Consider the following 57,038-nt stretch of genomic DNA (forward strand, 5'->3'; position numbering starts at 1 on the left):
ACCGACCTGCGGGCCGCACTGCAACTCCTCTCGTCGTCTAAGGTGCAGGTCGCGACCCCGGCGGGTGAGGTCCGGTTGCCGGCGCACACCACCGCGGAGCTGGTCGCGGTGGCCCGCGAAGCACTGTCGAATGTGGACAAACATGCCGGGGATTCGGCGAAGGCGTGGGTGTTACTGGAGGATCTCGGCGACGAGGTGGTGCTGACGGTGCGGGACGACGGGCCGGGAATCGACGAGGGCCGGCTCGCCGCCGCCGAGGCGGCCGGCCATCTGGGTGTCGCGCGCTCGATGCGCGGCCGCGTGGCCGACCTGGGTGGCACCATCTCGCTGGAGACGGCACCGGGGCAGGGGACAGAATGGGAGGTTCGAGTGCCGAAACCGGAACGGCGAGCACGATGATTTCCGTGATGGTCGTCGACGATCACCCGATCTGGCGCGATGGCGTGGCTCGCGACCTGGTCGAGAACGGCTTCGAGGTACGGGCCACCGCGCCCGACGCGCTGGCCGCGGTTCGCATCGCCGGCGCGGTGCGGCCGGACGTGGTGTTGATGGACCTCGTTCTCGGCGAGAGCTCCGGCGTGGACGCGACCAGGGAGATCACCAACGCCCTGCCGGGCACCCGGGTGCTGGTGCTGTCCGCAAGTGGCGAGCACGGCGACGTGCTGGAGGCGGTCAAGGCCGGCGCCTCCGGTTACCTGGTGAAGTCGGCGTCCGTGGCGGAACTGGTGGACGCGGTGCGGCGGACCGCCGCCGGAGACCCGGTGTTCACCCCGGGGCTCGCCGGGATGGTGCTCGGCGAGTACCGGCGAATGGTGCAGTCCCCGGACGATGGCCCGGCCGTGCCGCGACTCACCGAACGGGAAACCGAGGTGCTCCGGCTGGTGGCCAAGGGGCTGACCGCACGGCAGATCGCGGAACGTCTGGTCCTCTCGCACCGGACGATCGAGAACCACGTGCAGTCCACGCTGCGCAAGCTCCAACTGCACAACCGGGTCGAGCTGGCCCGCTATGCGATCGAGCACGGTCTCGACCAAGACTGATCGGGGATTCGGGGATTCGGGGATTTTCCCGGATCCGTACCGGCCCGCGCGAACCTACGCTTTCGCCATGGGCGATGAGACCGAGACCAAGCCGCTCGACCCCCGGAGTTTCCGGGTTTCGGACGAGGAGCGCGAGCACGTCGTCGCGGTGCTGCAGAAGGCGATCGGCCGCGGCATGATCAACCTCGACGAATTCACCGAACGCACGGACATCGCGCTCGCCGCGCAAACCCGCGGCGACCTCAACGCCGTGCTGGCCGACATTCCCGACCTGGTGCATCCCGATGCCGGCCCCAGCGGCCGCCCTTACGCCGGACCCGACGCCCCGCGGGCCGCCGCGCGCCCGGGACAGCGGCTCGAACTGACCGCTGGATACTCCTCGATCGTCCGCAGCGGTCCGTGGGTGGTGCCGCCCGAGATAGTCGTCCGCAACAAGTACGGAGCGACGAAGCTCGACTTCACCCAGGCGCAGGTCCAGAGCCCGACGGTGCACATCGAACTGGACGCCAAATGGGGCTCGGTCGAGGTGATCATCCCCGAGCACGCGGCGGTCGACCTCAACTCGATCACCGAAATCAAGTACGCCTCGGTCAACGACCGGACGGGCAGTGACGGCCGCGCGGGCAACCCACGGCTGGTGTTCTCCGGCCGGTTGAAGGGCGGCTCGCTGACCGTCCGCCACCCCCGCCGGTTCTTCGGCTAGCTCCGCCCCCACCACCGCCGGGATGTGTTCCGCACCAGTGGTACCAAAACGATGCCGGATCGGTACCATGACAGCATGGCGATGAACTTGCGGTTGGGTGCCGAGGCGGAGGCCGCCTTACGCGCCGAAGCGCAGCGCACTGGACGCTCGCAACAGGACATCCTGCGCGAGGCGATCGGGAAATATCTGGGGCTGATACCCAGCCAAGCCGGTGACACCGATCCGTTGATCACCCAAGGCAAGGTCGCACCACCGCGCGTCGCATTCCGGGACGTCCGACCACGACTCCACCTACAGCCGGGTGAGAGCAGCCTGGACTTGCTCGACCGTGACGACCGCGTCTGATGCGCATCTACCTGGACAGCAGCGCGCTGCTCAAACGAGTTATCGAGGAGCCTGAGTCCGAGGCACTACGGGTCCAACTGCGCGGCCACGTCGAGGAGAGGGCCGTGCTGCTGTCTTCCCGCTTGGCGTCGATCGAAGTCGGTCGCGCGATCCGAATGCGGTTCGATCTCGGCTATGCGGCCGCGGCGGACTTCGTCGACGATGCCATGTCCGGTGTTGCCGAGCACCCCATTGGAGACGAGGTCGTCAGCCTCGGCCAACGGCTCAACCCGAATCGGTTGCGCTCGCTCGATGCCATTCACCTCGCGTCGGCGATGATGCTCGGCGCCGACCTGCTGATTACCTACGACCATCGGATGGCCGACGCCGGAGAGCACAACGGGTTGCGTTGCGCTGCGCCTGGCCGCTGAAGCCGGCACCCGAGCTAGTCCTTGCGGGACGCCAGCGACCGGGCGGTGCCGGGATCGGGCGCGGCGAGCACGGCCTGGGCAAGGGTTTCGCACTCCTCCCAGGTGACCGCGGCGAGGCTCGCGCCCACGCCGTGGATCGAGGACGCGTTCATCGACAGGCTCGTCATCCCCAGCCCGGTGAGCACGCGGGCAAGCAGTGGATCGGCGGCCGCTTCCCCGCAGACGCCCGCCGGCTTTCCGGTTGCCCGCGCGGCTTCACCGATCCACGCGATCAGCCGCAGCAGCGCGGGCTGCCACGGGTCGTTGAGCGTTGCGACCGCACCGAGCTGCCGGTCCGCCGCGAAGGTGTACTGAGCGAGATCGTTGGTGCCCACGGAAACGAAGTCGACCGCGTCGAAGATCTCCCGAGCGGCCAGCGCGGCGGCCGGGATCTCGATCATCACGCCCGCCCTGGCGATTCCGGTGGCCCGCGCCCGTTCGGCGAACCAGGCGGCCTCCGCCGCCGTGGCCACCATGGGCGCCATGACCGACACGTCGGCACCGGAATCGGCCGCCGCACCGGCGATGGCTTCGAGCTGACGGTCCAGCACGTCGGGCCGGTCGAACGCGACTCGCAGGCCGCGCACGCCGAGCGCGGGGTTCGGCTCCGCCTCGGGCGAGAGGAAGTCGAGGGGTTTGTCGGCCCCCGCGTCGAGGGTGCGCACGATGACCGGCTTACCGGCGAACGGTGTCAGCACCGCCGTATACGCCATGCGTTGCTCGGCGACCGCCGGCTCGGCGGGAGCGTCGAGGTAGCAGAACTCGGTGCGGAACAACCCGACCCCCTCGGCGCCGGCGTCGGCCGCAGCGTGTGCGTCGCCGGGTGCGCCGACGTTGCCGAGCACCTTGACGCGGTGCCCGTCGGACGTCTTGCCGACGCCGTCCCATTCACCCGGGCCGGCCTTCGTCGACACCAGGATTCCAGCCGTGGGATCGGCTACCTCGACCTCGCCGGTGTCGCCGTCGACGAGGAGTACCTCGGCGTCGAGGTCGAGCAGGCCACGCACGGCGACCACCGCGGGGATGCCCAGGGCGCGGGCGAGGATCGCGGTGTGGCTGGTCGGGCCGCCCTCCTCGGTGACCAGGGCGAGCACGAGGTCCGGGTTGAGACCGGCGGTGTCCGCGGGCGCGAGGTCACGGGCGACCAGCACGCTCGGCGAGAGCAGCTCGGGCACGCCGGGCGGGGAAACGCCCAGTAGCTCGGCAACGACACGGTCACGCACGTCTTCGATGTCACGCACGCGCTCGGCCATGTATCCACCAGCGGCCGCCAGGCTCTTGGCGAACCCGTTCGCGGCCTCGTAGATCGCCCGCGCGGCGGGCAGGCCCTCGGCGACCACGAGCCGCTCGGCCTCGCTGGTCAGGGCCGGGTCCGCGGCCATCGCGGCGGTGGTGATCAGGATCGTCGCCGCCTCGCCGGTCGCGGCCTCGGCGAGGGCCTCCAGGCGGGCTGCCACGGCGCCGGTCGCGGGGGCGATCCGGGCGGCCTCGGCCGATGGATCGGCCGGTTTCGGGCCATGCGCGGGTTCACCGAGCGGCTCGGCGACCCGGACGACGGGGCCGCGCGCGCGACCAGGGCTCACTGCCACCCCAGAGAACCTCTGTGCCAACATGGTCTAGACCATAGCCCTTCCTTGATGGCCGCGAAACACTCCTACCAGTATCAACGGCCGTCACCAGGCGGGCAGTTCCTCGGCCGACGGGTAAGACGGCTGCGCGCCGGGCCGGGTCACCGAGATCGCGGCGACCCCGACCGCCCGACGGGCGGCCACTTCCAGGCCGGCGCCCGCGGCCAGAGCAGCGGCGAGCGCACCGGCGAACGCGTCCCCGGCTCCCGTGGTGTCCACGGCCTCGACCGACGGGGCCGCAAGCTCGGTGATGCCGGATGTCGTGACCACCAGTGCGCCACCAGCCCCACGGGTGATCACCGCCGAACGCGGACCGAGATCGAGCAGTCTGGCCGGTTCGGCGGCAGCGCCGAGCAGCCACGCCGCCTCGTGCTCGTTGACCAGCAGCACGTCGAGCGCGGCCAGCGCCCGCGCACCGAGGTCCGCCGGCGGCGAGAGGTTCAGCACGGTCCGTACCCCGGCTGCCGAAGCCACCTCGATGGCCCGTTCGACGGTGGGCAGCGGGACCTCCAGCGACGCCACCATGACCCCCACCCCGGCCAGCGCGCCCTCCACGGCGGCGGGGTCGAGCGCCTGATTCGCGCCGGGCGAGACCAGGATCGAATTCTCGCCGTCAGGAGTGACGGTGATGTAGGCGATTCCCGTGGGCCGCGTCACAGTACGCACCAACTCGGTGCGCACCCCCGCTTCACGAAGGGACGCGGAAAGCATCGTGCCGTAGGTGTCATCGCCGATCGCCGCGAGCAGCGCCACGTTCGCGCCGAGCCGGGCGGCGGCAACCGCGGTGTTGGCACCCTTGCCACCTGGGGAAACCACGGTGTCGCCACCGAGCACGGTTTCGCCAGGTCCGGGCCGCCGGTCGGTCGAGACCACCAGGTCGGCGTTGGCCGAGCCGACCACCAGAACGTCATGGGTCATACCTTCTCCTCCGCGAGTCCGCGCGCCACCGCGACGTGTCCGCAGTGTGCCTCCTCCGGCCGCGCCCGAGTGGACCAGACAAATACTTGGCGGAACGTGAAAGTTTTTGTAACTTCATGACGGTTGGATGCGACAATAGGGTGAGTGTCCACTACGGTTCACCCGAACGGGTTAATTTCCCGGCCGGAGCGTCCCGAGTGAGGCGTAGCGCACTCTCTAAGGCTGTCCGCCCTCCGGAGTTCCCGGCGGGAGGACATCGGGTCGCCGGTACCGATCGCGTAGCCCCCCGAGCGATCGGTACCGGCGGCGCCCGGCAACCGCTCATCGCGTACCCGCAAGCGCCCTCCAGAACCGCGTGATCTCGCCGATTCACGAGCCGGCCGCGCGTTACGCCCGAGCCGGAGGCCGCCACCTCATAGAATGTGCCAATGGACAAGCCGACGCGCCGGGGTCGCGTGCGGGCGGCAACCGACCAGGACATCCGGCGAACCGCACGAGCACTGCTCGTCGAGCGGGGCCCGGAGTCGGTGACCCTGCGGGCGATCGCACGCGAACTGGGGATCACCGCGCCCGCCTTATATCGGTACTACGGCTCACGCGACGATCTGATCGAGCACCTTCGCCTCGACGTCATCAGCGATCTCGGGGCGGAAATCAGCCAAGAGGTCTCGAGACTGGGCACCGACGGCGTCGCGCAGCTGTTCACGATCTGCCGTGGCTTCCGTCGCTGGGCGCTCACCCACACCAAGGAGTTCACGCTGGTGTTCGCCTCGCCGACGGGCAGCGTCGGCTCGGCCCTCAGCAGCGTCGCCACGCTGAACCGCGCCAGCGAGCCGTTCGGGCGAATCTTTTTGGCGGCGGCCGGCCGCATCCTGGCCACCCACCAGCTGAACATCCCGTCCGTGGACGCGGTACCGGTCGAGCTGCGTGAGGACCTGACCGCCTTCCAGGACGACCTGCTGTCGGTGTTCGGGCAGGCCGGCGTCGACTTCCCACCCGAGAAGCTCGACCTGGGCACCACCTACGTGATGATCCAGTTCTGGGCCCGTCTCTACGGGCACATCACGCTCGAAGTCTTCGGCAACTACCCCATCCCGCTGTCCAAGCCGGATGCCGTCTTCGATGCCCTCCTCGCCGACCTCGCGCACGAGATCGGCCTGGAAGGCCCGAACTAGCTTGTTTCAAGCGGCGCCACCCGCACCGCCACGCAAGTCACTTCGAAAGAGTCTCTAGACGACCAGGTTGACCAGCCGGCCCGGGACCACGATGACCTTGCGGGGCGCCTGACCGTCGAGCACCGCCGCGATCTTCGCGTCGGACAGCGCCGCCGACTCCACCGCATCCTTCGCCGCGTCGGCCGGCACCGTGATCCGGGCCCGCACCTTGCCGTTGACCTGAACCGGATACACGACGGTCTCTTCCACCAGGTAGCGCTCGTCGACGGCCGGGAACGGGCCGTGCACCAGCGAATCCTGGTGGCCCAGCCGGTGCCACAGCTCTTCCGAAATGTGCGGGCACAGCGGCGCCAGCATCAGCACCAGTGGTTCGACCAGCTCGCGCGGCGTGGCCTCGGCCGAGCCGTACACCTTGGTGAGGTGGTTGTTCAGCTCGATCAGCTTCGCCCCGGCGGTGTTGAACCGCAGCTCCGCATAGTCCTCGCGAACGCCCGCGATGGTCCGGTGCAGCTGTTTGCGGTCCTCGTCCGTGATATCCGCGGTGGACACCCGCAGCTCGCCGGTCTGCTCGTCGACCACCAGCCGCCACAACCGTTGCAGGAACCGGTGCGCGCCGACGACGTCCTTGGTCGCCCACGGCCGCGAAACGTCGATGGGGCCCATGGACATCTCATAGAGCCGGAAGGTGTCGGCCCCGTACGTCGCGCACATCTCGTCCGGGGTAACGACGTTCTTCAGGCTCTTGCCCATCTTCCCGTATTCCTGCTTGACCTCGAGGCCCTGGTAGAAGAACTTTCCGTCCCTCTCCTCGACCTGGTCGGCCGGCACATGGAAACCGCGGGAATCGGTGTAGGCGTAGGCCTGGATGTAGCCCTGGTTGACCAGCCTCCGGTACGGCTCGTCCGACGACACCTCGCCCAGGTCGTAGAGCACCTTCTGCCAGAAGCGCGAGTACAGCAGGTGCAGCACGGCGTGCTCGACACCGCCGACATACAAGTCGACACCACCCGGGTCGTTCGCGCCGTGCTCGTCCGGACGCGGGCCCAGCCAGTACCGCTCGTTCTCCGGGTCGACGAACCGCTCGGCGTTGTCCGGGTCCACGTAACGCAGCTGGTACCAGCAGGAGCCGGCCCAGTTCGGCATGGTGTTGGTGTCGCGCCGGTAGCGCTGGGGACCATCGCCCAGGTCCAGCGTGACCTCGACCCAGTCGGTCGCGCGCGACAGCGGCGGCGAGGGCTCGGCGTCGGCGTCCTCGGGATCGAAGGTCTTCGGCGAGTAGTCGTCCACCTCAGGCAGCTCGACCGGCAGCATGCTCTCCGGAATCGCGTGCGCGGTCCCGTCGGCGTCGTACACGATCGGGAACGGCTCGCCCCAGTACCGCTGCCGGGAGAACAGCCAGTCCCGCAACTTGTACTGCACCGTGCCGGCGCCGTGGCCGTGCTCCTCCAGCCAGGCGATGATCGCCTTCTTGGCCTCGTCGACGTCCATCCCGTCCAGGAAGCCGGAGTTGACGGCCGGCCCTTCCCCGGTGAACGCCTTGCCGTCGAAGTCTTCGCTCGGCTGCACGGTCCGGATGATGTCCAGGCCGAACTTCTCGGCGAAGTCCCAGTCACGCTGGTCCTGGCCGGGCACCGCCATGATCGCGCCGGTGCCGTAGCCCATCAGCACGTAGTCGGCGATGAAGATCGGAATCTGCTTGCCGTTGACCGGGTTCACCGCGTAGGAGCCGGTGAAGACCCCGGTCTTGTCGCGGTTCTCCTGACGGTCCAGCTCGGACTTGCGGGAGGCCGCCAACCGGTAGGCCTCGACCGCCTCACCCGGCGTCGCCGCGCCACCCGTCCACAACGAGTCCACATCGGACGTCCAGGCATCGGTGGTCAGCTTGTCCACCAGCGGGTGTTCGGGCGCCAGCACCAGATATGTCGCGCCGAACACGGTATCCGGGCGGGTGGTGAAGACCTCGATCCGCTCCGCCCCGGCGGGGAAGGAAATCCGGGCGCCCCTGGACCGGCCGATCCAGTTGCGCTGCATGGACTTGATCTTCTCCGGCCAGTCCAGCCGGTCCAGGTCGTCCACCAGACGATCGGCGTAGGCGGTGATGCGCATCATCCACTGGCGCAGGTTCCGCCGGAACACCGGGAAGTTGCCGCGCTCACTGCGGCCGTCCGGCGTCACTTCCTCGTTCGACAGCACGGTGCCCAGGCCTGGGCACCAGTTGACCGGCGCCTCCGCCAGGTAGGCCAGGCGGTGCTGGTCCAGCACGCCCTGCTGCTCGGCGCGGGTCAGCTCGTGCCAGCCGCGGCCATCCGGTGTGCGTCGCTTGTCCTGGGCGTACTCGGCTTCCAGCTCGGCGATCGGGCGTGCCTTGCCCAGCTTCTCGTCGTAGAAGGAGTTGTAGATCCGCAGGAAGATCCACTGCGTCCACTTGTAGTAGCCGGGATCGATGGTGGAGATGCGGCGGCGCTCGTCGTGGCCAAGGCCCAGCCTGCGGATCTGCCGCAGGTAGGTGACGATGTTCTCCTCGGTGGTCTTGCGCGGGTGTTGCCCGGTCTGCACCGCATACTGCTCGGCCGGCAGGCCGAACGCGTCGAATCCCATCGTGTGCAGGACGTTTCGCCCGATCATCCGGTTGTACCGGGCGTAGACGTCGGTGCCGATGAAGCCCAGCGGATGCCCGACATGCAGCCCCGCGCCGGAGGGGTAGGGGAACATGTCCTGCACGAACAGCTTGTCCGCGGGCAGGTGGTCGGAGGCGAACGGGCCGACCGGGTTCGGCGCGTTGTACGTGCCGTGTTCGGCCCAGTAGCCCTGCCAGCGCAGCTCGAGGCTGCCGGCCAGCTCCGCGTTGTAGCGGTGGCCTGGCGTGTCCGAGGGGGTGCCCTGCTCTTGGGATGGTGTCCCAGCCCCATGCTGCGCCGCTGCTTCACTCACATTGTCATGGTAAGTGCGGGGTCGATCCGATTTTCCAGCGGAGGCGTGTGAGCCGCCACGCGGCCGGTGACCACGGGGCCCACGTGCACTGTTGTGCTACGTCGCCACGCGTGCCCACGTCGCGTCGTGCATCACCCTCTATTCTGAAGGGCGTGTATCTCGTCGCGCTGATTCCCATCGTGCTCGGTGTCGTCGTCGGCTGGGGCGGCATGCTCGGCTGGCGTGAACGCCTCCCGCGGTCGCGGGGGGCGGGCGTGCGGACCGCCGCGACGATGCGCTCCGACGAAGCGTTCCGGGTCGCCAACAAGGTCGCGGGGTTGCCGACCGTGGTGGCCGGGCTGGTGGGCGTGCTCGCCGGTGTCGCCGGGTTGTTCATGCCGGCCGTGGCGGGCCCGATCATCGCGTCGCTGATCGGACTCGCCGGCATGTTCGTGCTGGTGGCCGGTGGCGGTCTGCTCGGTCATCGGGCCGCGGAGGCCGTTCCCGCCCCCGCGCAGGTGCCCGCGGCTTGCGCCGGCTGCGCCTGCGGTGGCTGTGCCGTCCTCACCGGCAAATAACGAGGCTGTCTTTTATAAGCGGCGGAGCCGCTTGCGGTGAGGCACGCAGCTCGCACTCTGCAGCCAAATTCTGAGGTTCCGCCACCCGCACCGCCACGCAAGCCGCCACAACACAAAGCACTAGTTGCGTTGGAGGTCGCCGGGGTGCGTGGCCAGTAACGCGGTCGGCACACCTTGGCGGCGCAGCACCTGGCCCCACAGGTCCCGCTCCGGCGTGGCCAGCACGTCGCTGGGCAGCGCCGGGACGATCAGCCAGTCACCGCGCTCGATCTCGCCGGCGAGCTGCCCCGAGTCCCACCCCGCGTACCCGGCGAACACGCGCAAGCCGCGCACCTTCGGCACGAGCACGTCCGGATCGGCGTCGAGATCGACCAGCGCGACCGGGCCGCGGACACCGATCAGGCCGGGCACGCCTGTGGCGCTCTCCCCGGCTCGCAACGCGGCCAGGCACAGGGCGGTCTTCTTTTCCACCGGACCACCGACGAACACGGCCTGCGGCTCGGCCACGTGGCGCCCCCAACTGGGCAGCACATCACCGACCGGGACATCGCTCGGCCGGTTGAGGACCACGCCCAGGGTGCCCTCCACTCGGTGATCGATCACGAACACCACCGTGCGGCGGAAGTTGGCATCGAACATCGTGGGGGCGGCGACCAGGAGCGTTCCCGGTTCAACCTCGGCGTCCGCTGGCACCCGGCAATGATCCCACTCCTTGCCCTCCGGTCACACCGCCTGGGAACAATCCGCTCCCCGGCACCGTTGAACCAGGTGACCGGCGCACTCCGTGTCCCCCGGGCCCACTTGAGAAGAGCCTTTGTGGAATACCGTCCGGCTGGAGCCACACTGCGCCACGCCGCCGAGAGGCGACCAAGTGCGCCGGTCCCTTTGTTTCTCTGCTACTCAAGCTGTCGGCTACCTAAGCTGTCGAGTTGTGACGGCAAGCGCGCAATCCGGTGCCGCGAAGGTGCAACTGCGGTCCCTCGCCACCATGCCCGGCTTCCCGCGCCTGCTGCTGTCCCGGTTCGCCGCCCAGTGGTCGGACGGAGTCTTTCGCGCCGGGCTGGCCGGGGCGGTGCTGTTCAATCCCGAACGCGGCACCGATCCGCTGACCATCGCCGCCGGTTTCGCGGTGCTCCTGTTGCCTTATTCGCTGATCGGGCCGTTCGCCGGTGCGCTGCTGGACCGCTGGGATCGCCGCCGGGTACTCATAATGGCCAACCTGCTGCGCGGGCTGGCGGTCGCCGGCACGGCCAGCGCGGTCGGGTTCGGTGTGGCGGGCCCCGGCCTGTTCGTTCTCGCACTGATCGTCGAGGGCATTTCGCGGTTCATCGGCTCGGGAATGTCGGCGTCCTTACCGCATGTGGTGCCGGTGAATACGCTGGTGACCGCGAACGCGGTGTCGACCACGCTCGGTTCGGTGGTCTCCGTGCTCGGCGGTGGCTGCGCGATCGGCCTCCGTGCCCTGCTCGGCACCGGCAACACCGGCTCGGCCTGGACGACTTCGATCGCGGTCGTCGGTGCGGTCGTCGCCGCCGCGATCGCCGCGGGTTTCGCGCGCGGCCGTCTCGGCCCGGAAGCGATCGACGAGCCGGCCGACCCGCTGATCGCGGTCGCGCGGGGGTTCGCCGACGGGGCTCGGGCCGCCATGCGGGTGCCGATGGTCACCGCCGGCTTCGTGGCTCTCTTCGCGCACCGCGCGTCTTACGGCATTTCGCTGTTGCTGACCGTGTTGCTCATGCGGTTCTCGTTCACCGACCTCGGCCCGTTCCGTGCCGGGCTGCCCGGGCTGGGACAGATGGCGTTCATGGCCGGCGCGGGCATCCTGCTCGCCGGGTTCTGCACACCCCGCCTGGTGGCGGTCCTCGGCCGGCGCAGGGTGACGCTCGCGGCATTGCTGTCCGCCGCGGCCGCGCAGGCGGGGTTGGGCCTGCCGATGGTGCTGCCGACCGTGCTGATCGCCTCGTTCGTCATCACCTTCGCGGGTCAGGTGCTGAAGTTGTGCGTCGACTCGAGCATCCAGGCGGAAATCGGTGACCAGACGCGCGGCCGGGTCTTCGCGCTCTACGACACCTTGTTCAACATCACGCAGGTGGCCGCGGTCGCGGCAGCCGCCGCGGTCACCCCGCTGAGCGGCCGTTCGCCGCTGCTGCTGCTCGTCGCGACCGCCATCTACCTCATCGGCTGCGCCGGCTACCTGGTGATCGTCCGCCGGGGCGTCCAGGCTTCGTAACTTTTGCCGCCTGATCCGCCCGGCAAGAACCCCTCGCCGGTGCGGATCGGGACCCTCCAGAGCGAGGCGATTCGCTACCGTTCAGCTCAATACCTCCGCGGGAGCCAGTCGTCGACCGGAGCGATGGGCTAGGTTTGACACCGCCTTCTTGACCTTGCAGGGAGAGTCAGTCATGCGGTATCGAGTCGACCTGGCCGACCGGCCGGACGGGTTGTACGCGGTGTGGCAGGGACAGGTCTTCCACGCCCAGCGCTCGACCGCGGACGGCACCCTGCTCCTCACCACGCTGCCCGGGGACGAGGTGCCCGAAGGTTTCGACGCCGAATGGGACTCCCGGCCGGCGAAGGTCGTGCCCGAATCGGAGGCGACGAGCACCTTCAGCCTGCAGACCCACTGCCTGTTCGACGACGAGATCTACCGGGTCGCGCCGGGCGGCGACACCCACGCGCTGACCCTGCGCTGGAGCGGGACGGACGAGACCCGGGCCCGCCAACTCGGGCTGACCGGCCTCGCCGCCACCGCCGGAGTGGACGAGCTCACCGCGGTCTGGCAGGAACGGCACGACCTGGGCGGCGCGCGCCCCGAGCCGGGCACCGGTGAGGAGGAGAGCCTGGTGCGGGCGATCGCCCGCACGCTCCGCGGCATCCTGCCGGACGGCTGGGAGCGGGTCGCCGCGCAGTTCCAGCAGGTCGGGGACTACGCCGAGATCGAGATACGGTCCGTGGGCAGCGGCCTTTCGGTGTCGCTGCCGGCACCGGTCCAGCTCGGACAGCTGTTCGTGGCGCTGCGCGCGGCGATGTACCAGCCGGACACCGGCACCTGGTTCAAGGGCACGCTGACCCTGGAAGCGCCGGCCCAGTTCCACTTCGACTACGACGCGACCAACGAGCCCACCTGGCGCCAGGCACCCGGCAACGGCAGGCTGACCGCCCGCGCCCACGACGCGGAACTGGAGCACTACCCGCGCGACCGCAAGCACGTCCCGGACTGGCTGGCCGCGAAGGCCGGGCTGCCGATGGCCCCGCAGTTCCGCCAGGCCACCCTGAGCGAGAACCTCCAGCCGCTGCCCGCGGACGAGGCCCGCCGGGCGCTGGACTACCTGTACCGGGCGCCGGTCGTGCTGGCCCGTCCTGGACGGCTGCCGGACGCCTTCGCCCCGACCGCGCCACCCGACGTGCCGGACGCGTTCCACACCGACGGAGCCTGGATCTGGCGCGCCTCCGTCCCGCACTACCTGCGCAAATACGGCCTTCCGCCAGAGCCGGAGCTGCTGGAGCGAATCCGCGGCAACTCCTACCGGGTGCCGTTTGTGCCGGCGGAGGTGCGCGCGGCCGCCGAGGCCGAGGTCCTCGGCCAACCGTATCCGCCGACCCCGCCGCCCCCGGACCTCGACGCGGTGACCCTGATCGACCGCGGGGAAGAGCCCCCGATGGGGTTGCGGGCGGCGGAGATACTGACGCTGGTGGAACGGCGGATCACCGAGTACGGCGTTCCGGAGTCGGCATACCGGATCGGTGAGCTCGCCGAGGGTGTGTGGTGCCTGCGGCGCACCGAGGCGAGCTGGGAGGTCAGCGGGCCGGACGGCGCCGAGCCCGCGGCGTTCTCGCACGTCGAGGAGGCCGCGCGATTCCTGCTGGGCTCGCTGCTGCTGTATCCGGCGCGCGTTCCCGACGAGCAGTCACAATCGGCAGACTGGCCGATCATGCCGTTGCGGGGAGAGCCACCGCTGACCATGTTCCGCGCCAAGCGCATGGTCGTGCTCGGCCCGGGAACGATGGTGGCGCGCTTCGGAAACGAGGCGGGCAACCTGGTGCATGAGCCATCAACGCGCTTCCCGGAAGCCTCGCTGACGCCGGACCGGGAGTTGCTGAGACAGGAGTACCGCGTCGTCCGGCCGTTGCGGGTGCTCACCGGCGTGACCCTGCCCTGGGGCCCACTGCCGGGCGGGGCGGTCGGCTACTTCCTGCCGCGCACCCTCGCCCAGCATCTGGAGACCGGTGCCATGGCACGTGCCTAGTCAGGCCTTGCCCTTGTCTTCGCGGATTTCACGCTCGACGTTGGCGATCTGCGCCGCGATCTGCGACATCCCCACCGCGACCATCGAGAACCCGTCGTTGACCTTCTTGTCCAGTCCGTCGACCTTCTTCTCCAGTCCATTGACCTTCTGGTCCAGGCCATTGACCTTCTTATCCAGTCCGCCAAGCTGGTTACCCTGCTTGACCTGAGTTTCGCGCAGCGCTTCCAGTAGGCGCTTGTGAACCTCCATCTGGGATTCCAAGCGGTCCAGCCGGTCGTCCACGCCGCTCAGCCGGTTGTCCACGCCGCTCAGCCGACCCTCCACCTGGTGCAGCCGACCCTCTACACGTTCCAGCCGGTTGTCCACCCGATCCAGTCGGCCCGTCACACCGTCCAGCCTGGTGTGTGCGCGGTCCAACTTGACGTCCACCAGGTCAAACCGAGCCGACATGATGTCTTGGTCCATACGTGCCTCCTCGGACACGCCGAGTGCTCTCGTCGCATCTTCGCGGGCGGCGCGGGCGATCTCAAGTGCTTGGGCAGCCATGCTGTGCTCCGTTTCTTCCGTCATGGCTGCGAAGCTAATGAGCCCAAAAAAGGCCCCTGACCTGCGGACGCGACTTATCGCGGTGTGGTTGTTTCACGTTGAACAATGCGCGACTCACCGGTCCGGTGGCTGGATCCCGTTCTCCTGCGCCCACCGCTCGAGTTCCGCGATGGCCTCCTCGTGGGTGAGCGGACCACGGTCCAGCCGCAGCTCCTTGAGGTGCCGCCACGCCTTGCCGACCAGCGGTCCCGGCGGTAATCCGAGCAGCTTCATGATCTCGTTGCCGTCGAGGTCGGGGCGGACCCGCGCGAGGTCCTCCTCGGCCGCGATCCGCGCGATCCGCTCTTCCAGGTCGTCGTAGGTACGTTGCAGCGCGGCGGCCTTGCGCTTGTTACGCGTCGTACAGTCGGCGCGGACCAGCTTGTGCAGGCGCGGCAGCAGGTCCGCGGCGTCGGTGACGTAGCGCCGGACGGCGGAATCCGTCCACTCGCCCCGCCCATAGCCGTGGAAGCGCAGGTGCAGGAACACCAGCTGGCCCACGTCCTCTACGACCTGCTTCGGGTACTTCAGGGCTCGCAAACGCTTGCGGGCCATTTTCGCGCCGACCACCTCGTGGTGGTGGAAGCTCACCCCGCCGCCGGATTCGAACCGGCGCGTGTCCGGTTTGCCGATGTCGTGCAGCAGCGCGGCCAGGCGCAGCACGAGATCGGGCTCCCAGTTGTCCGCCTTCTCCAGTGCGATCGCCTGGTCCAGCACGGTGAGCGAGTGCTGGTAGACGTCCTTGTGCTGGTGATGTTCGTCGATCGCCAGCCGCATGCCCGGCACCTCGGGCAGCACCATGTCGGCGAGCCCGGTGTCCACCATGAGCTCCAGGCCACGGCGGGGACGTGGCGCGAGGATCAGCTTCGACAGCTCGGTCTGCACGCGTTCGGCGGTGATCCGCGCCAGCTCGCCGGCCATGGCCGTCATCGCCTCGACCACCCGTGGGGCCGGGCTGAAACCGAGCTGCGCCACGAACCGCGTGGCACGCAGCATGCGCAGCGGGTCGTCTGCGAAGGATTCCTCCGGCGTTGCCGGCGTGTCCAGGATCCGGTCGCGTAGCGCCTTCAGCCCATCGTGTGGATCGATGAACTGCTTCGTCGACAATTCGATCGCCATCGCGTTCACGGTGAAGTCCCGGCGCAGCAGGTCACCTTCGATCGTGTCCCCGAAGGTGACCTCGGGGTTGCGGCTCACGCGGTCGTAGGTGTCCGCGCGGAACGTGGTGATCTCCAGCGTCGAGCCGTGCTTGGTCACCCCGATCGTGCCGAACTCGATCCCGGTCTCCCAGACGGCGTCGGCCCAGCCGGACACGATCTTGAGAATCTGGTCGGGGCGCGCGTCCGTGGTGAAGTCGAGATCCGCGGACAACCGGCCGAGCAACGCGTCCCGCACGCTGCCGCCCACCAGATACAACCGATGGCCGGCTCGCGCGAACAACCCGGCGAGATCATCGGCCAGCGGCGAGATCCGCATCAGCTCGGTCACCGCATTCCGCTTGGCGGCGAGTTCGTTCACCAGGATCCAACCACCCACACAGTGCACTTGTCGGATACAGACATGAGAAATCAGCCTACCGATCCACCGAAAGTGAAGGCTCAGCTACGCGTTCGTGACCGCAGAGCGCCCGCAACCACTAGCATCACAGCATGTCTGGATCGGCCGGTCGCGCTACTGGGGGAAGGCCGCGACGCCGGTCGCGACGCCGCCGGGGTAAGCGGATGGCTACGGTCGACGAGACCTCGGCCGGCGGGTTGGTCGTCGATTCCGACCGCCGGCACGCGGTGCTGATCGGGCGGCTGGACCGGCACGGCAAGCTGCTCTGGTCGCTGCCAAAGGGCCACATCGAAGACGGCGAGACGATCGAGCAGACCGCGATGCGTGAAGTGAAGGAGGAAACCGGGATCTCGGCCAGGGTGCTGGAGTCCCTGGGCACCATCGACTACTGGTTCGTGGCCCAACGCCGGCGGGTGCACAAGACCGTGCATCATTTCCTGCTGGAAGCGGTCGGCGGCGAGCTGTCCGACGATGACATCGAAGTCACCGAAGTGGCCTGGGTGCCGATCGCCGAGTTGGAAGCCAGGCTGGCCTACACCGACGAGCGCGCGCTGGTCCGCAAGGCCAGGCGGCTGTTCGGCGACGACGACCGGGTGTCTACAGAAAGGGTCGGGGAGTGAAGCGGTTCGCCGCTGTGGTGCTGGGGGTGCTCTTCGCCGTCCTGTCCACCCCACTCGCCATCGCTCAGCCCGGCCCGGACGGCCCGCGGCTGACGTTGGACATAACCGAGCTGACGCCACGCGTCATCACCCCGTCCTCGACCACGCTCACCGTCGCCGGGACGGTCACCAACACCGGTGATCGCCGCATCAGCGATCTCCGGGCGCGACTCGAACTGGGGGCGAAACAGACCAACGAGCGGCAGCTGCGCGCGGTCATGACCGGGACTCCGGCCAGCGCGGAGTCGAGGTCCACGTTCATCGACATCGAACCCGCGGTCCTGGAACCCGGCCAGTCCGGGCAGCTGAACCTCACGGTGAAGCTCGACGGGACGGGCGGCCTGAAGATCACCGCGCCCGGCGTCTACCCGCTGCTGATCAACATCAACGGCACCCCGGACTACGGCGACCAGGCCCGCCTCGCCGCGCTCAACGTGCTCCTGCCCGTGCTGGGCGCGCCCGGCCACAGCCCGGCGCAGGCTCCCGCCCAGCCCGCCGCCGTCACCATGCTCTGGCCCATCGCGGACACCCGGCCGCGGATCGTCGCCACCCCCTACAACGCCCCGACGCTGCTCGGCGACGACGTGCTCGCGAGCGAGTTACGGCCGGGCGGCCGCCTCGACGCGCTTGTGTCGTCGGCGCTGGCCGTACAGAACAACCCGCAGGTGGCACGTTCGCTGTGCTATGCCATCGACCCCGATCTGCTCGACACCGTCGACGCCATGAGCCGCGGGTACGAGGTGCGCACGCGCACCGGCAACGTGCCGGGTAGTGGCGCCGAGGTGGCGAAGAACTGGCTCGCCGCGCTGCACAGACTGGTCAGCGGCCAGTGTGTGATTCAGTTGCCCTACGCCGACGCGGACCTGTCGGCCTTGGCGAAGGTCCACAACGGAGACCTGATGTCCTACGCGTTGGACACCGGCGGGCGTGTGCAGCAGGTCACCGGGATGCGCCCGCGGGCCGGGGTGGTGTGGGCGGACGGCCCGCTCGACTCGACGGCGCTGGCCGCGCTGAACGGTGTGGGCGTGAACACGATCATCGCCGACCCCGAGGACCTGAACGAGAGCCAGTCGGGCGGCAACGTGACGGTCGGCAGCAATGTGCGCGCCCAGATCGTCGACCCGCTGGCGACCGCCGGCTTCGGTGCTGCCGCCAGGCGGCCGGCGGCGGCCGGTATCGCGCCGGACGATCCCGCGATCGCGACGCAGAACGGGCTGGCCGCGCTCGCCTTCCGCGGCGGCCTTGGCACCAGCACCACCAAGCCCGTGCTCATCGCGCCGCCCCGCCGCTGGAGCGTGCCCACGAGCGAGCTCACCCAGCTGCTGCAGTCCTTCGGCCAGCTGGTGGACAGCAAGATGCTGACCGCCGCACCGCTGGACGACCTGCTCACGCACGCCAGCGCGAACAACGCGGGCAGCGCGACCATGAACTACACCGCCGACGACGTCGCCGCATCGACGCCCACCGACGTGACCGACGAGATGGCCTCGATCGAGGACACGATGTCGGACTTCCGCAACGCCATGACCGTCGATCCGACCCAACAGGTCGACCCCGACCAACTGCTGCTGCCACTGCGTTACGCGCTCGTCCGCAACTGCTCCACCGCGTGGCGCGGTAGCACCGACGCCGCGCAGGTGTCGGTGGGCGATTCCCGGGCCCAGCTCAACACGATGCTCGGCAGCGTCACCGTGGAGACCTCCGAGGTGCCGATCTCGATGGCGTCCGGCTCGGCCCCGCTGCCCGTGTTCGTGCGCAACAACCTTCCGGTGCAGATGGTGGTCCGGATCACCCTGAACAACAACACCGGCCTGCGCCCGGGCGCGGTCCCCGATCGGCTGCTGGTGCCGGCGAGGGGCGGCCTCCCGGTGAAGATCCCGATGGAAGCGCTGCGCGCGGGCAAGTTCGCCGTGACGGTGAACCTGAGCACACCCGACGGGACTCCGCTGGGCCGCCCGGCCGGGTTCGACCTTCGATCCAATGAATACGGTGTGGTAACGCTCGTCCTTACCATCGCTGGTGGAGCGGCCCTGGTGCTGCTGTCGGCGCGTCAGATCTATCGCCGAGTCAGGGCGCGGCGGCAAGGATGACTACCCTGATGTAACCGAGTCGACCGCCGAGGATTGGGCACGCGTTGGAGAGAGAGCCGGGGTGGCCACCCGAGCATCCAGCCGAACGCACCCCTCGGCGGCCTCCGCCTCCGCCTCCGCCCGGGCGGGTACCGCCCCCTGAGCCACCCACACGGCGGCGTGTCCCGCCGGTGAACGGGCGGCGGCAGCCGCTCCCGCCGAGAGGGCAGCAACCGGCCCCGCCGAGGGGGCAACAGCCAGCACCGCCACCGGTACGGCAGCCTCCGCCTCGCCAGCCTCCTCCGTCCGCGCCTCCGCCGCCATCGCGACGTCCGCCGGTGCGGCCGTGGCAGCGCGAACGCCAGCAGGGGCCGCAGGACAGCATGCCCTTCGGCGCGCCACCGCTGCAGCCGAACGACCCGGACGTGACGGTGTTCATCCCGCGCATCGGCGGGGTACCCGCGAGCTCGAAGTGGCCGGTCGCCGACCCGGACGTGCTGCGGCCGTACGACTCCTTCGCCACCCGGATGATGCCCCGGGTACAGCCCACCGCCACCGCCACGTCGGCAGACTCGTTCGGCGAGGGCCCAGGCCTGGACGCCACGGGCTTCCTGCCCCGGGTCACCGAGCCGGCGGCCAAACCGGAGACGCCGTCGCTGGCGAAGTCCAGCAGCCTGATGGCCATCGCCTCGCTGGTCAGCCGGATCACCGGGTTCTTCTGGAAGATCATGCTGGTCTGGGCGGTCGGCACGGGCGTGGTGAACGACTCGTTCAACATCGCCAACACGATGCCCAACATCTTCTTCGAGCTGCTGTTCGGTGGCGTGCTGAGCAGTGTCGTCGTGCCGTTGCTGGTGCGCTCGCAGGACGATCCGGACCGTGGTCAGGCATATACCCAGCGCATGCTGACCGTCGGGCTTACGATTCTGGCGGCGGGCACGGTCGTCGCGGTGCTGGCGGCCCCGGCACTCACGTCCTTGTACGTCGAAGAAGGAACGCAGGCCAATTCCGAGCTGACGACCGCGTTCGCGCGGCTGCTCCTACCGGAGATCTTCTTCTACGGCGTGTTCGCCCTGCTGTCGGCGGTGCTCAACGCCAAGCACATCTTCGGCCCCACGGCCTGGGCACCGGTGATGAACAACGTCGTCGTCATCGTGACACTCGCACTGTTCATGGTCCTGCCGGGCGAGATCAGTCTCGACCCGGTGCGCATGGGCGATGCGAAGGTGCTGGTGCTCGGCATCGGCGTGACCCTGGGCATCGTCGTGCAGGCGGTGTTGCTGGTGCCGCCGCTGTTGCGCTCCGGTTTCCGGTTCCGCTGGCGCTGGGGCATCGACAGCCGGATGAAGGAGTTCGGCGGGATCGCGCTGTGGATTCTCGGCTACGTCGCGGTCAGCCAGATCGGGGTCACCATCAACACCCGCGTGCTGACCCTCGGTGACCCGGGTGGCGTGACCATCTACTCGAACGCCTGGCTGCTGTTCCAGCTGCCGTACGGCGTGATCGGCGTGTCGCTGCTGACCGCGATCATGCCGCGGCTGTCCCGCAACGCCGCCGACGGCGACATCCGCAAGGTCGTCGCCGACCTCTCCTACGCGTCGCGGATCTCGACCGTGATGCTGGTGCCGATCGCCGCAGTGATGAGTGTGATCGGCCAACAGATCGGGGTCGCGCTGTTCAGCGGCGGCGCGAACAGTGCGGCGGAAGCGTCCCGACTCGGGGAGGCGCTGGCCGTATCGGCGTTCGGATTGCTGCCTTACGCGCTGGTCATGCTCCAGCTGCGGGTGTTCTACGCGATGAAGGACGCCCGCACGCCGACGCTGATCATGGTCGTGATGACGGTGGTCAAGATCCCGCTGCTCTACCTGTGCCCGGTGCTGCTCGACGGCAAGCAGGTGGTGCTCGGCGCCATGATGGTCAACTCCCTCACCTTCGTGGTGGGCGCCATGATGGGGCAGGTCTGGCTGTGGGTGAGCCTCGGCAACCTGCGCAGCAAGCGGGTGCTCGGGGTCATCCTGTTCACGGTCGTGGCCAGCGTGCTGGGTGTGCTCGCGGCATGGTTGGTCGGCAAGATCGTGCCCGACTTCGGCCCCCGGATCAGCGCGTGGATCAAGCTGATCCTGCAGGGTCTGGTGGGGCTCGGGGTGTCGTTCGGGGTGCTGGCAGCGCTGAAGGTCGAGGAACTCGCACCGGCGACGAAGCGATTCACCCGATTGGTCAAGCGCAGGTAACAATCGACACACAGATAAGGCGGATTCACGCGTCGTATTCCCGTACCCTCGATACAGGTGCGTGAGAGAGAGCTTGGGGTGAACGAGAAGCGGCACGAGCAACCCGGCGCCGCCCGCGTCGGCGTTCGCGCGCCAGGGGCTTCCCTGGCACCGGGCAGCGTCGTCGGCGATGGCAGGTATCGGCTGCTCGCTCAGTTCGGTATCGACGAGCGTGCCGGCGCCCATCTCTGGCGGGCACGCGACGGGCAACTTCGCCGGGATGTCGCGCTGACGCTGCTGGTTGGTGACCCGGCCGATGCGGAATCCGCGCGAATGGCGCGCAAGACCCTGGAGCGCGCGGCGCATGCCGCGCAGTTTCACCACGATGGCGTCGCCCGCGTGCTCGACGTGCTCAGCCTGGGTAACGGCATCACCTCCAGCGAGGGCCTGCTGGGCGTCGTGGTCACCGAGTGGACCAAGGGCACCGATCTGGTCGACCTGGTCGCCGAGCATCCGGTGGCCCCGCTGCCCGCGGCCCGCATGGTCGGCAAGCTCGCCGAGGCGATCGAGCGCGCGCACCAGTCGGGCCTGGTGCTGGGTCTGGACCACCCGCAGCGGTTACGGCTCACCACCGATGGCACGTTGCGGCTCGCCTTCCCCGGCCCCCTGCCCGACGCCACGCTGCGCGACGACGTCAAGGCGATCGGCGCCGTGCTGTATCTGCTGCTGACCGGCCGGTGGGCACTGCCCGGTGGGCCGGCGGCGCTCCCGTCCGCGCCGCACACGCCCAACGGCCGTCTGGTGCCACCTCGTGCGCTCCAGCCGCAGGTCCCGATCGAGCTGTCCGCGCTGGCGGTCCGCACCATCGAAGACGGCGGCCACGGCGGAATCCGCACCAGCGCGGCGATCCTGCGCGCCCTGGAGATGGCCGTGGAGGCCGAGGAACGGACCCAGCTGATCCAGGCGCAGGCCGCGGCCGGGGTCAGGCCGGACGATGACGGGACGGTCTGGACGACCAAGCGGCCGGTGAAGGACCGGGCCCGGCGGCGAAAGCTGGCCCTGGGCGTGACCGCGCTGGTGGTGGCCGCGGTAGCCATCCTGGCCTGGCTTGGCATGCTCGCGATCAGCTTCTTCCAGACCGATCCGGACACCGGTCCGCCGCTCAACCTGGCGACGCCGACGGCCACGGCCCCGCCGCCGAACAGCGCCGCGCCGCCACCCCCGCCACCACCAGGGCAGGCCCAGATCGGCGCCGCGGTCGTGCCGACCAAGGTCAGCGTGTACAACCCCGACGGCGATGGGGACAACACCAGCCGGGCCAACAAGACCATCGACGGCGATCCGAGCAGCACCTGGCGCACCGACCAGTACAACCAGCAGTTCCCGACGGTCAAGAAGGGCGTGGGCCTGATCGCGACCTTCAACGATCCGGTCAACCTGGCGAAGGTCACCATCGCGGGCGGCTCCGCGGACACCGTGGTCGAGCTCCGCACCGCCGACTCCGCCAACCCGGACCTGTCCGCCACGCACGTGGTCGGCACGGCCACGCTGAACGGCCCGTCCACCGACATCACGCTCCAGCAGCCGCAGCGCACCCAGTACGTGATCGTGTGGATCACGCAGCTGGCCAAGAACGGCGGCAAGTACCAGTCGCAGATCGGCGAGCTGACCTTCCTGCCGGCCACCTGAGGATCTCCACCGCGCTCTCGCCGAAGAGTCACGGCCTCGCAGACGCCCGCCGGTTCAGAACAGTAGGCTCCATCGGGTGACCGCAGCTGTACCGACCGACGCCGATCTCATCACGCGGCACGCGTCAGGTGATCCCCAAGCGTTCAGCGAACTGGTGCGGCGGCATCGCGACCGGATGTGGGCGGTAGCGATGCGCACGCTGCGCGACCCCGAAGAGGCGGCCGACGCCCTGCAGGACGCGTTCATCTCCGCCTTCCGTGCCGCCGGGAACTTCCGAGCCGAGTCCCAGGTGACCACCTGGCTGCACCGGATCGTGGTGAACGCATGCCTGGACCGGGTGCGTCGCAAACAATCCAGGCCCACGGTGCCGCTGGGGGAAAGCGGGCTCAACGAGCCCGCCACCCCACGCGACTCGATATCCGACCGGGAGACCCGCCTGGTCGTCAAGGAGGCGCTGGACCAACTGCCGGAGGATCAGCGCGCGCCGATCGTGCTGGTCGACATCGAGGGGTACTCGGTGAGCGAGACCGCTCGACTGCTCGGCATCGCCGAGGGCACGGTCAAGAGCAGATGTGCTCGAGGTCGCGCAAAACTGGCCAAAGTTCTCGGTCACCTGCGGAACCCCGATGCGATTGCGAACGTCCCAGGTCCCGAAAGCAAACGACCGCGGCGGGGGGATGCATGAGCGACACCCAGGAAACTCGGCTCGTGCGACCCGACCAGGTGGGGATGCCCCGCAGGACGCTGTCGGGCGAGAGGGAGGGACGATGACGGACGAGAGTCGGGGGATCGAGGCTGCCGGTCCGCCGTGGTCTGTCGATCTGCTCGCCGACCTGCAGGCCGGGGTACTCGACGAGGCCGAGGCGCAGCGGCTGTGGCCGCAGGTCAACGCGGATCCCGAAGCGCGAGCGATCATCGAGGCGCTCGAATCGACGACCGCCGACCTGGCCGCCCTGGGGTCGGCACCCGCCCCGCCGATGCCGGACGACGTGGCCGCGCGGCTCGACGCGGCACTTGCCAGGGAAGCCGAGCAGGCCTTCGGCCTGGCGCCGGTGGTAAGCATCGATGCCGCACGACGCCGCCGCAACAAGCGCATCGGGTGGATCAGCGGGCTGGTCGCGGTGGCGGCCGCGGCGGTGGTCGCCGTGGCGGTCGCACTGCCGAACGGCGGGACCACCGGTGGTAACCCCGTCGCGCAGCCCCCGCAGGCCGGCCAGGGGGGCCCGCTCGTGGTGCAATCCGACCATCCGGAAGCGGTGGTCGGCCAGCTGAACGGGTCGAAGGACTACGGCGGGCTCGGCAGCGCGGACAAGCTCGCCGCCTGCCTGCAGGCCGCGGGGTTCGCGCCCACCGCCAGTCCGATCGGGGTTCGCCCAGGCACGATCGACGGTCAGCAGGCCGTCCTCGTGCTGCTGACCACCGGCAAGACCGCGCAATTCCGACTTGTCGCGTTCGCTCCCACGTGCGGCGCGGGTAACAGCGGCGTCCTGCTGGACAAGGTGATCGGCAACTAGCTGGGGGTCGACCGGACTTGCTCACCAGTCGGCCCTGTGGAAGCGAGCCTCCCACAGGGCCGCCGTACGGGGCCGCACTGATTTCGCCGGCCTCGCCGCTGGTCAGTCGAGGCAGAACTCGTTGCCCTCGGGGTCGGCCAGCACGATGTGACCGGCGCCGAGCGGGGGAGCCGGCTCGTAGCGACGTATCCGGGTCGCTCCCAGCGCGACGAGCCGGTCACACTCGGCCTCCAGCGCCGCCATCCGCTCCTCTCCGTGCAGTCCGGGAGCCGCACGGACATCGAGGTGGACGCGGTTCTTGGCGGCTTTGCCCTCCGGCACCTGCTGGAAGAACAGCCGTGGGCCATGCCCGTCCGGGTCCTCGACGGCCGATCTCGTGTTGCGCTGGTCCTCCGGTACGCCGACCCGCGCGAGGAAGTCGTCCCACGCGGCCAGCGGGTCGACACCCTCGGGCAGATCGACTCCGGGCGGGCCGGGATGTACGTAGCCCAGTACGTCGCGCCAGAAGGACGACAGCGCCCTCGGTCGCGGGCGTCGAAGGTGACCTGGGTGTGGCGGCTCATCGGGTTGTTCCGTTCGTGGCGGGTTTCGTGTGCAGGTAGAGGTCGCGCAGCAGGCAAACCTCGGACAGGTGGTGGATCAGCTCGCGGTTGATGTGCAACACCAGCGCTGCCATCGGATGCTCCGCATACGGTCCCTCCGCCTCCCCGCACGGGCGGGCGAGACCGGTTTCGCCGAGCGACTCGACGCCGGCCGACCACGTGGCGTATTCGGACTCGAGCTGGGCCAGCGCCGCGGCGGCGGTCGGGGCGTACTCGAACGACTGATAGTCGGTGGACGCGCGACCGAAGTGCGCGGCATTGCGCATCGCAAGCACGCCGACGATCACGTGTCCGAGCCGCCAGGCGATCGTCGTGAACGGTGCCGGGTCGGGCATGGGTATCGCGAAATCGATGGTCATCGCGCCGGATCCGGCCTGCACCGGTGCGGTGCCGGTACCGCGTGGACGCACGTTCCAGCAGCCGGGCGCCGGCTCCCAGAAGTACTCGTCGTCGGTGAGTCCGTCGAGGCGACCGCGCAGCTGGTTGGTCCAATGCCAATCGATCTGTTCGCGGAGTTGCGAGTTCCAATCGGTCATGGTCCCAGCCTGTCGCAGATAGCGGACAGGATCGTTCCGTGATCAATGGAACAATCGAGCACATGACCGTCGAGGCGACGACCGAGCGGGTGCTGCGGTTACTGGCGCTGCTGCAACGGCGGCCGTCCTGGACCGCCACCGAGCTCGCCGCCGAACTGGGCGTCACCGACCGTTCGGTGCGCCGTGACGTGGAGCGGCTGCGCGCGCTCGGCTACCCCGTGCACGCGACGGCTGGCGTCGGTGGCGGCTACCAGCTCGGCGCGGGCACCCGCCTGCCGCCGCTGCTCCTCGACGACGATGAGGCGATCGCGACGGCGGTTTCCCTGCGCCTGGCGTCGGGAGGCACGGTCGCCGGGGCAGGCGAGGCGGCCCTGCGGGCGCTCGCGAAGCTCGACCAGGTGATGCCGCCCCGGCTGCGCGCCGAGGTACGGGCGGTGCACGGCGCCACCGAGACCCTCGTCGATCCCGGGATCAAGGTCGACCCGGAGCTGCTGGTGACGCTCGCGCGGGCCTGCCGCGACGCCGTGCGGGTGCGGTTCTCCTACACCGGCCGTGACGGCGGGGAGCGCGAGCGCATGGTCGAGCCGGTGCGGATGGTCGCCACCAGCCGCCGCTGGTACCTGATGGCCTGGGACCTCGACCGTGCGGACTGGCGCACCTTCCGACTGGACCGGATGCGCGAGGTGGTGGCGACGACCTGGCGCTTCCGAGCGAGGGAGCATCCGGACCCGGTCGCCCACGTCCAGCGGTCCACGGCCGAGGCGCCGTACCGGTATCTCGCCCGGGTGCGGGTGCGCGCCCGGGCCGGCCAGGTGCGGGAGCTGGTGCCGCCGCAAGCCGGACGTGTCGAGGACGACCGCGACGGGTGGTGCGTGCTCGTCGCCGGTGGAGACGACCTGGACTGGATGGCCATGCATGTCGCCCGGCTGGGTTTCGAGGCAGAAGTGCTGGAGCCGCCGGAGCTGCGGGAAGCCGCCGCCCGGCTCGCCCGTCGCCTCGCGGCGATGGCCAGGGCCGGGCGCGCCGAGGCCAATTAGGGACCGCCGGCACGCCCGAGCGCCGTTCACCGCCGCGCGTGCCGCAGCGAGTGAGCGGCGAAGGCGAGACACGCGAAGACAACCGCCACTCCGATGACGACCGGCGCCGGGGCCGTCAAGCCGTTCAGCGCCAAGTACCACACGGGTAGGTAGACGGCCTGGAAAAGCCGTTGAGTGCGCCCGATCTCGCCCAGCGCCGGGGCAAGTGACGGAAGGACCGCCAGCACCCCGGCGGCCGACAGCAGCGCGAGCCGGGTGAGGACGAAGGCGGCATCGGGCGCCAGCCCCGGCCACACGAACGTCCGCAATGGATAGTCGAGGTACATCAGCGCACCGGCCGCGGTCACGGCCAGGACCGGCAGCGTGATCAGCACGAACGGCAGCAGCAGGCAGCTGTTGCGCCGTCCCAGCGATCGGGTGCACCGGCTGTCCTACCGGGAACGGGAGGTGCTCGCGCTGATCGCGGAAGGGCACTCCAACACCGCGATCGCCAAGCGGCTCGTCGTGTCCGAGGCGGCCGTGGGCAAGCACATCGGCAACATCCTCGCCAAACTGGACCTGCCCCCGGCGGACGACGTCAACCGCCGTGTCCTCGCCGTGCTGGCCTACCTCCGGCACAGCGACGACTAGCTGGTTGCTTCCGAGACGACTGTGTGACGTAACCGCCGTAGACAGAATGAGGCCGGACCGCGTGGATTGCCGGAAAAGTCGTTTCCACCGCGGAAGGGCTGGTGCCAAGATCCGCGCATGTCCGTATCTCGTCGCGAACTGCTGCGCTGGCAGTTCGACCTGACCTGGTCGCTGTTCGAAGTTCATCTGGACCAGCTGGAGCCCGGGGACTTCCTGTGGGAGCCCGCGAACTGCTGCTGGACGATGCGCCGGGGCGACGACGGGGCATGGGTGCCGGACTGGGCGGACACCGAACCGGCTCCCATCCCGGTGCCCACCATCGGCTGGGTCACCTGGCACATCGGCTGGTGGTGGTCCGTGACCATCGACCACGCCCGGGGGCGGACGCCACGGGACCGGACCGAGGTCGAGTGGCCCGGCGCCGGGCAGCAGACCATCGACTGGTTGCGCGGTCTGGCCGCGGACTGGCTTGCGGTGCTGGACCGCCTCACCGACGCCGAGCTGGACGCCACCGCGCCGTTCCCGTGGCAGAACGACCCCGAGATGACCGTGGCGCACATGGCCGGCTGGGTGAACGCCGAACTCATGAAGAACGTCACCGAGATCGGCCAACTCCGGTTGCTGCGCGCCGCCTCGTAACCGCCGAGCCCACCCGACGCGACGCGCATCACGACCCGGGAACACACGACCCTACGATCGTGTTGATCCAGGTACGCGGGTCACAACGAGCGGAGGACACGGTGGCAGCGCAGGACGTTCGGAATCTCATCATCGTGGGATCGGGACCGGCCGGGTACACAGCGGCCGTCTACGCCGCACGCGCCCAGCTGGAACCGCTCGTATTCGAGGGATCGCAGTTCGGCGGTGCGCTCATGACCACGACCGACGTGGAGAACTTCCCGGGGTTCCGGGACGGCATCATGGGCCCGGACCTCATGGAAGAGATGCGCAAGCAGGCCGAGCGCTTCGGTGCCGAGCTGCGCGCGGAGGACGTCGAGGAACTCGAGCTGACCGGCGACATCAAGTACGTCACCGCGAACGGCGTCCGGTACGCGGCCAGGGCCGTGATCCTGGCCATGGGTGCCGCGGCCCGGTATCTCAACGTGCCCGGTGAGCAGGAGCTGCTCGGGCACGGTGTTTCGTCGTGCGCGACCTGTGACGGCTTCTTCTTCCGTGACCAGGACATCGCGGTGATCGGCGGTGGCGACTCCGCGATGGAGGAGGCGACCTTCCTGACCAAGTTCGCCCGGTCGGTGACGATCGTGCACCGGCGGGAGGAGTTCCGCGCCTCGCGGATCATGCTGGAGCGCGCGCGGGCGAACGAAAAGATCCGCTGGAAGCTCAACACGGTTGTCACCGAGGTGCTCGGCGACAACAAAGTCGAGGGCGTCAAGGTACGCGACACCGTGACCGGCGAGGAGTCGACGCTCGACGTGACCGGTTACTTCGTGGCCATCGGGCACGACCCCCGCAGTGGGCTCGTGCGCGGACAGGTGGACCTCGACGACCAGGGTTACGTGCTGACGCGGGGCCGCACCACCTACACCAGCCTCGAGGGCGTCTTCGCGGCCGGTGACCTGGTCGACCACACCTACCGGCAGGCCATCACCGCGGCGGGTCTGGGCGCCAGTGCGGCCATCGACGCCGAACGCTGGCTGGCCGAGAACGCCGGCACCGAGGTTGCCGAGATGGCTACCGAACTCGTCGGCGGCGGGTACGGCTCAGGCAAATAAAGGGGGTCTGCCCCCACCGGCACTGCCACAAGCGAGCAGGTCGCTCAAAGTAAAGGAGACACCATGTCCGACACCGTCAAGGTGACCGACGCCAGCTTCGCTGACGACGTGCTGACCAGCGAAAAGCCGGTCCTGGTCGACTTTTGGGCGACCTGGTGCGGGCCGTGCAAGATGGTCGCGCCGGTGCTCGAGGAGATCGCCACGGAGCACAAGGAGAAGCTCACCATCGCGAAGCTCGACATCGACCAGAACCCCGGCACCGCGCGGGATTACCAGGTCATGTCGATTCCCACGCTGATCCTGTTCCAGGGCGGCAAGCCGGTGAAGCAGATCGTCGGTGCCAAGCCGAAGGCGGCGCTGCTGGCCGACCTTTCGGACGTGCTTGCCTAGTTTTGGTTAGCAACCCGAACCCGGGGGTATGCGTCTTTAGCAGAGGTGGCCCCCGGGTTTCTTCCTGTTCACTGTCCGTGCGGGGCGCACCCACCGGCCCCACGCGGCTACGGAGAGTCCGCAGGGCAGAATAGGAAACTGGGCGAGCGCCCGGGACTTTGTTTGCGCCGCACCGATTCGCCTTCGGTGCCCAAGGAAGAGCGAGGAGTGCATGCGGGTACTCCGCCGCGGTGACGCCGGTGACGACGTCGCCGAGATCAGGTCGATGCTGGGTTCATTGGACCTGCTCAGGACGGAGGGGGAGGCGGACGGCCAAGCCGTGTTCGACGAGAACGTCGAACGGGCTGTCCGTGGTTTTCAGCAGCGCCGGGGGTTGATCACCGACGGCATCGTCGGTCCGGCCACCTACCAGGTATTACGGGGTGCGACTTACCATCTCGGTAGCCGCCCGCTGGCCTACCTGTTCTCCTCTCCGATACACGGCGACGACGTGTTCGCGCTCCAGGATCGGCTCACCCAACTCGGCTACGACGCCGGCCGCCCCGACGGGTTGTTCGGGGCGAGGACCGAGCAGGCGCTGCGCAACTTCCAGCGTGACTACGGCTTGGTCGTCGACGGCATCTGCGGCCCGGCAACAGTGCGCGCGCTGCGTCAGCTTTCGCCGCGGGCCACCGGCGGCCGTCCGGTGTTCCTGCGCGAGCGGGAGCAGGTCCGGGAGGCCGGCCCGCGGCTGCGCGGCAAGCGGATCGTGATCGATCCCGGGCACGGCGGGGACGACCCGGGTGTCGTGGTCGACGGGGTGCGCGAGGCGGAAGTCGCGTGGGACCTGGCGCGGCGGCTGGAGGGCCGGATGAAGGCCACCGGCATGGAAGCGCTGATTTCGCGCGGTCCCGGCCACGGCCCGACCGAGGCCGGCCGAGCCGCGTTCGCCAACGACGCGGGCGCCGACCTGTTTCTTTCCCTGCACTGCGATCGCAACCAGTCGCCGCATGCCCAGGGTGTCGCCACCTTCCACTTCGGAAACGGCCACGGGACCACCTCCACGGTCGGGGAGTTGCTCGCCGGCTTCATCCAGCGTGAGCTCGCCGCGCGGACCGGTCTGCTGGACTGCCGGACGCACGCGAAGACGTGGGAGATCCTCCGGCTCACGCGCTGCCCCGCGGTCCGCATCGAGATCGGCTACCTGACCAGCGCGCGCGACCGGGCTCGCCTGTCCGACCCGGCCTTCCGGGACGTGGTCGCCGAGGGCATCCTGGTCGCGGTCAAGCGGCTCTACCTGCTCGGCGAGGGCGACCAGCCCACCGGCACCTTCACCTTCGCCGACGTCCTCGCGCACGAGCTGGCGAAGGCGGAGTAGCGCGCTCCCCGGCCGGTCGCTTCAGGCCCGGGCCGGGGCCGGCTCGGCCGTGGTGATGGTGACCTGCCCGAGCAGGCGTTCGAGGGCCGCTTCGACGTCTTCCTTCCAGGAGATCGCCGAACGCAGCTCCAGGCGCAGCCGGGGCCACTTCGGGTGCGGCCGCACGGTCTTGAAGCCGACCGCGGTGAGGAAGTCCGCCGGCACCACGCAGGTGTGGCCGCACGCGTCGCTCTCGGTGTCGCTGGGGCTCGCGTCGCCGAATGCCTCGATGGCCCGCACCCCGCGCCGCGTCAGGTCCTTGGCCGCCGACTGGACCAGCATCCGGCCGAGCCCACCGCCACGGAACTCCGGCAACACGTAGAAGCCGGTGAGTAACACGGCGTCGGCGCTGGGGGGCGAAGTGGGGAACGCGTTCGCCCGCGGCACCGCGTTCGGCGGGGCATACATGACGAAGCCGACGGGGAGGCTGTCGCTGTAGATGATCCGGCCGCAGGAGCCCCATTCCAGCAGCACACTGGAGACCCAGGCTTCCTTCTCGACCTCGGTCTGGCCGAATTCCTCGGCCTGTTCCCTCAGATGCGGCGCCATCTCCCAGTACACGCAACGCCGGCACTGCTTGGGTAGCAGCTCCAGGTTGTCCAGCGTGACGCCCACGACGCGACGCGACACCCGACCTCCCTGGATAACGCTGATTCGCGATGCCCACCATCAGTGGGCACGGCTGACCACACCTGATGGATGATCCGTCTTCGAGGATAAGCCCCTGTGATGCGAGCCGAAAGCCCGCGAAGGTCACAACGATGGGTGGTTACACTCGACGGACTGACCGACAACACGCCAGCGGAAGTGCCCATGACTGTCTCACCACCCGACAGACCCGGCCGTCACAACCTCGACCCGCATGTGACTCGGTACGCGGCGCGTACCGCGGGCATGACCGCGTCGGAGATCCGGGCACTGTTCGCGGTGGCGAGCCGCCCCGAGGTCGTGTCGCTGGCGGGTGGCATGCCGAACCTGGCCGCGCTCCCGCTGGACAGCCTCTCCACCCAGATTGCGGACCTCATCGCCGAAGACGGGCTGGTCGCACTCCAGTACGGGTCCGCGCACGGGATCCCGCTCCTGCGCGAGCAGATCTGCGAGATCATGGCACTGGAGGGAATCTCGGCCCACCCGGACGATGTCGTGGTGACCGTCGGCTCCCAGATGGGGCTGGACATGGTGACGCGGCTGTTCTGCGATCCGGGCGACGTGGTGCTGGCGGAGGGACCCTCCTATGTCGGTGCGCTCGGGTCGTTCGCCGCGTATCAGGCTCAGGTGATACACGTCGCGATGGACGACGAGGGCCTGCAACCGGAGGCGCTGCGCGAGGCGCTCGCCCAGGTCGCGAAGGCCGGTAAGCGGGTGAAGTTCCTCTACACGATTCCGAACTTCCACAACCCGGCAGGTGTGACGCTCACCGCTTCGCGGCGTCCCGAGATCCTCGAGATCTGCCGCTCGCACGGTGTGCTCGTGGTCGAGGACAATCCGTACGGCCTGCTCGGCTTCGAAGGGCAGACGTATCCCGCGCTGCGGTCCACCGACCCGGACAACGTGGTCTACCTGGGCTCCTTCTCGAAGACGTTCGCGTCCGGCCTGCGGGTCGGCTGGGTGCTGGCGCCGCACGCGGTGCGCGAAAAGCTCGTGCTGGCCGCCGAGTCGGCGACGCTGTGCCCGCCGACACTGAACCAGCTGATCGTTTCGCGCTACCTGAGCACGCACGACTGGAAGGGCCAGATCAAGACGTTCCGCGAGAACTATCGCGAACGCCGTGACGCGATCACCTCGGCGCTGGAGCAGTACATGCCGGCCGGGTGCTCGTGGACCAACCCGGACGGCGGCTTCTACGTGTGGGTGACGGTGCCCGAGGGCGTGGACACCAAGGCGATGCTTCCGCGTGCGGTCACCGCCCGCGTCGCCTATGCCTCGGGTACCGGCTTCTACGCCGACGGCTTCGGCAGCCGGCAAATGCGGCTGTCCTACTGCTATCCGACACCGGAGCGGATCAAGGAGGGCGTGCGGCGGCTCGCGGCGGTACTGGAAGCCGAAATGGATCTTGTCCGCACGTTCGGTAACGTCAGCATGAGGCCGATCTCCGGTCCGGAGACGCCTTCGCCGGATACGGCCTGACGGCTCATACAAACGTAGAACCATAAGGGAGTGCCGGCGTGGTCTTGCCCACCGTCGCAGTTCTCGCAGGCGGGCTTTCGCATGAGCGCGATGTCTCGCTTCGTTCCGGCCGGCGGCTGTCCGCCGCGTTGCGCGAGCAGGACCTCACCGTCGAAGAGTGGGACACCGACGCCGAGTTGCTCGTCCGGCTGCGCGAAGAACGGCCGGACGCCGCCGTCGTCGCGCTACACGGCGGCGAGGGCGAAAACGGCTCGGTGCAGACCATCCTGGAGATGCTGAAGGTGCCCTATGTCGGCACCAGCTCGAAGGGCTGCCGTCGGGCCTGGGACAAGCCGACCGCCAAGGCGTTGCTGGAGAAGGCGGGTTTCGACACACCGCGCTGGGTCGTCCTGCCTCACAGCACGTTCCGCGAGCTCGGCGCGCAACGGGTGCTCGATGCGATCGTCGAGCACCTCGGCCTGCCGCTGATCCTCAAGCCCGACCAGGGCGGCTCGGCGCTGGGCACCCAGGTGGTGCGCGACGCCTCCGAGTTGCCGGCCGCGATGGTCGGCTGTTTCGCCTACGGCGACACGGTGCTCGCCGAGCGGTTCATCGACGGGGTCGAGGTGGCCGTGACCGTGGTGGAGCGCGACGGAGGGCCCCAGGCCCTGCCGGCCGTGGAGATCGTGCCGGAGAGCGGGGTATACGACTACACCGCGCGCTACACGGCCGGACTGACCGATTTCTTCGCACCGGCCCGGTTGTCCGAGGAAGCCGCGAAAGCGGTGGGCGAGCTGGCGGTGGCCGCACACCGGGTGATCGGTCTCCGGGACATCTCACGGACCGATGCGATCGTGGCCGAGGACGGCACGATCCAGTTCCTGGAGGTCAACTCCTCGCCGGGCCTCACCGAAACCTCGACCGTCCCGATGGCCGTCGCGTGCTCCGGCACCAGTCTCGGCGCGCTGTTCAGCGATCTCGTCTCGCGGGCGATCCAGCGGTCCGCGTAAGGCGTCCAAGACGCCGAGACGCGTCCCCTCGTGCGCGGAAACCGGCCAAGACAAAACATCACCGTGACGAAACGGCCTGGTGTCATTCCTCGTCGGTAAGACGAGTCCGTTTTGTCGCTTCCGGTGCCATGAGCGAGACGATCCGCTCCAGATCGTCCACCGAACCGAACTCGACGACTATCCGTCCCTTGCGGCGACCAAGGTCGACCTTGACCCGGGTGTCGAAGGTGTCGGAGAGGCGAGTGGCGAGGTCCTCGATGCCGGGAGCCTGAATCGGCTTGCGCGGTGACGACTTCGGCTTCGCGGGTGCCTCGCTCTTCTTGAGGGTCACCGCTTCCTCGGTCGCCCGCACCGAGAGCCCCTCGGCGACGATCCGGGTCGCCAGGTCCTCCTGGGCCTCGGGCTCGTCCAGCGACAGCAGCGCCCGAGCGTGGCCCGCGGACAGCACCCCGGCCGCGACCCGCCGCTGCACCGGGAGGGGGAGTTTCAGCAGCCGGATCGTGTTCGTGATGACCGGCCGGCTCCGGCCGATCCGTGCCGCGAGTTCCTCGTGCGTCACCTCGAACTCGTCGAGCAGCTGCTGGTACGCGGCCGCCTCTTCGAGCGGGTTCAGCTGCACCCGGTGAATGTTCTCCAGGAGCGCGTCGCGCAGCATCGCCTCGTCGGCGGTTTGCCGGACGATCGCCGGGATGGTCTTTAGCTCCGCCCGCTGGCACGCGCGCAACCGTCGCTCGCCCATCACGAGCTCGTACTCGTTCGAGGACTGCTCCCGCACCACGATGGGCTGCATCAGCCCGAACTCGCGAATGGAGTGCTCCAGTTCGGCGAGTGCTTCCTCGTCGAAGACCTGCCGAGGCTGCTTGGGGTTGCGCTTGATCGCGTCGATGGGAACTTCGCGATAGACCGCGCCGGCCACTTCACCGCCGGTCGACTTCACGGCGCTGTTCGCGGCGAACCAGTCCTTCTCGCCGCTGCGGGAAGCGGGCGGACGGCCGTCGGGTGCGGCGCCCTCCGCCGGGCCGGTGGGAATCAGCGCGGCCAGTCCGCGCCCGAGCCCTCCTCGGCGTTCGGTCATAGCGTGCCCCTCCTCGATCCGTTGGTGCTGCCGCGTTCGGCGAGCTCCCTCGCGGCGTCGACATAGCTCATCGCTCCGCGCGACCCCGGGTCGTAGGCCAGGACCGTCTGGCCATAGCTGGGCGCCTCCGAGACCTTCACGTTCCGCGGGATGACCGTCCGCAGCACGACGTCGCCGAAGTGGCCGCGCACCTCCGCGGTCACCTGGTCCGCGAGCTTGGTGCGCCCGTCGTACATGGTGAGCAGAATGGTGGACACGGTCAGCCCCGGGTTCAGATGCTTCTGCACGAGGTCGATGTTGCTGAGCAGCTGGCCGAGCCCCTCCAACGCGTAGTACTCACACTGGATGGGGATCAGCACCTCGCGGGCGGCCACCATGGCGTTCAGCGTGAGCAGGCCAAGCGAAGGCGGGCAGTCGATGAAGACGTAGTCGACGCCGATCTGGTCGATCGCCTCGGCGGACAGCGCCTCCTTGAGCCTGGACTCGCGGTTGGTCATCTCGACGAGCTCGATCTCGGCACCGGCGAGATCGATGGTGGCGGGTACGCACAGCAGATTGGGGGACTGCTCGCTGACCGCCGTCGCGTCGGCCACGGAGACCTCGCCAAGGAGCACCTCGTAAACCGAGGGCGTCCCCGAGCGGTGGTCCACGTTCAGCGCCGTGCTCGCGTTGCCCTGCGGATCGAGGTCGATCACCAGCGTCTTGAGTCCGTGGACCGCGAGAGCGGCAGCCAGGTTGACCGCGCTGGTGGTCTTGCCGACCCCGCCTTTCTGGTTGGCAACGGTCATCACGCGCCGGTGGTCCGGCTTGGGCAGCAGGTTGGGTTCGGGGTGCAGAACGCGCGCAGCACGGACCGCCTCTTCGGCAATGGGCGTCCAGTCTGACGAAGGCGGGGTCACTGGGCGAGCCACCTCTTTCCTGTCGAAGGTTTCACGTGGAACACGGGTTTGACGATCACGACGGTGGTCGGCGTCTCCAGCACACCAACCCCACATTGGGAGATCGAGGGGGCGCTCCCACCGCTACGCGCGATGGCCTTCGCGTCACGGGCTACCTCATCCCGAGCGCTCGCTCCCTTCACTGCGAGCATCATGCCACCCTTGGCGACAAGTGGTAGACACCAGTCCGCCAAACGAGCAAGCGGCGCAACAGCACGCGAAGTCACTACGTCGGCTCGACCAACTTCGGCCCGGATCGCGCGCTCTTCGGCTCGCCCACGCACCACCGCCACCCCAAGTCCGAGAAACTCGGCCACCTCGGTCAGCCACTCCGTTCGCCGGGCCATGGGTTCAACGAGAACCAGGTCCAGATCCGGCCGGGCCAGCGCGAGCGGGATGCCCGGAAATCCACCTCCAGAGCCGACGTCGATCACCCGTGCCCTGGGCGGGATCAGCTCGCCGATCACCGCCGAGTTGAGCAAGTGCCGATCCCAGATTCGCTCAACTTCACGCGGCCCAATCAGCCCTCGCTCCACGCCGTAGCGCTCCAGCAGTCCGGCGAACCGCACCGCCTTCTTGAGCCCGTCTCCGAACACTCGGCCGGCCACGTCGGGCACTGGCAGCGAGCCTTCGACGTCCTCCACTCGTCACCCCTTGTCTCGTTTCACGTGAAACCGATTGTCCCCGACGCCGACCAGGGACCGTGGCAGCGACCCGGGAGCGACACCCGTTTCACGTGAAACAGTCGCCTCGGAAGGTGTCGGGGTCGACACTTCGAGCCCAGGGAGCACGACCTCCTCGGGCCCACGTCGACCGGCCGCCACTCCCGCCGCAGCACTCGCCGGAATTCATCGATCCCTCCCACAGAGAGCACGTGTTGCGCAGGGCGACTGCGATCACCGTGGCCGATACGAGCAACCCGGCTCCTGTGCTCAACTCGACGGCTCGATCCTTCTCGGCTGAATGGGCCTTCCGTCTTAAGAATCGCCCGTGCTAGCGGTGATGCCCGGGGAGGTTCTCGCGGTTGTGGTGCGTAGGCGGCGAAGATGTTCGTGGTTGCACCCAAGCCGGCCACGCAAGTGGGCCGAGCGCTACCGCGCCGAAGGTCTGGCGGGCGTGAGTCGTGCGGTTGTGATGGCGGCTGCGGTCAGGGCCGGTGCCGATCGCCGGCCGTCTCGGTGTGCCCGCATCGACGGTGCCTGCGGTGTGCTGGTGCGGCGCCGCATCGGCCGCATCACCTGGATCAGCCACATCAACGCCCCGAAGCGATCCCGCGGCTTCTTCGGTGCATGGCCGCAGATCGGCGTGCCCGCGCCGGATCACCGGTGAACCGTTGTTCCACTACGAGCACAGTCGCCCTGGCTCGTTGATCCACATCGACGTCACCAGATTCGGCACATCCCCAACGGGGACGAACACCGCTTCCAAGGGCCAGCAACAGGCCCCCGGTATCAAGCCGCGACCTCGGCCCGAACCGGCCAGCGCTCGCCGGCCTACACACCACGACTGGCCGCCTACACATCGTTCGCCTGGCGCGACGCCTGCACCGAACTCGGCATCACTCTCAAACGCACCCACCCCTACCGCCCACCAAGCAACGGCAATAGACGCGTCCACCGCACCCTGGCCTACGCCCGGACCTATCACTCAGAGACCGAAGGCCGCGAAGCCCTCCCGCTCCACTTCCACAGTCACCACCGACCCCATAGCGCTGGCGGAGACCAGCCACCTATCAAGCTCCCCGAGCGTCACAGCCAGGTACATCAAAAAGGCCCACCGGAAAATCCGGTGGGCCGTCGAGACTTCTTCGATCCGTCAGTCGGGCAGTACCACCACGCGACGCTTGGGCTCCTCGCCCTCGCTTTCGCTGTGCACACCGTCGACCGCCGCGACCGCGTCGTGGACCACCTTGCGTTCGAACGGAGTCATCGGCTGGAGACGAACCTTCTCCCCGGTGGACAGCACCGTTTCGGCGGTGGACCGGCCGAGTTCCCGAAGCTCTTCCCGGCGCCCGGCGCGCCAGCCCGCGATGTCCAGCATGAGGCGGCTACGGGTACCGGTCTCCTGCTGCACCGCGAGCCGGGTCAGTTCCTGGAGCGACTCGAGCACCTGGCCTCGGTTGCCGACCAGCTTCTCCAGATCCTCGCCGCCGTCGATGCTCACCACCGCCCGGCCGGCCTCCACGTCCAGGTCGATATCGCCGTCGTAGTCCAGCAGGTCCAGCAGGCGCTCCAGGTAGTCCCCGGCGATATCGCCCTCGCGCACCAGCAGATCGGCTGTCGACGAGCCGGTGGGTCCCGCGGCCTGCGCCGCCCCGTTCTCGTCCTGCTCGGGTTCGACCGCTTCGACCGTCTCCGACATACCCTTCTCCTCTCGTGTTCGTCGCCGCCCGCGCGCGATCACCTTCGCGTCACCGGGAGTGCGACTGATAAGCAAATTCCGCGGCTTCGCACGATGGGCTCCCCGCCGCCGCGGGGGCGGGGGCCACGGATGCCGAGGCGCGCTCAGTGGTCATGTCGTCCGCCTCGTTGCTTCCAGCGGTCTCGCCGGGCCTGGCCATCGTCAACGGCGCTTCTGCCCGGAGCCCTTCTGCCCGGAACTCTTGCCACCCGACCCCGGTTTCTTCCGCTGCTTCGATGCGCCGTTCTGCGGGCGAGCCGGCTGCTGGGCGAACCGGTGCGGCGAACCTGCCTTGGTGTCCGACTTGCCGTTCGACGACGTGTTCTGGGCGGCGACCTGCTCGGATTCACCGGCCGTGCGCTGCTGAACCGGCTTCTGGCCCGGCTTCGGCTTCGCGCCGGGTTTGGGGGCGAGCGCGTCGCGCTTCTCCTTGGCCTCGGCCTTCTTCTTTTCTTCTTCCTTGTCGATCTTGTTGTAGACCAGCCGCTGCTGCATCAGCGTCCAGCCGTTGTTCGACAGCCAGTAGACGAGCAACCCGATCGGGAAGAACGCACCGAAGACGAGCACACCCAGCGGGAAGATGTACATCGTCAGCTTCTGCATCATCGCCGTCTGCGGCGTCGCCGCGGACGGGTCCTGGCGGGCCGTCGAGTGTCGGGCGGTCAGGTGAGTCAGGACGCTCGCCAGGATCATCAGCGGGATGGCCACCGGAGCCACGTGCCAGTTCCAGCCGCTGTCGACCCCACCCAGCATCGAGGTGTGGTGGATGGCGTCACCGATGTTGACGCCGAAGAGCTTCGCGTTGACGTACGAGTCGACGCCCGCCTGGTCGAAGAAGTAGTTGTTGGTCTTCGGCCCGCCATCCTTGGGAGGGATGCTGAAGGCGCGGAGCACCCAGTTCAGGCCGATGAAGACGGGGATCTGGAGCAGCATCGGCAGGCAGCTGCCGAGCGGGTTCACCCCGTGCTCACGCTGGAGCTTCTGCATCTCCGCGGCTTGGCGCTGCCGGTCGTTCGCGTACTTCTTCTGGATCTTCTTCAGTTCCGGCGCGAACTCCTGCATCTTCTTCATCGACCGGACCTGCTTCACGAACGGCTTGAACATGATGCCGCGGACCGTGAAGGTCAGGAACATGATCGCGAGGATCCAGGAGATGGCGTTGTTGTCGCCTAGGACGAAGCCGAAGACCTTGTGCCAACACCACAGGATGAAGGACACAGGGTAGTAGATGAAGTCGAGCACTGAGCTACTCCTCGGTTGACATGCCAGGTCCGGTGTGGCGCCAGGAGAAGCTCTCGGGCACCGGGTCGCGGCCGGGGGGAGTCCATGGACCGCAGCGCAAAAGCCGGCGCGCGGCGAGATACGAGCCTCGCGCAGCGCCGAATCGGGTCAGTGCCTCAACCGCGTACGTGCTGCAACTCGGATAGAACCGGCAGCTTGGCGGGAGGTAGGGAGAGATGAACCTGCGGTAGAACTTCAGTGGTTGCAGCAGGAGCCAGGCGATCGGCCCGGCTCGGGTGGCCTGGTCAGTAGAGGTCGTGGAGTCGTTCACACCGCTGGCCCATCATCCGGCTTCGAGAGCAGGCTCAACCGCTTCAAGGCTCCGTCGAGATCCGCGCCGAGGTCGGCGCTGGACGCGGTGGCTGCGGGCGGTAGTGCCCTTACCACCAACGTAGCGCCCGGCGGCAGGGTTCCGAGGCGGGCGGCGACCAGGTGCCGCAGCCGCCGGGTGACCCGATGCCGGACAACCGAGTTACCGACGGCCTTACTCACCACAAAACCTGCCCGCACGGTCGACTTCTCCGATGAGGTCACCGCATGCACGACAAGGCGCCGCCGCCCCGCGCGGGCTCCCTTGCGCATCACCTCGCGGAAGTCCTCGGCACGCCGCACACGGGCGGCGGGGGGCAGCACGGCACGCCTGCCGGTGTGGCGCTATCAGGCGGACAGCTTCTCGCGGCCCTTGCGACGACGGGCCGCGAGGATCGCCCGGCCGGCGCGGGTGCGCATGCGCAGCCGGAACCCATGCGTGCGGGCGCGGCGGCGGTTGTTCGGCTGGAAAGTGCGCTTACCCTTGCTCACGACTGCTTCTCCTGGTCTCGACGTACCCGGCGGCACCGGGCCGCCGTCAGGTCTGGTGTCGGCCCGCAGGCCATGCGAAGTGCGGACATACGAAGATGCCCGCTGCAAGCGGGAGACCTTACGAGAGTACGCACCGGCGGAACCGGGGCGAAAGGCACCCCCCGGTTGACCATGACGGGGACCGGGTGGCGGCGCGTCCGGCGCGCATGGAATCCTTGCGGCCCCGGCTACTTGTGAGACGCCTTGCGGATTGTTAGCGTGGCGCCTCCAGCCGCGAGGACACCTGCTGACCCGGTGGAGGGTTGGCGTCGCCGTCAGCAGTGTGGAGGCGCTGACCGGCCCAGGTTGCACCCGCGGACGCCAGTTGCGGTGAGTCGCCGTACATTAGTGCACAGTTGTGGACAACTCTGTGGATATCCGCTGCGCGGTGTGACCACGGAGGCCGGTGTCGTCCCCCCGCGGGGTAAGCGGGCAACCGGCGAGGGTGACTTCGAGGGTTTGTCCGGGCGACGAGGGGAGGGGAGCGAAAGCGGTGTCCGAACACCAGATGAATCTGGCTGTCGTATGGGACCAGGTGGTCCGGGAACTGTCGGACGGCACGCTTTCCCCGCAGCAGCGGGCCTGGATGAGGGTCACCCGTCCGATCGGCCTGCTCGACGGCACCGCCCTGCTCGCCGCGCCGAGCGACTTCGCCAAGGAGGCCATCGAGCGCGCGCTGCGGGACCCCATCACCCACGCGTTGTCCCGCCGCCTCGGCCGGCCGATCTCACTGGCGGTCAAGGTCGACACCGCCGAGGTGGCGGTGCCCGCGAGCCCGCCGGCCTACTCGCCACCGCCCCCAGTTCGGGTCCGCAACGTGCCGCCCGAGGTACCGCCCGCCATGCCACCTGCGATGCCGCCCGCGATGCCGCCGATCGACACCGCGCGGCTCCCGCCGATCCGGCATGTTCGCGCCGAACCGCCCGAGCCGACGGCGCCGTCCGTGCTGGACGACGACTTCGACGAAGACGGCGAGGAGCTGGCGGCGGCCCACGAGATCTGGCCGATGTTCGCCGGTCAGCCGGCCGTCGGCCAGCCCTACACCGCGCCGGCCCAGCCGCAAACGTCGAAGACCCGGCTGAACGAGAAGTACAACTTCGACACCTTTGTCACCGGGGAGTCCAATCGCTTCGCGCACGCGGCCGCCTTCGCGGTCGCGGAGGCGCCGGCACGCGCGTACAACCCGTTGTTCATCTGGGGCGAGTCCGGGTTGGGCAAGACCCACCTGCTGCACGCGGTGGGGCACTATGCCCAGCGGCTGTTCCCCGGCATGCGGGTGCGCTACGTCTCGACCGAAGAGTTCACCAACGACTTCATCAACTCGCTCCGCGACGACCGCAAGGTGGCCTTCCAGCGCCGCTACCGCGACATCGACATCCTGCTCGTCGACGACATCCAGTTTTTGGAGGGCAAGGAAGGCACCCAGGAGGAGTTCTTCCACACCTTCAACACGCTCCACAACGCGAACAAGCAGATCGTGGTCTCCTCAGACCGGCCGCCCAAGCGGCTGGAAACGCTGGAGGACCGCCTGCGCACGCGGTTCGAGTGGGGGCTGATCACCGACATCCAGCCGCCCGAACTGGAGACCCGGATCGCGATCCTGCGCAAGAAAGCGGCGCAGGACCGCTTGGCGGTGCCGGGCGACGTGCTCGAGTTCATCGCCTCCCGGGTCGAGGCGAACATCCGCGAGCTGGAGGGCGCGCTCATCCGGGTAACCGCCTTCGCGTCGCTGAACCAGCAGCCGGTGGATGTCGGCCTGGCCGAGATCGTGCTCCGAGATCTGGTCCCCGACTCGCAGGCCCCGGAGATCAGCGCGGCCGTGATCATGGCGGCCACTGCCGAGTTCTTCGACGTCACGATCGACGACCTGTGTGGCCCGGGAAAGACCAAGGCGCTGGCGACCGCGCGGCAGATCGCGATGTATCTGTGCCGCGAACTCACCGACATGTCGCTGCCCAAGATCGGTCAGACCTTCGGCGGCCGCGACCACACGACGGTGATGTACGCCGACAAGAAGATCCGTAAGCAGATGGCCGAGCGGCGGCGAATCTACGATCAGGTCCAGGAGCTCACCTCCCGGATCAAGCAGCGCGCACGGCAGTGAACTCCCGCTGATCTCGCTTGCCCGCAGAGGCGGCGAAGACGGCCGGCTGTGCGCCCAGTGAGCGCCTGATCCCAATGGCCGGCCGAGTTCCACACAGGACACTTCCCTGCCGGGCCGCAATTCCCCTTACCCAGCCGGAAAATCGTCGCCTGGGCGGCGAGGCGGCCACCGTCAGCGTGCCTCCAAGCAGGGACCGCTTTCCCTTTGGTAAGGCCAAATCCGTTCTGCCGCGGCACGATCCTCCTTGCGCCGGAAGGCGTATCAGTGCCAGGCCGTTGAGGTGTCGCGGAGGGACGCGCACGCCACGAGTTTCTGTGATCCCGGTAACAGCCATCCGCCGGAGCGAGAACGTCGATCGCTCGACCGGGCGGACTCATGTTCAACCGCGTCTGAGGACAACCAACCCCACAATCTGTGGATGATCTTGTGGACAACCGGGGGCGATTGTGGACGGATTCGGGACCCGCGAAATCTATCCACGGACCGCCTCGAACCATCCACGGGTTCGACCCCGGGATATCCACATCCCGCCGCGCGCGCAGACCTGCGACGACATCGGTTGTCCACACAACTCACAGCCCCTATTACTGTCACTGCCTTTGTTTGTGGTCTTAGAAGTTCCTTACGGAAAACAGGCGGCTGTGGAGATGGGGACAGATCGACGAGACAAGCCGATATGTCGACTTGTCTCCAGCCTGGCCCCGCGTGCGGGCGGGCGGCGTCACGTTCTAACGTGGGTATCCACACCGCAGCCCGTACGCCGCTGGCGACACCGGCGCCGGGCCCACCACACCTACGAGATCCCTGGCCGGCGCGTCCGGCGTGTCCTCCAGGGGCGTTTTCGATCTTCACGAGCTTTCAGGGCTCGGCTGTCGAAGGGATGAGCGCATGAAGATCCGCGTCGAGCGCGACGGATTGGCCGACGCCGTCGCGTGGGTGGCCAGGAGCCTGCCGTCCAGGCCGCCGGTACCGGTGCTCGGTGGTGTTCTGCTCGACGCCGGCTCGGACGGCGCAACCGACGCACTGACCGTCTCCGGGTTCGACTACGAGGTTTCGGCCACGGTCGGCGTCCCGGCGACCATCGCCGATGGCGGGCGACTGCTCGTGTCCGGCCGCCTGCTCGCCGACATCACCAAGTCACTTCCCGCGCAACCGGTCGAGATCGCGGTGGACGGCGCCCGCGCGTCGATCAACTGCGGCAATGCCCGGTTCAGCCTGCCGACCATGCCCGTCGAGGACTATCCCCAGCTGCCGGCCCAGCCCACGCTCGCCGGCGAGGTGACCGGCGACGCGTTCGGCCAGGCGGTGACCCAGGTGGCGGTCGCCGCCGGCAAGGACGACACCCTGCCGATGCTCACCGGGATGCGGCTGGAGATCTCGGGCAGTTCGCTGACCCTGGTGGCGACCGACCGCTTCCGGCTGGCGATGCGCGAGTTCGCCTGGGAGCCGGCCGAAGGCCTGGCCGACGCCGCGGTGCTAGTGCCGGCGCGCACGCTCGCCGAGTCCGCCAAGACGCTGGGGTCCAGCGGCGGAAAGGTGTCGGTCGGGTTGGCCAGCGGCGAGGGGCTGCTCGGTCTTTCCGGTTCCGGCCGCTACACGACCACCAGGCTGCTCGATGCCGAGTTCCCGCCGTATCGCCAGCTGCTTCCCGCGCAGTACTCGTCACGAGCGGTCATCGAGGTTTCCCCGCTCGTCGAGGCGATCAAGCGGGTGTCGCTGGTCGCCGAGCGGGGTACCCAGGTGCGGCTGGAGTTCGGCGAGGGTTCGCTCCGGCTTTCCGCCGGTGGGGACGACGAGGGAAGCGCCGAGGAAGAGTTGCGGGTGGACTACGAAGGCGAGCCGGTCACGATCGCGTTCAACCCCGGTTACCTGGTGGACGGGCTCGGGGCGCTGCACGCCGATCGAGCGGAACTGACCTTCACCACCCCGAACCGTCCCGCGCTGATCAAACCGGCCGACGAGCAGGGTGAGGTCATCCCCGGCTACCTCTATCTGCTCATGCCGGTGCGCCTTCCCGGCTGAGTGGAAGATGGGGGGCAGCACCGGCGTCGAACAGCGACACGTGAAAAAGGGGAATTCGATGGTTCAGCTGGGACTGGTCGGCCTCGGCAAGATGGGCTTCAACATGCGTGAGCGGCTGCGCGCCGCCGGGCACGAAGTGGTCGGGTACGACCGCAACGAGGCCGTCAGCGACTCGAGTTCGCTGGCCGACATGGTGTCCAAACTCCAAGCGCCGCGGACGGTGTGGGTGATGGTGCCCGCCGGCACACCGACCCGGGAGACGATCGCCGAGCTCGGCGAACTGCTCTCCGAGGGCGACCTGGTGATCGACGGGGGGAACTCCAAGTTCACCGACGACAAGCACAACTCCGAGGTGCTCGCGGCGAAGAAGATCGGCTACCTCGACTGTGGCGTCTCGGGCGGCGTCTGGGGCAAGGAGAACGGATACGGCCTGATGGTCGGTGGCGCGGCCGAGGACGTCGAGCGCGCCATGCCGATCTTCGACACGCTGCGCCCGGACGGGCCACGCGAGGAAGGCTTCTCACACGCGGGCTCGGTGGGCGCCGGTCACTACGCCAAGATGATCCACAACGGCATCGAGTACGGCGTGATGCAGGCTTTCGCGGAAGGCTTCGAACTGCTGGAAGCCTCGAAGGTCGTGACGGACGTGCCGGCCGTGATCAAGGGCTGGCAGCGGGGCACCGTGGTCCGGTCCTGGCTGCTCGAGCTGCTGGTCCGGGCGCTGGACGAGGATCCGGACCTGGACGATCTCGAGGGGTACGTGGAGGACTCCGGCGAGGGCCGGTGGACCCTGGAGGAGGCCATCAACAACGCGGTGCCCGCGCCGGTGATCTCGGCCGCCCTGTTCGCCCGCTTCACCTCCCGGCAGAAGGATTCCGCCGCGATGCGGGCGGTCGCCGCGCTCCGCAACCAGTTCGGCGGGCACGCCGTCAAGAAGGTCGGCCAGTAGGTCTTGTACCTCCGCCATCTCGAGGTCACCGACTTCCGCTCATGGGAGTACGCCGCCCTGCCGTTGTCGCCGGGGCCCACCGTGCTGGTCGGCCCCAACGGCCGGGGCAAGACCAACCTGCTGGAGGCGATCGGCTACCTGGCCACGCTCGGATCACACCGGGTCGCGACCGACGCGCCACTGGTCCGGCATGGCTGCACGCGCGCACTGATCCGCGCGGCCGTGGTCAACTCCGACCGTGAGCTGACCATCGAGCTGGAGATCACCCCGGGCAAGGCGAACCGGGCGCGGGTCAACCGGGGCGCGGTGGGCAAGCCGCGCGACCTGCTCGGCATCCTGCGCACGGTGCTGTTCTCGCCGGAAGATCTGGCGCTGGTCCGCGGTGACCCCGGCGAACGACGCCGGTTCCTCGACGAGCTGCTCGTGCTGCGCGCCCCGAGATTCGCCGGAGTGCGTGCCGACTACGAGCGGGTGTTGCGGCAGCGCAACGCCCTGCTCAAAACGGCGGGCAAGCGAAAAGGGCGGCATGACGACCCGTACGCGCTGTCCACACTCGAGGTCTGGGACAACCACCTGGCGGCCGCCGGCGCCCAGTTGCTCGCCGCTCGGCTCGACCTCGTCGCCGACCTGGCGCCGTTCGTGGCCGCGGCATATGCCGGGGTCGCGCCGGACTCGCGACCGGTGCACGTCTCCTACCGGTCGAGTCTCGGCGACGCACTGCCCACGGCATACGGCATGTCCGGCGGCAAACGAGCCGATCCGGAGGAGTTGGCGGCTATCCTGTCGGAGGCGTTGGCGGCGGCTCGGCAGGCCGAGTTGGAACGAGGCGTGAGCCTGGTCGGCCCGCACCGCGACGAGCTGGAGCTGATCCTCGGTGAAGCACCGGCCAAGGGATACGCCAGTCACGGCGAGTCCTGGTCCTTCGCTCTCGCGCTGCGTCTTGCCTCCTACGAGCTGCTGCGCGGCGAGGTCGGTGAACCCGTGTTGCTGCTCGACGACGTGTTCGCCGAACTGGACAAGCGACGGCGGTCTCGGCTCGCCGAGGTCGCGTCGGCGGCCGAACAGGTCCTGGTGACCGCCGCGGTAGACGAGGACGTGCCTGACGAGTTGTCGGGCACGCGCTTCACGATCTCGGACGGGGAGGTAAGACGTGCCTGACGAGCGCGCACGTGGCGTGACCGGCGCCACAGAAGTTACCCACCGATCTGGGGACAACTCTGTGGATAGTGTGGATAACACGGTGAACGCGTTATCGCCGCGGGTGATCAAGAGGCCGAATGAGGTATCCGAAGGTCGTCAGGCCGGGGATAACTCGACGGAACAGGCACCACCTGTGACGGAACGTAATCAACAGGTTGGGCCGAACGAAGAAGGTGCGGACAACGGTACCGGACGCGATCTTGCCCGGGCCGCACTGGCCGCCGTTCGCGCGAAGGCGCAGGCCCGCGGCGTCGAACCCGGCAGGCGCAAGCCCGGCAAGGCCGGTGAGTTCGGGCAGAACCCGCGGCGGCGCCGGTGGTCCGGGCCGGGCACCGATCCGCGCGACCCGCAGCCGCTGGGCCGTCTCATGGCCGGCCTGACCCGGGACCGTGGCTGGTCGGACCGGCTGAGCAACGGGCGGGTCTTCGGCCAGTGGGCGCTGCTGGTCGGCGACGAGGTCGCCGAACACGCCCAGCCGATCACGCTCAAGGACGGCGAGTTGACCGTGCAGGCGAGCTCCACGGCGTGGGCCACCCAGCTTCGCCTCCTGCAGCGCCAGTTGCTCACCAAGATCGCCGCCGGGGTGGGGCACGGGGTGGTCAAGCGGATGCGGATCCACGGTCCCGCCGCGCCGAGCTGGCGGAAGGGCGCGCGGCACATCCCTGGTCGCGGGCCCCGCGACACCTACGGTTGACGGCGCCGTCGCGAGCCGAACGCGATACCTCCCGACGATCGGCGTCCAGGCTCGCGATGACGGAGATGAGAGCGCCGTGATGCGCCGGGATGGCGCAGAGCCATTCCGGCACTCGTCCGGGTTCGAGTTCGTGGCTCTGTGGCCGAATCAGGGGTGTCCTTGCCGTATGCCAGCGAGGGTGGGCAAGTACAATGGATAACGAGTGGGCATCCCTTGGGCGAGACTGAGGAGAAAGCAGGCCTGTGGCAGCCAAGCAGAACGATTACAACGCGTCCTCCATCACGGTACTCGAGGGGCTCGAAGCGGTCCGGAAGCGTCCGGGCATGTACATCGGTTCGACCGGTGAGCGCGGCCTGCACCACCTGATCCAAGAGGTGGTTGACAACTCGGTCGACGAGGCCATGGCCGGCTTCGCCACCAAGGTCGAGGTGACCCTGCTCGCCGACGGCGGCGTCCGGGTGGTCGACGATGGCCGAGGCATCCCGGTCGAGGAACACCCGGTTCACAAGAAGTCCACGCTGGAGATCGTGCACACCGTGCTGCATGCCGGTGGCAAGTTCGACAGCGAGAGCTACGCCGTCTCCGGTGGCCTGCACGGCGTCGGTGTGTCGGTGGTGAATGCGCTGTCCACGGCTCTGGACGTGGAAACCATCCGGGACGGCACGATCTGGCGGCAGCACTATCAGCACTCGGAGCCGGGCGAACTGATCGAGGTCGGCCCCACCGACCGGACCGGCACCAGCACCACCTTCTGGGCTGACCCGGACATCTTCGAGACCACCACGTACAACGCCGAGACGGTGGCGCGACGGCTGCAGGAAATGGCCTTCCTCAACAAGGGCCTGTCCATCGTCTTGCGAGACGAGCGGGTCACGGAGGAAGACGCCGAGACGGACGCCGTCGGCCAGCAGGCCCGCGTGAAGGAACGCGTCTACTACTACCCGGGCGGACTCGAGGACTTCGTCAAGCACATCAACGGCAGCAAGGAGCCGATCCACCCGAGCGTCATCTCGTTCGACGCCAAGGGCGACGGCCTCGAGGTCGAGGTCGCGATGCAGTGGAACTCCTCGTACACGCCGTCGGTGCACACCTTCGCCAACACGATCAACACCCATGAGGGTGGGACCCATGAGGAGGGCTTCCGTGCCGCGCTGACCCGGGTGGTCAACGTGTACGCGCGGGACAAGAAACTTCTCAAGGAGAAGGACGAGAACCTTTCCGGCGAGGACGTGCGCGAGGGCCTCGCCGCGATTGTGTCGATCAAACTCGCCGAACCGCAGTTCGAGGGACAGACCAAGACCAAGCTGGGCAACAGCGAGGCGAAGTCGTTCGTGCAGGCGAAGACGAACGAGTGGCTGGCCGACTGGTTCGAGCGCAACCCGGGCGAAGCCAAGACGATCATCAACAAGGCGGTCTCCAGTGCGCAGGCGCGGATGGCCGCACGGCGGGCCCGGGACCTGGTGCGCCGCAAGGGTGCACTGGACATCGGTGGCCTGCCGGGCAAGCTCAAGGACTGCCAGTCCACCAACCCGGAGGAGTGCGAGCTCTACATCGTCGAGGGCGACTCGGCCGGCGGCTCCGCCAAGGAAGGGCGCGAGAGCCGGTTCCAGGCGATCCTGCCGATCCGCGGAAAGATCATCAACGTGGAGAAGGCCCGGATCGACCGGGTGCTCAAGAACACCGAGGTGCAGTCGCTGATCACCGCGCTGGGCACCGGCATCCACGACGACTTCGACCTGTCCAAGCTGCGCTACCACAAGATCGTGCTGATGGCCGACGCCGACGTGGACGGCCAGCACATCCGGACGCTGCTGCTCACGCTGCTGTTCCGGTTCATGCGCCCGCTGATCGAGCACGGCCACGTCTACCTCGCGCAGCCGCCGCTGTACAAGATCAAGTGGCCCAGGTCCGACCCGGAGTACGCCTATTCGGACCGCGAACGCGACGGGCTCATCGCCGCCGGTGCCGAGGCTGGCCGCAAGCTGCCGAAGGACGACGCGATCCAGCGCTACAAGGGCCTAGGCGAGATGAACGCCGAAGAGCTGTGGGACACCACGATGGACCCGGCCCGCCGGCTGCTGCTGCAGGTCACCCTGGACGACGCGGCCGCCGCGGACGAGCTGTTCAGCGTGCTGATGGGCGAGGACGTCGACGCTCGCCGCTCGTTCATCACCCGCAACGCCAAGGACGTCCGCTTCCTCGACGTCTAACCGCCAAGACCAGACACCCTCGTCGACTCGTTTTTGAAGGACCCCATGACGGAAACCTTGCCACCGGATCACGACCGCACCGAGCCGGTCGACATCCAGCAGGAGATGCAGCGCTCCTACATCAACTACGCGATGAGTGTGATCGTGTCGCGGGCGCTGCCGGACGTGCGCGACGGGCTCAAGCCCGTGCACCGCCGCGTGCTGTACTCGATGTACGACTCGGGGTTCCGGCCGGACCGCGGATACAACAAGTGTTCCCGCGTGGTCGGCGACGTGATGGGTAACTACCACCCGCACGGCGACTCGGCGATCTACGACGCCCTGGTGCGGCTGGCCCAGCCGTGGTCCCAGCGTCATCCGTTGATTGACGGCCAGGGCAACTTCGGTTCGCCCGGCAACGATCCGGCAGCCGCGATGCGGTACACCGAGTGCCGGCTCGACCCGCTCGCGATGGAGATGCTGCGGGAGATCGACGAGGAGACCGTCGACTTCTCGGACAACTACGACGGCCGGACGCAGGAACCGGACGTCCTGCCAAGCCGCATCCCGAACCTGCTGGTCAACGGGACCTCGGGGATCGCGGTGGGGATGGCCACCAACATCCCGCCGCACAACCTGCGCGAGGTCGCCGACGGCGTGATCTGGGCGCTGGACAACCCGGACGCCGGTGAAGACGAGATGCTCGCCGCGTTGATGCAGCGGATCAAGGGGCCGGACTTCCCCACCAAGGGCCTCATCCTCGGCACCTCGGGCATCGCGGAGGCATACCGCACGGGTCGCGGGTCGATCCGGATGCGCGCCGTCGTCGAGGTGGAGGAGGACATCAAGGGCCGCAGCACCCTGGTCGTCACCGAGCTGCCGTACCAGGTCAACCCGGACAACCTGGTGGAGAACATCGCGGCACTGGTGCGCGACGGCAAGATCACCGGCATCAGCGACATCGCCGACGAGTCGAACAGCCGACGCGGCATGCGCATCGTGGTCACGCTGAAGCGGGACGCGGTGGCCAAGGTCGTGCTGAACAACCTCTACAAGCACACCCAGCTGCAGTACAACTTCGGCGTCAACATGCTGGCCCTGGTCGACGGCGTGCCACGCACGCTGCGGCTCGACCAGATCGTGCGGCACTACGTCAAACACCAGATCGAGGTCATCGTCCGGCGCACCCGGTACCGGTTGCGCAAGGCGGAGGAGCGGGCCCACATCCTGCGCGGCCTGGTCAAGGCGCTGGACATGCTCGACGAGGTCATCGCGCTGATCCGGCGGTCGTCGACGGTCGACGAGGCGCGCACCGGCCTGATGGAACTGCTGGAGATCGACGAGATCCAGGCCACCGCGATCCTGGACATGCAGCTGCGCCGGCTGTCCGCGCTGGAACGTCAGAAGATCATCGACGAGCTGGCGAAGATCGAGATCGAGATCGCCGACCTGAAGGACATCCTGGACAAGCCGGAACGGCAGCGGCAGATCGTCAAGGACGAGCTGACCGAGATCGTCGAGAAGTTCGGTGACGAGCGGCGGACCCAGATCATCCCGTTCGACGGCGAGGTCTCGGTCGAGGACCTGATCGCGGTCGAGGACGTCGTCGTCACGATCACCCGCACCGGCTACGCCAAGCGCACCAAGACGGACCTGTACCGGTCGCAGAAGCGCGGCGGCAAGGGCGTGCAGGGCGCGCAGCTCAAGCAGGACGACATCGTGCAGCACTTCTTCGTGTGCTCCACGCACGACTGGATCCTGTTCTTCACCAACAAGGGCCGTGTCTACCGGGCGAAGGCATACGACTTGCCCGAAGCCAACCGCAGCGCGCGCGGCCAGCACGTGGCCAACCTGCTGGCCTTCCAACCCGACGAGACCATCGCCCAGGTCATCGAGATCCCGAACTACGAGATCGCCCCGTACCTGGTGCTCGCGACCAAGCGCGGCCTGGTGAAGAAGACCAAGCTGACCGACTTCGACTCGAACCGGTCCGGCGGCCTGATCGCGGTCAACCTGCGGGAAGGCGACGAGTTGGTCGGCGCGGTGCTCGCCGGGCCCGAGGACGACCTGCTGCTGGTCTCCGCCGAGGGGCAGTCGATCCGCTTCCACGCCACCGACGAGACGCTGCGGCCGATGGGACGGGCAACCTCGGGTGTGCTCGGCATGCGGTTCAACGACGGTGACGAACTGCTTGCGCTCAACGTGGTCAAGCCCAGTAAGTTCCTGCTGGTCGCCACCGACGGCGGATACGCCAAGCGCACCCCGATCGAGGACTACCCGGTACAGGGCCGCGGCGGCAAGGGTGTGCTGACGATCCAGCACGACCAGCGGCGTGGCAGGCTGGTCGGAGCACTCATCGTCGACGTGGACGACGAGCTCTACGCCATCACATCGAGCGGGGGTGTCATCCGGACCGCCGCCGAGCAGGTGCGCAAGGCGGGCCGGCAGACCAAGGGCGTGCGGTTGATGAACCTCGGCGAGGGAACCACCTTGCTTGCCGTGGCACGCAACGCCGACGAGCCCTCGGACGTCGGTAATGGCGAGGGTAATGGCGGAGAGGACACCGGCGAACAGGGGTAGCGGCCCCCGAGCCAAAGGTGAGGAATGCGCGCGGACGGGGTACTCCGCGACGGGCATTCGACAGCGCAAGGTCGCGGTAAGGATTGAGTGGTGACATCACCGGAAGACCCAGAACGGCCCGGTACCGGCAAGGCGGACCCGCCGTGGCAGCGGTTGAGCAAGGACTCTGCGGCAACCAGCACCACGGAAACCGCGTCCGAAGCGTGGCCTCCGGACGAGCGTGCGGAAAATGTGCTGTACTCGGAGAAGAGCGCCGGTAAACCCGCGGTCACCGAGAGTGCGGCACACGGGTTGTTCGGAAACCAGGCCGAGTCGGCGCCGACTGAGGTGATGTCTGGCTTGAGGGGGCTGGGAAAGGTGAGCGTGCCGACCGCGGGCGCCAAGGGACGCGCGACGCCGAGCGCCCTGCGACGCCCCGGCCGCGGGCCGCGCCGGGCCAGCCTTCAGGTCAAGCGAATCGACCCCTGGTCGGTGCTGAAGCTCTCGCTCGTCCTTGGTGCCGCGATGTTCTTCATCTGGCTGGTCGCGGTCGGCGTGCTCTACACCGTGCTCGACGGCATGGGTGTGTGGGACAAACTGAACGGCACGTTCTCGTCCCTGGTGTCCGGTGAGGGCGGCAACGCGCCGTCCGGCCCGTTGATCAGTGCCGGTCGCGTGTTCGGCATCGCCGCGGTCATCGGCGCGATCAACATCGTGCTGCTCTCGGCGCTGGCGACGGTGAGCGCGTTCATCTACAACGTGTCCGCCGATCTGGCCGGCGGCCTGGAAGTCACCCTGTCGGAACGAGACTAGAAGGCATCATGTAGTCTTCTCTCGTTCCCAGGGCCCATAGCTCAGGCGGTTAGAGCGCTTCGCTGATAACGAAGAGGTCGGAGGTTCAAGTCCTCCTGGGCCCACACCAGGTCAGGGCCGGTCTCCCAAGCGTGGGAAACCGGCCCTTCTTGACTAACTGCCTGACTATGCTGCTTGGTTGTCGTCTGGACTGCCGAAGATCCGATCCATTGCCTCGGCGCCATGCTCCACGATCGGTCTCAGTTGGTGGCGGTAGACCAACTCCGTAACGGCCGTGCCGTTGTGACCCATGAGCCGCGAAATCTGCTCGATGGGCATGCCGTTGTCGGAGAGCAGAGACACGAAGCTGTGCCGCAGCTCACGCGGTGTCCACTCCTTGGCCGCGAGTCCCGCTTTCTCGACAACCTTCCGAAACGCGCGCCGGACGTTGGCCGCGTCGAGTTCTGTCCCGACCGCCGACGAGAACACAAGGTCGGTCTCCTGCCAGCGGTCTCCGGCAAGCCGTCTCGCGAATGCCTGCTTCGTCTTGTGTGCCTTGAGAGCCTCGATGCACCGCTGAGGTAGGGCCAGGGACCGGCGAGACTTCCGGGTCTTCGTGTCGCCTCCCTCTCGTACCGATCGCCACACCATGATGTGTGGGGGTACCGGCGGGTCCGCGTTGGGCTTGCCGACCAGATCGACACGCGACCAGGTGAGGGCGCGCATCTCTTCGGTCCGTGCGCCGGTCAGGAGGGACACCACGACGTAGGCGCGCATGGATGTTCCCTCGGCCGCTTTCAGGATGGCTTCCGCCTGCTCGACCGTCAGCGACTTCGACGGCCGCCCTTGCCTGCCCTCTGGAATCTCACAGAGCAGTGCAACGTTCCGCTTCACCTTGTCGCGCTTCTGAGCCCTGGCGATGGCTCGCCGCAGGATGGAGTGGAGGTCGCGAAGTGTGCGCGTCGAGAGGATCTTCGCCTTCTGGGCCAACCACTTGTCCACGTCGTCGGCAGTCAGCTCACGCGCTTTGCGCGCGCCCAGGGCCGGGATGACGTGTTGGTTTGCGAGGATCGTCAGCTTTTCAATGGTGGAATCTGAGCGGCGAGGCAGGCCGTAGGCAAGGAAATCCTTGACGGCTTGGCCGACCGTGTAGCGACGGTCCTCAGACGGTAGGCCGTCATCCAGATCACGGAGCATGTTCTTCAGCTCGCGTTGAGCGTCGGTCTTGGCCTTGCGGCTTGCTGACCGCACGATGCGCTTTCCGGCTGGCGTGTAGCCGACCGTGATTTCAGCGATCCACCGTTGACGCCTCTCGGACCACCGGATGCCACCCTCACCCCTGCTACGCCGTTTCGTCAAGGCTGACCTCCGATTCGTTGATGAGCAGTTGGACGTACTCCTGGATGGCGGTTGCTGGGATAAGCCGGGCACGCCCCTGCTTGACTGAGCGCAGCCGACCGGCGCGAATTTGCTCGTAGATGAAGGAACGGCTCATGGACAGCAGGCGCATGGCTTCGGTGATCCGGTAGAGGTGCCGTTCGGGCACCGCGACCGGCATGGGCACCGCGTTCGTCATCGTGCCTCCCCAGGGGTGTCGGGTGTTTCGTCCGCGACTGCCGCGACCTCCGCGACCGTGCTGGTCAGAGGGGGTGCGGGCGGGTTGTGGGTGCCGCGACCGTCCGCGACTTCCGCGACCGGGTGGTGGGTGTGGGTCGCGGTGGTCGCGGATGGTCGCGCGGCCGGTTGCGGGTCGGCAGGGGTGTTGACCTGCGGGGTCGCGGTGGTCGCGGAGGTCGCGGCTGTTTCGAGCGGTGGGAGGTAGCGGGACCAGGCGTCGGCCAGTCCGCCGTCTCCGTCGACCCGGTAGCCCTTGAGCGTTTTGCCGTTGACCTTGACGTCCTTGGGCCGGACCGAGTAGCGGTCCAGTTCCTTGGCCAGTCGGCGGTTGTCCAGCGACTTGCCCTGGAGGTCGGTCCATGGCCCGTCTTCGATGCCGTGCAGTTCGCCGAGCAGTTCGGCGGTGATCATGCGGTCGGTGCTGCGTGTGGTGAAGATGTGCCGGATGTCGCGGAGCAGTAGAACGCCGAGGGAGACGGCCGTGGGTCCGGCTTCGACCACGAAGTGGCGGCATGCTTTGCGGGCGGTGTCGGGCCAGTGGCCGCCTGCTGCGTCGGCGATGGCCAGCAGTGGCCGCCAGATCTCGGCCGCCCGGTCCCGGACCCCGTCCGGTCGTTCGGGGCGGGCGTGGGCGATCTCGTCGGCGACTTGCCGGGTCCACGTTTCCAGGTCGCCGCGTAGGGGCGCGGCTTCCCGCTCGACGTCCTGTTCGATGAACTCTTCGACGGTTTCGTCGTAGCGGCGTTTGCGCATGTGGATGGTGATGGCGCGGGTGGTGATGGTGTCGGGCATGCCTCCGGCGATCCCGGCCAGTGCCACCGGGGCGTAGACGGGGAAGCGGGTGACGTTCATGCTTTTGGCGTCCCCGACACACCGCGCCACCGTCGCCGTCCGCTTGTATCCGGCGTTGAGCAGGGCGCGGAGGTCTTCGTTGTTGCCGCCGGTTTTGGGGTTGAACACGGCGTCGATCTCGTCGAACAGCAGCGTGATCGGCCCCTCGACGAGCATGCGGAAGATCGCGGCCGGGGTGATGCTGATAGTCATCTCCGGCTTGGCCACCAGGTACTGACCCACCTCCAGTACCCGCGTCTTGCCGCTGCCCGGCTCGGCTGAGTCGAGGATGAGCCGGGGAGTGACATACAGCCGGTCCGCAATGTGGGTGTGGGCGTACCAGAGTGCGAGTGTTGGCGCGCAGTGTTCGTTGGGGAACGCGGAGAACCGCGACACGAACGTCACGACCGCATCCAGTACCTCGTGACCGGGCTTGAGGTAGGCGCCGGCCGGGGCCGGGCCGAGCCAGGTCAGCGGCCGCACCGGCGCCACCTCGGGTAGCTCGGGGTTCGGCGTGGTGCCGTGGTCTTCGGCTTGCTTGGCGGCTCCCGACTGCCGAGCTGTCCAGATGCCCTGACAGTTCTCCGAGCAGAAATCCGGCGAGGGAGAGCCCCCGCGCGAGCGGCCGCACTGCAAGCAGTTGGCGGCCGGGTCGTCGCCGATGGCGGCGTCGATCGCGGAGACGGTGTCGTTGATCTCGGGCATCAGGCGGCCACCTCCAGCCGGGCCGAGATGCCGCTGTGTCGGGAAGCGGTCTGGTAGCGGGTCCACAGGTCGTCGGCCGTCGTGGTGTCGTCGGCCAGCTCGTGTAGCTCGTCAGTGGGTGACTCGGCGACGGCTTGAAGCAGCCGGTGTGCGTGTTCGGCGACAGCGCGGCGCCACGCGGCTTTGAGCACCACGGCTTTGAGGTAGGCCGCGTGCTGCTCGGGCGCGACCGGCGCATCCTGGTAGGCGTTCGCGATCCAGAGGCCGACTTGTTGCAGTCGGGTGGCACGTGGCCGGTCGGCGATCTCGTGAGCCTGCTCGAACAGCACCGCGGGCGAGGGCGGCTGGTCGTGCGCGACGGCACGGATAGCCAGGTGGAGCACAAACGTGGCCGTCGGGTCGGCAAGGTCGGCGGCCCGCATTCCGGCGAGCACGCGCCGGGCCGGGGATGCCGGGAGCTGCATGAGGCAGCCAAGGAACTGGCGTTCGGGGTCAAGCAGTGCGGGGTTCATTGATCACCTTCGAAAAGCGAAACGGGCGGGTGGTGGCGGGTCAGTGGTTGTCGTCGCGGCGGTTGCGCCTGCGGGGGTCGCGCAAACTGCGGTGGGTGCGCACGGCGGCGTTGTAGACGCGGCGCCCGGCGCGCAGCGTGCGGCCGGTGCCGTCGCAGCGGCGGCAAAGCCGGATCGCACGGAAGATCGGCGACCGGAAGAAGCCCACGCCCCGGCAGGCGCGGCAGGCCTTGTAGGGGTAGACGGCGCAGGACCAGACGTAACCGAGAGCGACAAAGAGCATGACGATGATGAACGGGGCGGTCAGGCTGTTGAGGGGGTTCACCGGGTGCCTCCAGGGGCGGTTTTGGGCGTGGTCGACCAGGCGCCTCTAGGTGCTAGGGCGCTGATCAGGGGTTGTTTGGGTGTCTAGGGAGGGCTCTAGGTCTAGAGGCGGCAGGCTCTAGACCTAGAGCCCAAATCGGGGCTACCCGCGACCCTGCTTGCGGTCACGCTCGGTGAGAGCGTCAGCAATCCATTCGCGCTTCACGCCCATCCGGTTAGCGCCCTTACCGGTGCCCGGGTCGGTGGCCCAAACCTGCTTGGTAGTGATGCCGAACGGCTTGAGCGCGCTG

General features: G+C 68.4%; 54 protein-coding genes, 1 tRNA gene and 3 pseudogenes (2 of these 58 cut by a window edge). 34 read left to right on the forward strand and 24 right to left on the reverse strand.

The genetic code is table 11. From position 1 onward, the window contains the following. The 5 genes from macS to A3CU_RS0106520 all read left to right on the forward strand — a co-directional run. Window positions 1-399, forward strand: the final stretch of a protein-coding gene (macS, locus tag A3CU_RS0106500; RefSeq protein ID WP_027941596.1) for a MacS family sensor histidine kinase. The gene continues 753 nt to the left of window position 1, outside the view; the window shows 399 of its 1,152 coding nt (coding positions 754-1,152); the start codon falls outside the window, past its left edge; it ends in the stop codon at window positions 397-399. Next, window positions 396-1,040: a response regulator gene (locus A3CU_RS0106505; protein WP_027941597.1), complete on the forward strand. Its 645-nt coding sequence runs from the start codon at window positions 396-398 to the stop codon at window positions 1,038-1,040. The genes macS and A3CU_RS0106505 overlap by 4 nt, the downstream gene beginning before the upstream one ends. 67 nt (window positions 1,041-1,107) lie before the next feature. Beyond that, window positions 1,108-1,743: a DUF1707 SHOCT-like domain-containing protein gene (locus tag A3CU_RS0106510; RefSeq protein ID WP_027941598.1), complete on the forward strand. Its 636-nt coding sequence runs from the start codon at window positions 1,108-1,110 to the stop codon at window positions 1,741-1,743. Between the two features lie 75 nt (window positions 1,744-1,818). After that, on the forward strand, window positions 1,819-2,088 hold the full coding sequence (locus A3CU_RS43690) for a ribbon-helix-helix protein, CopG family (protein ID WP_169739598.1): 270 nt from the start codon (window positions 1,819-1,821) through the stop codon (window positions 2,086-2,088). Next, window positions 2,088-2,498, forward strand: coding sequence for a type II toxin-antitoxin system VapC family toxin (locus A3CU_RS0106520; protein WP_027941599.1), 411 nt, complete (start codon window positions 2,088-2,090; stop codon window positions 2,496-2,498). The genes A3CU_RS43690 and A3CU_RS0106520 overlap by 1 nt, the downstream gene beginning before the upstream one ends. 14 nt (window positions 2,499-2,512) lie before the next feature. Here A3CU_RS0106520 and ptsP read toward each other — a convergent pair whose 3' ends face one another. Next, window positions 2,513-4,150 (reverse strand): phosphoenolpyruvate--protein phosphotransferase, encoded by a 1,638-nt coding sequence (gene ptsP, locus A3CU_RS0106525; RefSeq protein ID WP_027941600.1) that lies wholly within the window; start codon window positions 4,148-4,150, stop codon window positions 2,513-2,515. A gap of 60 nt (window positions 4,151-4,210) precedes the next feature. Continuing rightward, window positions 4,211-5,083: a ribokinase gene (locus A3CU_RS0106530; protein WP_027941601.1), complete on the reverse strand. Its 873-nt coding sequence runs from the start codon at window positions 5,081-5,083 to the stop codon at window positions 4,211-4,213. 428 nt (window positions 5,084-5,511) lie between these two features. Between A3CU_RS0106530 and A3CU_RS0106535 the strand changes: the two genes are divergently transcribed. Beyond that, on the forward strand, window positions 5,512-6,258 hold the full coding sequence (locus A3CU_RS0106535) for a TetR/AcrR family transcriptional regulator (protein WP_027941602.1): 747 nt from the start codon (window positions 5,512-5,514) through the stop codon (window positions 6,256-6,258). A 54-nt stretch (window positions 6,259-6,312) separates the two neighbouring features. Here A3CU_RS0106535 and leuS read toward each other — a convergent pair whose 3' ends face one another. Next, window positions 6,313-9,096: a leucine--tRNA ligase gene (leuS, locus tag A3CU_RS43695; RefSeq protein WP_052371511.1), complete on the reverse strand. Its 2,784-nt coding sequence runs from the start codon at window positions 9,094-9,096 to the stop codon at window positions 6,313-6,315. 245 nt (window positions 9,097-9,341) lie between these two features. Between leuS and A3CU_RS0106545 the strand changes: the two genes are divergently transcribed. After that, window positions 9,342-9,746 carry an SdpI family protein gene (locus A3CU_RS0106545; RefSeq protein ID WP_027941603.1) on the forward strand — a complete coding sequence of 135 codons (405 nt, stop codon included), beginning with the start codon at window positions 9,342-9,344 and terminating at the stop codon, window positions 9,744-9,746. A 120-nt stretch (window positions 9,747-9,866) separates the two neighbouring features. On the opposite strand, the gene A3CU_RS0106550 is transcribed toward A3CU_RS0106545, so the two are convergent. Then, on the reverse strand, window positions 9,867-10,439 hold the full coding sequence (locus A3CU_RS0106550) for a YqgE/AlgH family protein (protein ID WP_027941604.1): 573 nt from the start codon (window positions 10,437-10,439) through the stop codon (window positions 9,867-9,869). Window positions 10,440-10,734: 295 nt separating this feature from the next. On the opposite strand from A3CU_RS0106550, the gene A3CU_RS0106555 reads away from it, so the two are divergent. Both A3CU_RS0106555 and A3CU_RS0106560 read left to right on the forward strand, forming a co-directional pair. Further along, on the forward strand, window positions 10,735-11,976 hold the full coding sequence (locus tag A3CU_RS0106555; RefSeq protein WP_043840723.1) for an MFS transporter: 1,242 nt from the start codon (window positions 10,735-10,737) through the stop codon (window positions 11,974-11,976). Between the two features lie 172 nt (window positions 11,977-12,148). Beyond that, window positions 12,149-13,993: a TNT domain-containing protein gene (locus tag A3CU_RS0106560; protein WP_027941606.1), complete on the forward strand. Its 1,845-nt coding sequence runs from the start codon at window positions 12,149-12,151 to the stop codon at window positions 13,991-13,993. Here A3CU_RS0106560 and A3CU_RS43700 read toward each other — a convergent pair whose 3' ends face one another. Continuing rightward, window positions 13,994-14,563: a hypothetical protein gene (locus A3CU_RS43700; RefSeq protein ID WP_156960256.1), complete on the reverse strand. Its 570-nt coding sequence runs from the start codon at window positions 14,561-14,563 to the stop codon at window positions 13,994-13,996. Window positions 14,564-14,653: 90 nt separating this feature from the next. Further along, entirely contained in the window at window positions 14,654-16,096 is a 1,443-nt protein-coding gene (locus A3CU_RS0106570; RefSeq protein ID WP_052371512.1) for a CCA tRNA nucleotidyltransferase, read from the reverse strand. Window positions 16,097-16,227: 131 nt separating this feature from the next. Between A3CU_RS0106570 and A3CU_RS0106575 the strand changes: the two genes are divergently transcribed. The 6 genes from A3CU_RS0106575 to A3CU_RS0106605 all read left to right on the forward strand — a co-directional run bounded on the left by A3CU_RS0106575 (window position 16,228) and on the right by A3CU_RS0106605 (window position 24,276). Further along, window positions 16,228-16,755, forward strand: coding sequence for an NUDIX hydrolase (locus A3CU_RS0106575; protein ID WP_027941608.1), 528 nt, complete (start codon window positions 16,228-16,230; stop codon window positions 16,753-16,755). Further along, the gene (locus tag A3CU_RS0106580; RefSeq protein ID WP_027941609.1) at window positions 16,752-18,884 is read left to right on the forward strand and encodes a DUF6049 family protein; all 2,133 of its coding nucleotides are present in this window, start codon (window positions 16,752-16,754) and stop codon (window positions 18,882-18,884) included. The genes A3CU_RS0106575 and A3CU_RS0106580 overlap by 4 nt, the downstream gene beginning before the upstream one ends. A gap of 317 nt (window positions 18,885-19,201) precedes the next feature. Beyond that, window positions 19,202-21,094, forward strand: a complete 1,893-nt coding sequence (gene murJ, locus A3CU_RS0106590; RefSeq protein ID WP_052371498.1) for a murein biosynthesis integral membrane protein MurJ — start codon at window positions 19,202-19,204, stop codon at window positions 21,092-21,094. Window positions 21,095-21,172: 78 nt separating this feature from the next. Further along, entirely contained in the window at window positions 21,173-22,762 is a 1,590-nt protein-coding gene (locus A3CU_RS0106595) for a protein kinase family protein (protein WP_027941612.1), read from the forward strand. A gap of 76 nt (window positions 22,763-22,838) precedes the next feature. Then, window positions 22,839-23,447, forward strand: a complete 609-nt coding sequence (gene sigM / locus A3CU_RS0106600) for an RNA polymerase sigma factor SigM (protein WP_027941613.1) — start codon at window positions 22,839-22,841, stop codon at window positions 23,445-23,447. Between the two features lie 82 nt (window positions 23,448-23,529). Then, entirely contained in the window at window positions 23,530-24,276 is a 747-nt protein-coding gene (locus A3CU_RS0106605) for a hypothetical protein (protein ID WP_027941614.1), read from the forward strand. Window positions 24,277-24,378: 102 nt separating this feature from the next. On the opposite strand, the pseudogene A3CU_RS43705 reads toward A3CU_RS0106605, so the two are convergent. Both A3CU_RS43705 and A3CU_RS0106615 read right to left on the reverse strand, forming a co-directional pair. Beyond that, window positions 24,379-24,839 (reverse strand): annotated as a pseudogene (locus A3CU_RS43705) (VOC family protein). Then, the gene (locus A3CU_RS0106615; RefSeq protein ID WP_027941615.1) at window positions 24,836-25,414 is read right to left on the reverse strand and encodes a DinB family protein; all 579 of its coding nucleotides are present in this window, start codon (window positions 25,412-25,414) and stop codon (window positions 24,836-24,838) included. Before A3CU_RS0106615 ends, A3CU_RS43705 begins: the two are co-directional and overlap by 4 nt. A gap of 62 nt (window positions 25,415-25,476) precedes the next feature. Here A3CU_RS0106615 and A3CU_RS0106620 point away from each other — a divergent pair, with 62 nt between their 5' ends. Beyond that, complete coding sequence (locus tag A3CU_RS0106620; RefSeq protein WP_027941616.1) at window positions 25,477-26,451, forward strand: helix-turn-helix transcriptional regulator; 975 nt, start codon at window positions 25,477-25,479, stop codon at window positions 26,449-26,451. Window positions 26,452-26,477: 26 nt separating this feature from the next. Here A3CU_RS0106620 and A3CU_RS0106625 read toward each other — a convergent pair whose 3' ends face one another. Further along, complete coding sequence (locus tag A3CU_RS0106625; RefSeq protein WP_027941617.1) at window positions 26,478-26,825, reverse strand: hypothetical protein; 348 nt, start codon at window positions 26,823-26,825, stop codon at window positions 26,478-26,480. Between A3CU_RS0106625 and A3CU_RS0106630 the strand changes: the two genes are divergently transcribed. The 5 genes and pseudogenes from A3CU_RS0106630 to A3CU_RS0106650 all read left to right on the forward strand — a co-directional run bounded on the left by A3CU_RS0106630 (window position 26,815) and on the right by A3CU_RS0106650 (window position 30,561). Then, complete coding sequence (locus A3CU_RS0106630; protein WP_027941618.1) at window positions 26,815-27,081, forward strand: response regulator transcription factor; 267 nt, start codon at window positions 26,815-26,817, stop codon at window positions 27,079-27,081. The two genes, A3CU_RS0106625 and A3CU_RS0106630, sit on opposite strands and share 11 nt — an antisense overlap. Before the next feature lie 117 nt (window positions 27,082-27,198). Beyond that, window positions 27,199-27,720 carry a DinB family protein gene (locus A3CU_RS0106635; RefSeq protein ID WP_027941619.1) on the forward strand — a complete coding sequence of 174 codons (522 nt, stop codon included), beginning with the start codon at window positions 27,199-27,201 and terminating at the stop codon, window positions 27,718-27,720. Window positions 27,721-27,821: 101 nt separating this feature from the next. Continuing rightward, window positions 27,822-28,814: a thioredoxin-disulfide reductase gene (trxB, locus tag A3CU_RS0106640; RefSeq protein WP_027941620.1), complete on the forward strand. Its 993-nt coding sequence runs from the start codon at window positions 27,822-27,824 to the stop codon at window positions 28,812-28,814. A gap of 42 nt (window positions 28,815-28,856) precedes the next feature. After that, window positions 28,857-29,204 (forward strand): annotated as a pseudogene (gene trxA, locus A3CU_RS0106645) (thioredoxin); the annotation flags it as partial. A gap of 211 nt (window positions 29,205-29,415) precedes the next feature. Beyond that, entirely contained in the window at window positions 29,416-30,561 is a 1,146-nt protein-coding gene (locus A3CU_RS0106650) for an N-acetylmuramoyl-L-alanine amidase (protein ID WP_027941622.1), read from the forward strand. A 21-nt stretch (window positions 30,562-30,582) separates the two neighbouring features. On the opposite strand, the gene A3CU_RS0106655 is transcribed toward A3CU_RS0106650, so the two are convergent. Beyond that, entirely contained in the window at window positions 30,583-31,230 is a 648-nt protein-coding gene (locus A3CU_RS0106655; RefSeq protein ID WP_027941623.1) for a GNAT family N-acetyltransferase, read from the reverse strand. Window positions 31,231-31,413: 183 nt separating this feature from the next. Here A3CU_RS0106655 and A3CU_RS0106660 point away from each other — a divergent pair, with 183 nt between their 5' ends. After that, the gene (locus tag A3CU_RS0106660; protein WP_043840662.1) at window positions 31,414-32,727 is read left to right on the forward strand and encodes an aminotransferase-like domain-containing protein; all 1,314 of its coding nucleotides are present in this window, start codon (window positions 31,414-31,416) and stop codon (window positions 32,725-32,727) included. A 38-nt stretch (window positions 32,728-32,765) separates the two neighbouring features. Next, entirely contained in the window at window positions 32,766-33,716 is a 951-nt protein-coding gene (locus A3CU_RS0106665; RefSeq protein WP_027941625.1) for a D-alanine--D-alanine ligase family protein, read from the forward strand. Between the two features lie 82 nt (window positions 33,717-33,798). Here A3CU_RS0106665 and A3CU_RS0106670 read toward each other — a convergent pair whose 3' ends face one another. The 3 genes from A3CU_RS0106670 to rsmG are packed head-to-tail and all read right to left on the reverse strand — an operon-like array spanning window position 33,799 to window position 36,373. Next, on the reverse strand, window positions 33,799-34,791 hold the full coding sequence (locus A3CU_RS0106670; protein WP_027941626.1) for a ParB/RepB/Spo0J family partition protein: 993 nt from the start codon (window positions 34,789-34,791) through the stop codon (window positions 33,799-33,801). Then, on the reverse strand, window positions 34,788-35,690 hold the full coding sequence (locus tag A3CU_RS0106675; RefSeq protein WP_281174095.1) for a ParA family protein: 903 nt from the start codon (window positions 35,688-35,690) through the stop codon (window positions 34,788-34,790). The genes A3CU_RS0106670 and A3CU_RS0106675 overlap by 4 nt, the downstream gene beginning before the upstream one ends. After that, window positions 35,687-36,373, reverse strand: a complete 687-nt coding sequence (gene rsmG / locus A3CU_RS0106680; protein ID WP_052371499.1) for a 16S rRNA (guanine(527)-N(7))-methyltransferase RsmG — start codon at window positions 36,371-36,373, stop codon at window positions 35,687-35,689. The genes A3CU_RS0106675 and rsmG overlap by 4 nt, the downstream gene beginning before the upstream one ends. A 472-nt stretch (window positions 36,374-36,845) precedes the next feature. On the opposite strand from rsmG, the gene A3CU_RS0106685 reads away from it, so the two are divergent. Together A3CU_RS0106685 and A3CU_RS55550 are read left to right on the forward strand one after the other, a co-directional pair. Next, window positions 36,846-37,058 carry a hypothetical protein gene (locus A3CU_RS0106685; protein ID WP_156960257.1) on the forward strand — a complete coding sequence of 71 codons (213 nt, stop codon included), beginning with the start codon at window positions 36,846-36,848 and terminating at the stop codon, window positions 37,056-37,058. Then, a pseudogene (locus A3CU_RS55550) lies at window positions 37,045-37,152 on the forward strand (IS481 family transposase); the annotation flags it as partial. The gene A3CU_RS0106685 and the pseudogene A3CU_RS55550, both read left to right, overlap by 14 nt. Window positions 37,153-37,544: 392 nt before the next feature. Here the strand turns inward: A3CU_RS55550 and A3CU_RS0106695 are convergent. The 5 genes from A3CU_RS0106695 to rpmH all read right to left on the reverse strand — a co-directional run bounded on the left by A3CU_RS0106695 (window position 37,545) and on the right by rpmH (window position 40,211). Then, window positions 37,545-38,090 (reverse strand): Jag family protein, encoded by a 546-nt coding sequence (locus A3CU_RS0106695; protein ID WP_027941630.1) that lies wholly within the window; start codon window positions 38,088-38,090, stop codon window positions 37,545-37,547. A 201-nt stretch (window positions 38,091-38,291) separates the two neighbouring features. Beyond that, on the reverse strand, window positions 38,292-39,371 hold the full coding sequence (gene yidC / locus A3CU_RS0106700) for a membrane protein insertase YidC (protein WP_027941631.1): 1,080 nt from the start codon (window positions 39,369-39,371) through the stop codon (window positions 38,292-38,294). Between the two features lie 4 nt (window positions 39,372-39,375). After that, on the reverse strand, window positions 39,376-39,681 hold the full coding sequence (yidD, locus tag A3CU_RS50905) for a membrane protein insertion efficiency factor YidD (RefSeq protein WP_084143109.1): 306 nt from the start codon (window positions 39,679-39,681) through the stop codon (window positions 39,376-39,378). Then, window positions 39,678-40,043: a ribonuclease P protein component gene (rnpA, locus tag A3CU_RS0106705; protein ID WP_027941632.1), complete on the reverse strand. Its 366-nt coding sequence runs from the start codon at window positions 40,041-40,043 to the stop codon at window positions 39,678-39,680. The genes yidD and rnpA overlap by 4 nt, the downstream gene beginning before the upstream one ends. Before the next feature lie 24 nt (window positions 40,044-40,067). After that, window positions 40,068-40,211: a 50S ribosomal protein L34 gene (rpmH, locus tag A3CU_RS0106710; protein ID WP_027941633.1), complete on the reverse strand. Its 144-nt coding sequence runs from the start codon at window positions 40,209-40,211 to the stop codon at window positions 40,068-40,070. A 532-nt stretch (window positions 40,212-40,743) separates the two neighbouring features. On the opposite strand from rpmH, the gene dnaA reads away from it, so the two are divergent. The 9 genes from dnaA to A3CU_RS0106755 all read left to right on the forward strand — a co-directional run bounded on the left by dnaA (window position 40,744) and on the right by A3CU_RS0106755 (window position 52,884). Then, window positions 40,744-42,354 (forward strand): chromosomal replication initiator protein DnaA, encoded by a 1,611-nt coding sequence (gene dnaA, locus A3CU_RS0106715; protein WP_027941634.1) that lies wholly within the window; start codon window positions 40,744-40,746, stop codon window positions 42,352-42,354. An 888-nt stretch (window positions 42,355-43,242) separates the two neighbouring features. Then, entirely contained in the window at window positions 43,243-44,376 is a 1,134-nt protein-coding gene (gene dnaN, locus A3CU_RS0106720; RefSeq protein WP_027941635.1) for a DNA polymerase III subunit beta, read from the forward strand. A gap of 7 nt (window positions 44,377-44,383) precedes the next feature. Next, the gene (gene gnd, locus A3CU_RS0106725) at window positions 44,384-45,325 is read left to right on the forward strand and encodes a phosphogluconate dehydrogenase (NAD(+)-dependent, decarboxylating) (protein WP_342668896.1); all 942 of its coding nucleotides are present in this window, start codon (window positions 44,384-44,386) and stop codon (window positions 45,323-45,325) included. 3 nt (window positions 45,326-45,328) lie between these two features. Beyond that, window positions 45,329-46,483, forward strand: coding sequence for a DNA replication/repair protein RecF (gene recF, locus A3CU_RS0106730; protein ID WP_027941637.1), 1,155 nt, complete (start codon window positions 45,329-45,331; stop codon window positions 46,481-46,483). A gap of 175 nt (window positions 46,484-46,658) precedes the next feature. Next, window positions 46,659-47,219 (forward strand): DciA family protein, encoded by a 561-nt coding sequence (locus A3CU_RS0106735; RefSeq protein WP_052371500.1) that lies wholly within the window; start codon window positions 46,659-46,661, stop codon window positions 47,217-47,219. Window positions 47,220-47,461: 242 nt separating this feature from the next. Further along, window positions 47,462-49,429, forward strand: a complete 1,968-nt coding sequence (gene gyrB, locus A3CU_RS0106740) for a DNA topoisomerase (ATP-hydrolyzing) subunit B (RefSeq protein ID WP_027941639.1) — start codon at window positions 47,462-47,464, stop codon at window positions 49,427-49,429. Between the two features lie 45 nt (window positions 49,430-49,474). Continuing rightward, window positions 49,475-51,988, forward strand: a complete 2,514-nt coding sequence (gene gyrA, locus A3CU_RS0106745; RefSeq protein WP_027941640.1) for a DNA gyrase subunit A — start codon at window positions 49,475-49,477, stop codon at window positions 51,986-51,988. A 90-nt stretch (window positions 51,989-52,078) separates the two neighbouring features. Next, window positions 52,079-52,780 carry a DUF3566 domain-containing protein gene (locus tag A3CU_RS0106750; protein WP_027941641.1) on the forward strand — a complete coding sequence of 234 codons (702 nt, stop codon included), beginning with the start codon at window positions 52,079-52,081 and terminating at the stop codon, window positions 52,778-52,780. A 30-nt stretch (window positions 52,781-52,810) separates the two neighbouring features. Beyond that, window positions 52,811-52,884: transfer RNA gene (locus A3CU_RS0106755), tRNA-Ile, on the forward strand. Window positions 52,885-52,945: 61 nt separating this feature from the next. Here the strand turns inward: A3CU_RS0106755 and A3CU_RS0106760 are convergent. The 6 genes from A3CU_RS0106760 to A3CU_RS0106785 all read right to left on the reverse strand — a co-directional run. Next, window positions 52,946-54,010, reverse strand: coding sequence for a tyrosine-type recombinase/integrase (locus A3CU_RS0106760; protein WP_245616900.1), 1,065 nt, complete (start codon window positions 54,008-54,010; stop codon window positions 52,946-52,948). Window positions 54,011-54,101: 91 nt separating this feature from the next. After that, window positions 54,102-54,335: a helix-turn-helix domain-containing protein gene (locus A3CU_RS0106765; RefSeq protein ID WP_245616901.1), complete on the reverse strand. Its 234-nt coding sequence runs from the start codon at window positions 54,333-54,335 to the stop codon at window positions 54,102-54,104. Continuing rightward, complete coding sequence (locus A3CU_RS0106770) at window positions 54,332-55,912, reverse strand: DUF3631 domain-containing protein (protein WP_027941644.1); 1,581 nt, start codon at window positions 55,910-55,912, stop codon at window positions 54,332-54,334. Before A3CU_RS0106770 ends, A3CU_RS0106765 begins: the two co-directional genes overlap by 4 nt. Then, the gene (locus tag A3CU_RS0106775; protein WP_027941645.1) at window positions 55,912-56,424 is read right to left on the reverse strand and encodes a hypothetical protein; all 513 of its coding nucleotides are present in this window, start codon (window positions 56,422-56,424) and stop codon (window positions 55,912-55,914) included. The genes A3CU_RS0106770 and A3CU_RS0106775 overlap by 1 nt, the downstream gene beginning before the upstream one ends. Window positions 56,425-56,464: 40 nt before the next feature. Beyond that, window positions 56,465-56,749 (reverse strand): hypothetical protein, encoded by a 285-nt coding sequence (locus A3CU_RS0106780; RefSeq protein WP_156960258.1) that lies wholly within the window; start codon window positions 56,747-56,749, stop codon window positions 56,465-56,467. A gap of 141 nt (window positions 56,750-56,890) precedes the next feature. Continuing rightward, window positions 56,891-57,038: the 3' portion of an FtsK/SpoIIIE domain-containing protein gene (locus A3CU_RS0106785; protein ID WP_027941647.1), read on the reverse strand. Its footprint extends 2,057 nt past the window's final position; only the last 148 of its 2,205 coding nucleotides appear in the window; the start codon falls outside the window, past its right edge; its stop codon occupies window positions 56,891-56,893.

This window comes from Amycolatopsis taiwanensis DSM 45107 (genome assembly GCF_000519205.1).
GTDB classification, from domain to species: Bacteria; Actinomycetota; Actinomycetes; order Mycobacteriales; family Pseudonocardiaceae; genus Amycolatopsis_E; species Amycolatopsis_E taiwanensis.

Bases quoted from the DNA above. Each gene is read 5' to 3' on its own strand.
- gnd (WP_342668896.1), top strand. From the start codon at position 44,384: ATGGGGGGCAGCACCGGCGTCGAACAGCGACACGTGAAAAAGGGGAAT.
- A3CU_RS43700 (WP_156960256.1), bottom strand. From the start codon at position 14,563: ATGACGGAAGAAACGGAGCACAGCATGGCTGCCCAAGCACTTGAGATC.
- A3CU_RS43690 (WP_169739598.1), top strand. From the start codon at position 1,819: ATGGCGATGAACTTGCGGTTGGGTGCCGAGGCGGAGGCCGCCTTACGC.
- A3CU_RS0106650 (WP_027941622.1), top strand. From the start codon at position 29,416: ATGCGGGTACTCCGCCGCGGTGACGCCGGTGACGACGTCGCCGAGATC.
- A3CU_RS0106770 (WP_027941644.1), bottom strand. From the start codon at position 55,912: ATGCCCGAGATCAACGACACCGTCTCCGCGATCGACGCCGCCATCGGC.
- A3CU_RS0106775 (WP_027941645.1), bottom strand. From the start codon at position 56,424: ATGAACCCCGCACTGCTTGACCCCGAACGCCAGTTCCTTGGCTGCCTC.
- A3CU_RS0106510 (WP_027941598.1), top strand. From the start codon at position 1,108: ATGGGCGATGAGACCGAGACCAAGCCGCTCGACCCCCGGAGTTTCCGG.
- A3CU_RS0106555 (WP_043840723.1), top strand. From the start codon at position 10,735: ATGCCCGGCTTCCCGCGCCTGCTGCTGTCCCGGTTCGCCGCCCAGTGG.
- A3CU_RS0106695 (WP_027941630.1), bottom strand. From the start codon at position 38,090: ATGTCGGAGACGGTCGAAGCGGTCGAACCCGAGCAGGACGAGAACGGG.
- A3CU_RS0106535 (WP_027941602.1), top strand. From the start codon at position 5,512: ATGGACAAGCCGACGCGCCGGGGTCGCGTGCGGGCGGCAACCGACCAG.
- A3CU_RS0106575 (WP_027941608.1), top strand. From the start codon at position 16,228: ATGTCTGGATCGGCCGGTCGCGCTACTGGGGGAAGGCCGCGACGCCGG.
- gyrA (WP_027941640.1), top strand. From the start codon at position 49,475: ATGACGGAAACCTTGCCACCGGATCACGACCGCACCGAGCCGGTCGAC.
- A3CU_RS0106660 (WP_043840662.1), top strand. From the start codon at position 31,414: ATGACTGTCTCACCACCCGACAGACCCGGCCGTCACAACCTCGACCCG.
- A3CU_RS0106560 (WP_027941606.1), top strand. From the start codon at position 12,149: ATGCGGTATCGAGTCGACCTGGCCGACCGGCCGGACGGGTTGTACGCG.
- A3CU_RS0106615 (WP_027941615.1), bottom strand. From the start codon at position 25,414: ATGACCGATTGGAACTCGCAACTCCGCGAACAGATCGATTGGCATTGG.
- A3CU_RS0106620 (WP_027941616.1), top strand. From the start codon at position 25,477: ATGACCGTCGAGGCGACGACCGAGCGGGTGCTGCGGTTACTGGCGCTG.
- A3CU_RS0106670 (WP_027941626.1), bottom strand. From the start codon at position 34,791: ATGACCGAACGCCGAGGAGGGCTCGGGCGCGGACTGGCCGCGCTGATT.
- A3CU_RS0106520 (WP_027941599.1), top strand. From the start codon at position 2,088: ATGCGCATCTACCTGGACAGCAGCGCGCTGCTCAAACGAGTTATCGAG.
- A3CU_RS0106530 (WP_027941601.1), bottom strand. From the start codon at position 5,083: ATGACCCATGACGTTCTGGTGGTCGGCTCGGCCAACGCCGACCTGGTG.
- A3CU_RS0106505 (WP_027941597.1), top strand. From the start codon at position 396: ATGATTTCCGTGATGGTCGTCGACGATCACCCGATCTGGCGCGATGGC.
- A3CU_RS0106765 (WP_245616901.1), bottom strand. From the start codon at position 54,335: ATGACGAACGCGGTGCCCATGCCGGTCGCGGTGCCCGAACGGCACCTC.
- A3CU_RS0106605 (WP_027941614.1), top strand. From the start codon at position 23,530: ATGACGGACGAGAGTCGGGGGATCGAGGCTGCCGGTCCGCCGTGGTCT.
- ptsP (WP_027941600.1), bottom strand. From the start codon at position 4,150: ATGTTGGCACAGAGGTTCTCTGGGGTGGCAGTGAGCCCTGGTCGCGCG.
- dnaN (WP_027941635.1), top strand. From the start codon at position 43,243: ATGAAGATCCGCGTCGAGCGCGACGGATTGGCCGACGCCGTCGCGTGG.
- A3CU_RS0106635 (WP_027941619.1), top strand. From the start codon at position 27,199: ATGTCCGTATCTCGTCGCGAACTGCTGCGCTGGCAGTTCGACCTGACC.